The sequence below is a fragment of the Sporanaerobacter acetigenes DSM 13106 genome (assembly GCF_900130025.1).
Classification (GTDB): Bacteria; Bacillota; Clostridia; order Tissierellales; family Sporanaerobacteraceae; genus Sporanaerobacter; species Sporanaerobacter acetigenes.
In genome coordinates this window covers 57,672-115,342 of record NZ_FQXR01000007.1, presented here as the reverse complement: position 1 = coordinate 115,342, position 57,671 = coordinate 57,672, and the positions used below count along the sequence as shown (strand labels likewise).

Annotated in this window: 62 protein-coding genes (2 of these 62 cut by a window edge); 59 read left to right on the top strand and 3 right to left on the bottom strand. The window is 29.7% G+C overall.

The window, feature by feature from the left end:
- The 52 genes from amaP to BUA21_RS08520 form a co-directional block, all read left to right on the top strand.
- Positions 1–495, top strand: partial view of an alkaline shock response membrane anchor protein AmaP gene (gene amaP, locus BUA21_RS08775; RefSeq protein ID WP_072744446.1) — the 3' portion only. Its footprint begins 54 nt before the window's first position; 495 of the gene's 549 nt are visible here — the last part of the coding sequence; the start codon falls outside the window, past its left edge; it ends in the stop codon at positions 493–495.
- Positions 496–515: 20 nt separating this feature from the next.
- Entirely contained in the window at positions 516–752 is a 237-nt protein-coding gene (locus BUA21_RS08770; RefSeq protein ID WP_084604217.1) for a DUF2273 domain-containing protein, read from the top strand.
- A 47-nt stretch (positions 753–799) separates the two neighbouring features.
- The gene (nusB, locus tag BUA21_RS08765; protein WP_072744445.1) at positions 800–1,213 is read left to right on the top strand and encodes a transcription antitermination factor NusB; all 414 of its coding nucleotides are present in this window, start codon (positions 800–802) and stop codon (positions 1,211–1,213) included.
- Entirely contained in the window at positions 1,206–2,171 is a 966-nt protein-coding gene (locus tag BUA21_RS08760; RefSeq protein WP_072744444.1) for a hypothetical protein, read from the top strand. The genes nusB and BUA21_RS08760 overlap by 8 nt, the downstream gene beginning before the upstream one ends.
- Position 2,172: 1 nt before the next feature.
- Positions 2,173–3,399: an exodeoxyribonuclease VII large subunit gene (gene xseA, locus BUA21_RS08755; protein ID WP_072744443.1), complete on the top strand. Its 1,227-nt coding sequence runs from the start codon at positions 2,173–2,175 to the stop codon at positions 3,397–3,399.
- On the top strand, positions 3,386–3,619 hold the full coding sequence (gene xseB / locus BUA21_RS08750; RefSeq protein ID WP_072744442.1) for an exodeoxyribonuclease VII small subunit: 234 nt from the start codon (positions 3,386–3,388) through the stop codon (positions 3,617–3,619). Before xseA ends, xseB begins: the two co-directional genes overlap by 14 nt.
- A gap of 3 nt (positions 3,620–3,622) precedes the next feature.
- The gene (locus BUA21_RS08745) at positions 3,623–4,492 is read left to right on the top strand and encodes a polyprenyl synthetase family protein (RefSeq protein WP_072744441.1); all 870 of its coding nucleotides are present in this window, start codon (positions 3,623–3,625) and stop codon (positions 4,490–4,492) included.
- 685 nt (positions 4,493–5,177) lie between these two features.
- Complete coding sequence (locus tag BUA21_RS08740; protein WP_072744440.1) at positions 5,178–5,777, top strand: CNNM domain-containing protein; 600 nt, start codon at positions 5,178–5,180, stop codon at positions 5,775–5,777.
- A gap of 21 nt (positions 5,778–5,798) precedes the next feature.
- Entirely contained in the window at positions 5,799–6,602 is an 804-nt protein-coding gene (locus BUA21_RS08735) for a TlyA family RNA methyltransferase (RefSeq protein ID WP_072744439.1), read from the top strand.
- Between the two features lie 35 nt (positions 6,603–6,637).
- Positions 6,638–7,090 carry an arginine repressor gene (locus tag BUA21_RS08730; protein ID WP_072744438.1) on the top strand — a complete coding sequence of 151 codons (453 nt, stop codon included), beginning with the start codon at positions 6,638–6,640 and terminating at the stop codon, positions 7,088–7,090.
- A 14-nt stretch (positions 7,091–7,104) separates the two neighbouring features.
- Positions 7,105–8,802 carry a DNA repair protein RecN gene (gene recN / locus BUA21_RS08725; RefSeq protein WP_072744437.1) on the top strand — a complete coding sequence of 566 codons (1,698 nt, stop codon included), beginning with the start codon at positions 7,105–7,107 and terminating at the stop codon, positions 8,800–8,802.
- A 179-nt stretch (positions 8,803–8,981) separates the two neighbouring features.
- Entirely contained in the window at positions 8,982–10,304 is a 1,323-nt protein-coding gene (gene spoIVB / locus BUA21_RS08720) for a SpoIVB peptidase (protein WP_072744436.1), read from the top strand.
- Positions 10,305–10,425: 121 nt separating this feature from the next.
- On the top strand, positions 10,426–11,238 hold the full coding sequence (gene spo0A / locus BUA21_RS08715; protein ID WP_072744435.1) for a sporulation transcription factor Spo0A: 813 nt from the start codon (positions 10,426–10,428) through the stop codon (positions 11,236–11,238).
- A 137-nt stretch (positions 11,239–11,375) separates the two neighbouring features.
- Positions 11,376–12,497 (top strand): putative cytokinetic ring protein SteA, encoded by a 1,122-nt coding sequence (gene steA, locus BUA21_RS08710; protein WP_072744434.1) that lies wholly within the window; start codon positions 11,376–11,378, stop codon positions 12,495–12,497.
- A gap of 11 nt (positions 12,498–12,508) precedes the next feature.
- A complete protein-coding gene (locus BUA21_RS08705) occupies positions 12,509–13,393 on the top strand; it encodes a copper transporter (RefSeq protein ID WP_084604215.1) in 885 nt (294 codons plus the stop codon).
- A gap of 11 nt (positions 13,394–13,404) precedes the next feature.
- Positions 13,405–14,085, top strand: coding sequence for a glycosyltransferase family 2 protein (locus BUA21_RS08700; RefSeq protein WP_072744433.1), 681 nt, complete (start codon positions 13,405–13,407; stop codon positions 14,083–14,085).
- A gap of 4 nt (positions 14,086–14,089) precedes the next feature.
- Positions 14,090–14,914 (top strand): MraY family glycosyltransferase, encoded by an 825-nt coding sequence (locus tag BUA21_RS08695; RefSeq protein ID WP_072744432.1) that lies wholly within the window; start codon positions 14,090–14,092, stop codon positions 14,912–14,914.
- A 12-nt stretch (positions 14,915–14,926) separates the two neighbouring features.
- Positions 14,927–16,015, top strand: coding sequence for a DUF3866 family protein (locus tag BUA21_RS08690; protein WP_072744431.1), 1,089 nt, complete (start codon positions 14,927–14,929; stop codon positions 16,013–16,015).
- 1 nt (position 16,016) lies between these two features.
- On the top strand, positions 16,017–16,556 hold the full coding sequence (locus BUA21_RS08685; RefSeq protein WP_072744430.1) for an NUDIX hydrolase: 540 nt from the start codon (positions 16,017–16,019) through the stop codon (positions 16,554–16,556).
- An 80-nt stretch (positions 16,557–16,636) separates the two neighbouring features.
- Positions 16,637–17,272 carry a stage II sporulation protein M gene (gene spoIIM / locus BUA21_RS08680; RefSeq protein WP_072744429.1) on the top strand — a complete coding sequence of 212 codons (636 nt, stop codon included), beginning with the start codon at positions 16,637–16,639 and terminating at the stop codon, positions 17,270–17,272.
- A 91-nt stretch (positions 17,273–17,363) separates the two neighbouring features.
- Entirely contained in the window at positions 17,364–18,254 is an 891-nt protein-coding gene (gene xerD, locus BUA21_RS08675) for a site-specific tyrosine recombinase XerD (RefSeq protein WP_072744428.1), read from the top strand.
- Positions 18,255–18,264: 10 nt separating this feature from the next.
- Positions 18,265–19,086, top strand: a complete 822-nt coding sequence (locus BUA21_RS08670; RefSeq protein ID WP_072744427.1) for a purine-nucleoside phosphorylase — start codon at positions 18,265–18,267, stop codon at positions 19,084–19,086.
- 10 nt (positions 19,087–19,096) lie between these two features.
- A complete protein-coding gene (locus BUA21_RS08665; RefSeq protein WP_233242608.1) occupies positions 19,097–20,428 on the top strand; it encodes a pyrimidine-nucleoside phosphorylase in 1,332 nt (443 codons plus the stop codon).
- 118 nt (positions 20,429–20,546) lie between these two features.
- The gene (locus BUA21_RS08660) at positions 20,547–21,716 is read left to right on the top strand and encodes a D-alanyl-D-alanine carboxypeptidase family protein (protein ID WP_233242609.1); all 1,170 of its coding nucleotides are present in this window, start codon (positions 20,547–20,549) and stop codon (positions 21,714–21,716) included.
- Positions 21,717–21,809: 93 nt separating this feature from the next.
- Positions 21,810–22,403, top strand: a complete 594-nt coding sequence (locus BUA21_RS08655; protein WP_072744426.1) for a site-2 protease family protein — start codon at positions 21,810–21,812, stop codon at positions 22,401–22,403.
- Between the two features lie 10 nt (positions 22,404–22,413).
- Complete coding sequence (locus BUA21_RS08650; protein WP_072744425.1) at positions 22,414–23,151, top strand: segregation and condensation protein A; 738 nt, start codon at positions 22,414–22,416, stop codon at positions 23,149–23,151.
- 19 nt (positions 23,152–23,170) lie between these two features.
- Complete coding sequence (gene scpB / locus BUA21_RS08645) at positions 23,171–23,707, top strand: SMC-Scp complex subunit ScpB (RefSeq protein WP_072744424.1); 537 nt, start codon at positions 23,171–23,173, stop codon at positions 23,705–23,707.
- Positions 23,708–23,780: 73 nt separating this feature from the next.
- Positions 23,781–24,389 (top strand): DUF2953 domain-containing protein, encoded by a 609-nt coding sequence (locus tag BUA21_RS08640; protein ID WP_072744423.1) that lies wholly within the window; start codon positions 23,781–23,783, stop codon positions 24,387–24,389.
- Positions 24,370–24,780: a GerW family sporulation protein gene (gene ytfJ, locus BUA21_RS08635; protein ID WP_234973698.1), complete on the top strand. Its 411-nt coding sequence runs from the start codon at positions 24,370–24,372 to the stop codon at positions 24,778–24,780. Before BUA21_RS08640 ends, ytfJ begins: the two co-directional genes overlap by 20 nt.
- Positions 24,781–24,831: 51 nt before the next feature.
- Complete coding sequence (locus BUA21_RS08630) at positions 24,832–25,926, top strand: D-alanyl-D-alanine carboxypeptidase family protein (protein ID WP_072744421.1); 1,095 nt, start codon at positions 24,832–24,834, stop codon at positions 25,924–25,926.
- 84 nt (positions 25,927–26,010) lie between these two features.
- Complete coding sequence (locus BUA21_RS08625) at positions 26,011–26,949, top strand: sulfide/dihydroorotate dehydrogenase-like FAD/NAD-binding protein (RefSeq protein ID WP_072744420.1); 939 nt, start codon at positions 26,011–26,013, stop codon at positions 26,947–26,949.
- Between the two features lie 10 nt (positions 26,950–26,959).
- Positions 26,960–28,240, top strand: a complete 1,281-nt coding sequence (locus BUA21_RS15100) for an FAD-dependent oxidoreductase (RefSeq protein WP_132996142.1) — start codon at positions 26,960–26,962, stop codon at positions 28,238–28,240.
- 26 nt (positions 28,241–28,266) lie between these two features.
- Positions 28,267–28,974, top strand: a complete 708-nt coding sequence (locus BUA21_RS08615) for a pseudouridine synthase (RefSeq protein WP_072744418.1) — start codon at positions 28,267–28,269, stop codon at positions 28,972–28,974.
- A gap of 156 nt (positions 28,975–29,130) precedes the next feature.
- A complete protein-coding gene (locus tag BUA21_RS08610; protein ID WP_072744417.1) occupies positions 29,131–29,700 on the top strand; it encodes a tRNA (mnm(5)s(2)U34)-methyltransferase in 570 nt (189 codons plus the stop codon).
- Between the two features lie 26 nt (positions 29,701–29,726).
- Complete coding sequence (locus BUA21_RS08605) at positions 29,727–31,115, top strand: oxaloacetate decarboxylase subunit alpha (RefSeq protein WP_434223138.1); 1,389 nt, start codon at positions 29,727–29,729, stop codon at positions 31,113–31,115.
- A 167-nt stretch (positions 31,116–31,282) separates the two neighbouring features.
- Complete coding sequence (locus BUA21_RS08600; RefSeq protein ID WP_072744415.1) at positions 31,283–31,483, top strand: indolepyruvate ferredoxin oxidoreductase subunit alpha; 201 nt, start codon at positions 31,283–31,285, stop codon at positions 31,481–31,483.
- A gap of 2 nt (positions 31,484–31,485) precedes the next feature.
- The gene (locus tag BUA21_RS08595; RefSeq protein WP_072744414.1) at positions 31,486–32,622 is read left to right on the top strand and encodes a 2-oxoacid:acceptor oxidoreductase subunit alpha; all 1,137 of its coding nucleotides are present in this window, start codon (positions 31,486–31,488) and stop codon (positions 32,620–32,622) included.
- 3 nt (positions 32,623–32,625) lie between these two features.
- Positions 32,626–33,435, top strand: a complete 810-nt coding sequence (locus tag BUA21_RS08590; RefSeq protein ID WP_072744413.1) for a 2-oxoacid:ferredoxin oxidoreductase subunit beta — start codon at positions 32,626–32,628, stop codon at positions 33,433–33,435.
- A gap of 12 nt (positions 33,436–33,447) precedes the next feature.
- Positions 33,448–34,011, top strand: coding sequence for a 2-oxoacid:acceptor oxidoreductase family protein (locus tag BUA21_RS08585; protein WP_072744412.1), 564 nt, complete (start codon positions 33,448–33,450; stop codon positions 34,009–34,011).
- The gene (locus tag BUA21_RS08580) at positions 33,995–34,873 is read left to right on the top strand and encodes a MurR/RpiR family transcriptional regulator (RefSeq protein WP_072744411.1); all 879 of its coding nucleotides are present in this window, start codon (positions 33,995–33,997) and stop codon (positions 34,871–34,873) included. The genes BUA21_RS08585 and BUA21_RS08580 overlap by 17 nt, the downstream gene beginning before the upstream one ends.
- 194 nt (positions 34,874–35,067) lie before the next feature.
- Positions 35,068–35,688: a histidine phosphatase family protein gene (locus BUA21_RS08575; RefSeq protein WP_072744410.1), complete on the top strand. Its 621-nt coding sequence runs from the start codon at positions 35,068–35,070 to the stop codon at positions 35,686–35,688.
- Positions 35,681–36,904, top strand: coding sequence for a BaiN/RdsA family NAD(P)/FAD-dependent oxidoreductase (locus BUA21_RS08570; RefSeq protein WP_072744409.1), 1,224 nt, complete (start codon positions 35,681–35,683; stop codon positions 36,902–36,904). The genes BUA21_RS08575 and BUA21_RS08570 overlap by 8 nt, the downstream gene beginning before the upstream one ends.
- Before the next feature lie 80 nt (positions 36,905–36,984).
- Complete coding sequence (locus tag BUA21_RS08565; protein ID WP_072744408.1) at positions 36,985–37,428, top strand: hypothetical protein; 444 nt, start codon at positions 36,985–36,987, stop codon at positions 37,426–37,428.
- Between the two features lie 49 nt (positions 37,429–37,477).
- A complete protein-coding gene (aroH, locus tag BUA21_RS08560) occupies positions 37,478–37,837 on the top strand; it encodes a chorismate mutase (protein ID WP_072744407.1) in 360 nt (119 codons plus the stop codon).
- 58 nt (positions 37,838–37,895) lie between these two features.
- Complete coding sequence (cmk, locus tag BUA21_RS08555; protein WP_072744406.1) at positions 37,896–38,555, top strand: (d)CMP kinase; 660 nt, start codon at positions 37,896–37,898, stop codon at positions 38,553–38,555.
- Positions 38,556–38,558: 3 nt separating this feature from the next.
- Entirely contained in the window at positions 38,559–39,137 is a 579-nt protein-coding gene (locus tag BUA21_RS08550) for a lysophospholipid acyltransferase family protein (RefSeq protein WP_072744405.1), read from the top strand.
- Positions 39,138–39,167: 30 nt separating this feature from the next.
- Positions 39,168–41,123: a bifunctional 4-hydroxy-3-methylbut-2-enyl diphosphate reductase/30S ribosomal protein S1 gene (locus tag BUA21_RS08545; RefSeq protein WP_234973700.1), complete on the top strand. Its 1,956-nt coding sequence runs from the start codon at positions 39,168–39,170 to the stop codon at positions 41,121–41,123.
- Between the two features lie 179 nt (positions 41,124–41,302).
- Entirely contained in the window at positions 41,303–42,079 is a 777-nt protein-coding gene (locus BUA21_RS08540; protein WP_072744403.1) for a CheR family methyltransferase, read from the top strand.
- Between the two features lie 100 nt (positions 42,080–42,179).
- A complete protein-coding gene (locus BUA21_RS08535; RefSeq protein WP_072744402.1) occupies positions 42,180–43,241 on the top strand; it encodes a M42 family metallopeptidase in 1,062 nt (353 codons plus the stop codon).
- On the top strand, positions 43,232–44,251 hold the full coding sequence (locus BUA21_RS08530; protein WP_072744401.1) for a M42 family metallopeptidase: 1,020 nt from the start codon (positions 43,232–43,234) through the stop codon (positions 44,249–44,251). The genes BUA21_RS08535 and BUA21_RS08530 overlap by 10 nt, the downstream gene beginning before the upstream one ends.
- Positions 44,251–45,249 carry a M42 family metallopeptidase gene (locus BUA21_RS08525; RefSeq protein WP_072744400.1) on the top strand — a complete coding sequence of 333 codons (999 nt, stop codon included), beginning with the start codon at positions 44,251–44,253 and terminating at the stop codon, positions 45,247–45,249. The genes BUA21_RS08530 and BUA21_RS08525 overlap by 1 nt, the downstream gene beginning before the upstream one ends.
- A 176-nt stretch (positions 45,250–45,425) precedes the next feature.
- The gene (locus tag BUA21_RS08520; RefSeq protein ID WP_072744399.1) at positions 45,426–46,025 is read left to right on the top strand and encodes a helix-turn-helix domain-containing protein; all 600 of its coding nucleotides are present in this window, start codon (positions 45,426–45,428) and stop codon (positions 46,023–46,025) included.
- Between the two features lie 38 nt (positions 46,026–46,063).
- On the opposite strand, the gene BUA21_RS08515 is transcribed toward BUA21_RS08520, so the two are convergent.
- Positions 46,064–47,257 (bottom strand): pyridoxal phosphate-dependent aminotransferase, encoded by a 1,194-nt coding sequence (locus BUA21_RS08515; RefSeq protein ID WP_072744398.1) that lies wholly within the window; start codon positions 47,255–47,257, stop codon positions 46,064–46,066.
- A 170-nt stretch (positions 47,258–47,427) separates the two neighbouring features.
- Here BUA21_RS08515 and miaB point away from each other — a divergent pair, with 170 nt between their 5' ends.
- The 6 genes from miaB (at position 47,428) to BUA21_RS08485 (ending at position 55,834) form a co-directional block, all read left to right on the top strand.
- Positions 47,428–48,759 carry a tRNA (N6-isopentenyl adenosine(37)-C2)-methylthiotransferase MiaB gene (miaB, locus tag BUA21_RS08510; protein WP_072744397.1) on the top strand — a complete coding sequence of 444 codons (1,332 nt, stop codon included), beginning with the start codon at positions 47,428–47,430 and terminating at the stop codon, positions 48,757–48,759.
- 31 nt (positions 48,760–48,790) lie between these two features.
- The gene (mutS, locus tag BUA21_RS08505) at positions 48,791–51,409 is read left to right on the top strand and encodes a DNA mismatch repair protein MutS (protein ID WP_132996151.1); all 2,619 of its coding nucleotides are present in this window, start codon (positions 48,791–48,793) and stop codon (positions 51,407–51,409) included.
- Positions 51,410–51,421: 12 nt separating this feature from the next.
- Entirely contained in the window at positions 51,422–53,239 is a 1,818-nt protein-coding gene (gene mutL, locus BUA21_RS08500) for a DNA mismatch repair endonuclease MutL (protein ID WP_072744396.1), read from the top strand.
- Between the two features lie 12 nt (positions 53,240–53,251).
- Positions 53,252–54,193: a tRNA (adenosine(37)-N6)-dimethylallyltransferase MiaA gene (gene miaA / locus BUA21_RS08495; RefSeq protein ID WP_072744395.1), complete on the top strand. Its 942-nt coding sequence runs from the start codon at positions 53,252–53,254 to the stop codon at positions 54,191–54,193.
- A gap of 18 nt (positions 54,194–54,211) precedes the next feature.
- Positions 54,212–54,454 carry an RNA chaperone Hfq gene (hfq, locus tag BUA21_RS08490; protein WP_072744394.1) on the top strand — a complete coding sequence of 81 codons (243 nt, stop codon included), beginning with the start codon at positions 54,212–54,214 and terminating at the stop codon, positions 54,452–54,454.
- 72 nt (positions 54,455–54,526) lie between these two features.
- Positions 54,527–55,834, top strand: a complete 1,308-nt coding sequence (locus BUA21_RS08485) for a methionine gamma-lyase family protein (protein WP_072744393.1) — start codon at positions 54,527–54,529, stop codon at positions 55,832–55,834.
- A gap of 8 nt (positions 55,835–55,842) precedes the next feature.
- Here the strand turns inward: BUA21_RS08485 and lexA are convergent, their stop codons facing one another.
- The gene (gene lexA / locus BUA21_RS08480) at positions 55,843–56,460 is read right to left on the bottom strand and encodes a transcriptional repressor LexA (RefSeq protein ID WP_072744392.1); all 618 of its coding nucleotides are present in this window, start codon (positions 56,458–56,460) and stop codon (positions 55,843–55,845) included.
- A gap of 222 nt (positions 56,461–56,682) precedes the next feature.
- Here lexA and yneA point away from each other — a divergent pair, with 222 nt between their 5' ends.
- Positions 56,683–57,000 (top strand): cell division suppressor protein YneA, encoded by a 318-nt coding sequence (yneA, locus tag BUA21_RS08475; protein WP_072744391.1) that lies wholly within the window; start codon positions 56,683–56,685, stop codon positions 56,998–57,000.
- Positions 57,001–57,019: 19 nt separating this feature from the next.
- On the opposite strand, the gene BUA21_RS08470 is transcribed toward yneA, so the two are convergent.
- Positions 57,020–57,671, bottom strand: partial view of a tyrosine recombinase XerC gene (locus BUA21_RS08470; protein ID WP_072744390.1) — the 3' portion only. Its footprint extends 314 nt past the window's final position; the window shows 652 of its 966 coding nt (coding positions 315–966); its start codon lies beyond the right edge, outside the window; it ends in the stop codon at positions 57,020–57,022.

The window sequence follows — 57,671 nt, the reverse complement described above, 5'->3', positions numbered from 1 at the left end:
CTTTCTATATTGTTAATATTATTTCCTTTTGATCAATTTGATTTTTTGTCAATAAATAGTATGACTGGATATTTGGAATCCATGAAGGGCAATTATGCATATTCAATTGTAGGACTGGCTTTTTTGTTGGTAAGTATTAGATTTTTAATCTCTGGTGTTAAAGGAAATAAAAAATCTAAGAAAGAAACTTTTTTAATTAGACATACAAATTTTGGAGAACTAAAAATCTCGACTCAAACTGTTGAAGGTTTGGTAGAATCAGTTGCTAACAAATTTACAGGCATAAGAAATGTTAAAACTACAGTAGATGTTTTTGAAGGAGTTTTAACTATATATTTGAAAGGTGAGGTTTCACCTGAAATAAATATTCCTGAAACAACTATTGAACTTCAGGATAAAGTAAAGGATCATGTGGAAAAATGTACAGGAGTAGAGGTAAGTGAAGTTAGAGTTGAAATTAGCAACGTAACAGCACCAACTAGAGTTGTAAAATAATTTGTAGAGGTGTTTTGAAGGTGGCTAAGGAGAAATTTTTAGAATTTATTCAAATATTGGAAGAAAATAAGGGAAAAACCATTGGCACGATCATAGGGTTTGTCATTGCTATACTTGTATTAACTATTGGCTTTTTTAGGACTCTATTTATAGTTTTATGTACGTGGTTCGGCTTTTATTTAGGAAAGAAAAAAGACAATCAAGAAGATTTCAGGGAAATATTGGATAGAATACTTCCTCCAGGTAGGGAAAAATAAATTTAGATTAACAAATTAATATTAGCTTATATTCAAGGAGGAAAGATATGAGTAGAAAAGTAGCAAGAGAAGAAACCATGAAAATATTATTTCAAATGGAAATCAATAAGGATTATTCTGATGATAGCATGAACACATACATAGTTGAACACGAATTTACAGATGATGAAACTCAATATATAAATCATGCAGTGGGAACAATCACGAATAATCTGGGAAAAATTGATGCAATCATAGGAAAGCATATAAAGGGATGGAAGATATATAGATTGGCAAAAGTTGATTTATCTGTTTTAAGAATAGCAATATATGAACTTAAATTTAGAGAAGATATTCCGATAGAAGTTTGTATAAATGAAGCTATAGAAATATGTAAGAAATATAGTACAGAAGAGTCGGCAAAATTTGTCAATGGTGTATTGGGTAGTTTTGTACGTACAGAGATGAGCAATGATGAATAACTATTATTTGGGAATTGATACAAGTGCATATACTACTTCTGTTGCAGTTATTGATGAAAACAATGATATTATATTTGACTTAAGAAAGATTTTAGAAGTAGAAAAAAATAAAAAGGGCTTAAGACAGCAGGAAGCAGTTTTTCAACACATAAAGAATTTACCTTTGATTTTGGATGAAATGACTAAATCAATTGAAACTAGAAGGATAGTATCTGTATCTACTAGTGGAAAACCAAGAGATAAGGAAGGATCGTATATGCCTGTTTTTACAGTGGGTAAAGGACAGGCATATATTATATCTAAAATTTTAGATGTGCCTTTCAAAGAATTTAGCCATCAAGAAGGGCATATTGGAGCGGGTATGATGAATTCTCAACTTGAGAAAGTAGACCGATTTTTAGCATTTCACATATCAGGAGGAACTACAGAATTGCTCCTTGTAGACAACAATAAGACTAATTTGAATATAGATATAGTAGGTGGAACTTTAGATATAAGCATAGGACAGCTTGTTGATAGAATTGGTGTGAAATTGGATTTTGAGTTTCCGTGCGGCAAGGAGATGGATAATATATCTCAGAGTGGCAATATTGTTGATGAAAGATTATCACTGAAAATAAAGGATACTTGGGCCAATTTTTCTGGATATGAGAATTTTTTTGCTAGATTAATTGATAGTGGGAAATATAAAAAAAAGGACATAATTAGAACCTTGTTCTATACAATTTATTTAAGTTTAGAAAAAATAATTTTATATGGATGTAGAAAAAATGATGTAAATGATGTACTGTTAGTAGGTGGAGTGGCTTCTAATTTATTTATAAGAGAAAATCTTAAGAACAATTTATATATTCACGATATAAATATATATGTTCCAGAAAGGCCATTTTGTTCGGACAATGCTATAGGAGTATCTTATTTAAGCAAAAATAAAGCTGGTCATATATGGGGGTTTTAGTATGTCTGGTAAACCTTTAAAGGTGAGTGAAGTAAATCAATACATAAAAAGGGTATTAGCTAGCGATTTTATCTTAACCAATCTATGTGTGGAAGGAGAAATTTCTAATTTTAAGCATCATTATAGTGGTCATATGTATTTTTCATTGAAAGATGAAAAAAGTAGAATAAGATGTGTGATGTTTAAAAATGACAACCAGTGTGTTGACATAAATTTAAAGGATGGCATGAAAGTTATTGCTTCAGGATATATATCAGTTTTTGAAAGAGATGGAGATTATCAGTTTTATGTAAAAAACATTAGGGAATCTGGTCTAGGAGATTTGTATATAGCTTTTAATAAATTAAAAAATAAATTGGAATTAGAAGGACTTTTTGATGAAGCTCATAAAAAAAGTATTCCTAGATTTCCTCAAAAAATTGGAGTTGTTACTTCATCTACTGGCGCAGCTATTAGAGATATAATTAATGTCATAAATAGAAGGTTTCCTATAGCTGATTTAATAGTATATCCAGTTTTGGTTCAAGGAGAAGGGGCACCAAAAGAAATCATCGAAGGTTTAAGTTATTTTGATAATAGAGAGGATATAGACCTTATCATTACAGGTAGAGGTGGGGGTTCTATTGAAGAATTATATGCTTTCAATGATGAATCTCTTGCAAGAACAATATATAGTCTAAAAAAACCAATTATATCTGCTGTAGGTCATGAAACAGATTTTACTATTGCGGATTTTGTGGCTGATTTAAGAGCTCCGACTCCATCAGCTGCAGCTGAATTGGCAGTGCCAGAAGTAGATAGTTTGAAATGTAGTCTAAATGATGATTACAATAAATTGATTAACAGCATTTTAGCTTTTAAAGAATACAAATCTAGAGAATTGGAATATTATAAAAACAAATTAGATTATAACAATCCTGAGACTAAATTAAATCAAAATAGGCAGTATATAGATAGTTTATTTAAAGACTTAAATAAAAATTTTAATATGAAGATAGAAACTTATTATAGAGAAATTGAAAAGCTAGGAGATAAATTGAATTTACTTAGTCCATTGTCATCTCTAAATAGAGGATATTCAATTTTATTGGATCAAGATGGGGAAGTTATTAAAACGGTGGATAATCTAAAAATTGATGATAAATTTACTATAATATTAAAAAATGGTATGATTGAAGGAAAAGTGGTAAAAATTAATAAAGGGGAGTTTGAGGATGGATTTAAATAATATTCCTTATGAAGAAGGAGTAAAGGAACTTGAAGAAATAATTGATAAACTTGAAAATGAAGACTTATCTCTAGAAGAAGCTTTTAATTATTTTAAAAACGGTATCGAATTGTACCAATACTTGTCTAAAAGATTGACCGAAGTTGAAGGAGAAATTAAAATAATATTAAAAGATGAAAAAGGGGTGGAAATAGAAGAAAGTTTTCAAATGGAGGGTTAATTGATGAACTTAACAGAAGAAATTTTAGAAATACAATCAGTTATAGATGAGGAATTAAATAGTCTGTTTATAGGCAAGTCAGGATATCAGGAGAAGATATTTGAAGCTATGAAATATAGCCTTTTTACAGGTGGTAAAAGAATAAGGCCTATATTGCTTTTAAAAAGTTGTCAATTGATAAATGGAAGCTATGAAGAGGCCATACCTTTTGCATTGGCTATGGAAATGATACATACATATTCGCTCATACATGATGATTTACCAGCTATGGACAATGATGATTTTAGAAGGGGAAATCCAACTAATCACAAAGTGTTTGGGGAAGCTATTGCAATTTTGGCAGGCGATGGACTTTTAAATTTAGCCTATGAAACAATGATTGAATATATTTTAAGTAAATCCAATGACAAGGAAAGCTTTTACAGATATATTAAAGCTTTTAAGGAGATATCTAATGCTGCAGGTGTGGATGGAATGATTGGTGGTCAGGTTGTTGATATTTTGTCTGATAAAAAGGGTATAAATAAAACAGAACTACAATTCATGTATGAATGCAAGACTGCAGCTCTTATTGAGGCATCTACTGTATCTGGAGGAATTATAGGCGGTGGAAGTGCAACTGAGATAGAGGCTTTGAGGCAATATGGCAATTCTATTGGTATTGCATTTCAAATCAGAGATGATATCTTGGATAAGGATAGTGATGAAGAAATAAATAAAACTACTTATTTAACTTATCATTCTTTAGATAAAGCTGAAAAAGAAGTAAAAAGATTGAGTGAAGGTGCACAAGAAGCTTTAAAAATATTTGAAAATAGGGATACTATGTTCTTGGCAGAATTTGCAAAATGTCTAATTTATAGGAATAAATAATATGTTTTTGAAATTGAAATTCATAAAAATTTATGCTATAATAGGTTTGGCTTAGAGTGGCACAGTATTCTAGTCAGCGCAACTATTTCTGAAGGCGGGGCTAAAAATCCGTCAAAGGGCATATCGATGAAGTTCCTGGTTTTGGCTTTCGACGCCCAGTTGGGGGCTATTTCTGGGAGTAAGAAGGATGGGGCGATCCACAATGGCATGTGGGCGTTGACCCTACCTTCGTGGAGACTTGTCATTTTGGCAATATGACAAGATAAACCTGCTATGTAACTAATTATTACATGCAGAGTAGCCTGCCTTGAGTGAAATAGGCAGATGACAAGTTCGGTTTTATTTTCGGAAGGGCCCGAAGAAAATAAAATTTTGTTGTCGAAACCTATTTTGCAAAAGAGGCTAAGGAATAGAATGGCTGTTGAGGAAAACTCCTAGACTGTTCTACCAAGGGAGATGTGTTAAGGATTACAGTGCGGACTAAGTGGTAATCTAGTTTTACTTTTGGCGACAGAGTAGAGACAGTATTAAAGGGAAACCGCTGATATGGCGACATTCAGTTGCTGTCTGGGAAATCCTGCTAGACCTTAAGCCGTAAGATTTACTTAACATATCGCCACTCGTGTGGGCTGATAGCATTTGCTATCAGCTTTTGTTCTATTATGAATTGGAGGGTTAGTAGTAGATGAAAAAGAAAGATGATGACAGCATTCCGCGAAAGCGGAATAAAAGGTGGATTGTTGTTACAATATTTTGGACTTTTCTAATGGCAGTTTTTTTTAGTTTAATTACAGAAAATTTAATGGCCAATCTTGATATATTAGCAGCTTTTTTAATATTAATAGTTATAATATTAATAGGGATTATATTTGATATTATAGGTATTGCCGTTACTGCTTCTGATGAGAAACCTTTTCATGCTATGGCAGCAAACAAAGTTGAAGAAGCTAAATATGCGGTTAAATTAATCAGGAATGCTGGACAAGTTTCAAATTTTTGTAATGATGTTATTGGAGATATTTGTGGAATTATTAGTGGTGCAGCTGGAACGACAATTATCTATAAACTAATTGAGCGATACGATTTTAAAAGTGGCACGATGTTGAGTATCATAGTTACAGCTTTAATTGCTTCTTTTACTGTTGGAGGTAAGGCTATAGGTAAGGGAATAGCAATGGACAATTCTGAAAAAATCATTTTTCAAATATCTAAGATGCTTAAATTTATAGAAAATACTTTTAAGATCAATATTTTACATGAGGAAAAAAAAGAAAAAAGGAATTAGATAATACTTAGGAGAGATTGTATGAGTAAAGAAAGAATAGATATACTTCTTGTAGAAAAAAATTTAGTTGAATCAAGAGAAAAAGGTAAGAGACTCATTATGGAAGGTATAGTATTTGTTGATGATAAGCGTATCGATAAACCTGGTGAAAAAGTAGATGTAGATAGCTCTATTGTCATAAAGGGCAATTCAATTCCCTATGTGAGTAGAGGTGGACTTAAATTGGAAAAGGCAATAGAATATTTTAAATTAGATTTAAAGGACAAAGTTGCATTAGATATAGGGGCTTCTACAGGTGGTTTTACAGATTGTATGATTAAAAATGGGGTCAAAAAAGTGTATGCTATTGATGTAGGATATGGTCAAATAGATTGGACGCTAAGACAGGATAAAAGAGTTGTATTAAAGGAAAGAACTAATATAAGATATGTAACTAAGGAAGATATTGGAGAATTAGCTGATTTTGCTTCAATTGATGTTTCTTTTATATCGTTAAAACTGGTTTTGCCAGTGGCTATGGAATTGATTTCAGACGATGGCGAAATAGTTTCATTGGTTAAGCCTCAGTTTGAAGCTGGAAGAGAGAAGGTTGGCAAAAAAGGAATAATAAAGGATCAAAGAGTGCATAAAGAAGTACTTTTAGATATTTATAGATTTTGCTTAAATACAGGCCTTTTTGTTAAAGATATTACTTATTCACCTATAAAAGGTGGTACAGGAAATATAGAATATCTGTTTCACTTAAAAAAGTATAGCAATAGTGATAAAAAAAACATTGAAAAATTAATTGAAGAAGTTGTTTCTAATTCACACACAATGTTATAATTTTGTGAAAGCTATTCAGATCAAAGGAGGGAATTATGAAGAAGTATGCTAGACAAAGAAAAATATTGGAATTAATAGAAAAATACGAGATAGAAACTCAGGAAGAATTGGCCGATTATTTAAAAAAGTCTGGTATTGATATTACTCAAGCTACAATTTCAAGAGACATAAAAGAATTGAGATTGGTTAAAGTTTTAACTAATAGTGGAAAATATAAATATGCGGTTATTGATGACAATGTGGAAGGTACTACAGATAGATTGATAAAAATATTTAAAAGTTCAATAGTGAATTTTGATGTGGCAGGCCATATTTTAGTTATAAAAACATTACCTGGCGCTGCTCAAATATGTGCTTCTGCTATAGATGTTTTAAAAATTGAAGGAATTGTAGGTACCATAGCTGGTGATGATACAATTTTTGTAGCTATTGGTGATATAGAAAATATTGATACTGTAATTAAGTCTTTTCAAAAATTACTCAATTAAACGGGGGTATTAATATGCTTGTTGAGTTAAATATTGAAAACTTTGCTGTCGCTGAAAAATTGCATATAAATTTTTCAAAAGGTTTCAATGTATTGACTGGAGAAACAGGGGCTGGAAAATCAGTAATAGTAGATGCCATTGGTATGATTTTAGGCGGAAGAGCAAACAAAGATTTGATTCGTACGGGATGTGACAAGGCTATATTAGAAGGCCTTTTTTATTTGGAAAAATCTAGTGAAATTAATAAAATTTTAGATGAATACGGCATAGAAAATGAAAAAAATGACTATCTATTAATTACTAGGGAGATATATTCAACTGGCAGAAGCATATCGAGAATAAATGGCAGAACAGTAACTCTTGGAATGCTTAACAATGTGACGAAATATTTAATTGATATACATGGGCAACACGAACATCAATCTTTATTAAATTCAGAAAATCATATACATATCATTGATTCTTTTGGAGATGATAATTTTAGGACTTTAAAGGAAGATATATATATATATTATAATGAACTTGTATTTCAAAGAAAAAAGTTAAAAGATTTGTCCATGGATGAAATAGAAAAAGACAGAGAAATTGATTTGTTAAAATATCAAATAGAAGAGATTGACAATGCTAAGCTATCAAAAGAAGAAGAGGAAGAAATTGCAAAAGAATATGACAAATTGTCAAATATAAAAGAAATAGAGTTAAATATCAGTGAAGCATTAAATATTCTTCAATCCAAAGAATATGAAGGATTTTCTATAATTGATGCTATAAATAAAGTTATTTCATTAATTGGTGGAATTAAAAACTTTGACATTGAAATAAAAAAATATTATGAAAGTTTTACAAATATAGGTTTTGAGTTGCAGGATTTATCTGGAGATTTAAGATATTATTTAGATAATATTGCTGTAGATGAAGAAAGATTGGTTTTTTTAGAAGAAAGATTGGATACTATAAATAAATTAAAAAAGAAGTATGGAAACAATATTGATGAAATAATTGCATATAGAAATGGTATATATGAAAAATTTCAGATATTGTTGAATAATGAAAAAGAAATCAGTCAAATTAAAAATGAAATAGAGAATATAGAAAAAATGTTAGAGGTTAAATGTGAAGAATTATCTAATAAAAGAAAAGAAATAGCATCAATTCTTGAAGAATCTCTTTCAGGAGAATTGAAACAACTTAATATGAGCAATGTATTATTTAAAGTGAGCTTTAAAAAATACAATCATTTTACACCGGAAGGTTTTGATAATGTAGAATTTTTGATATCAACAAATCCAGGAGAAGATTTAAAGCCATTGTCCAAGATAGTATCTGGAGGAGAAATGTCTAGGATAATGTTAGCTTTTAAATCTATACTTGCAGAATATGATAAGATACCATGTCTTATTTTTGATGAAATTGATACAGGGATTAGTGGTAGAACTGCTCAAGTTGTTGGGGAAAAGATTGTCAATATTTCAAAAGAACATCAAATTATTTGTGTTTCACATTTGCCTCAAATAGCTGCATTGGCTGATACTCATTTTTCAATTTACAAAAATATACATGGCAGTAGAACTGTTACTCAAATAAAGAAATTATCTTTTGAAGAAAGAATCGAAGAATTGTCAAGACTTCTTGGAGGTGTTAACTTGACAGATACAACTAAAATGCATGCCAAAGAAATGTTGGATTTGGCTACAAAAATAAAAAATGGTTAAAACACTTTATACTTAAGTATAAAGTGTTTTTTCATTATAAAGGCAAAATTTATTTTACTTTACATAATCATTAATAATTACTGAGAATAAATATGCGAGAAAAAGGCTAAATTATATTTGCAAATAATATTTTTTGGAGGTGAGTATGAAAAAGGGGAAAATTGGGAGAGTGATATTACTTGCAAAAGTATTCAAGATATAAACAACAGTTATCTATAATCTTGATGATTGTGATTGCTTTTTATTTGTTTCAATTTTGTTTTTTTAATTATTATCCTGACAGAATTAATATTGTGAAAGGAGATAAAAAAGCTTTTGATGTATTTTTCCCTTTTACAGTAAAGATTTTGCAAGATAATAACATTGTAAATTGTGGACCTTGTAGCAAAAATACCTTGTCGTTAAAAAAGTCTTATGAATTTAATACCATTCAATCTGGCATAGCAAAAATGCAGCTTAAATTGCTTGGAATAATTCCTGTAAGGGATATTGAAGTAAATGTATTAGAAAGAGTCTATTTGACGCCTGGAGGAAATTCTATTGGCGTTAGATTGAATACTAGAGGGGTTTTAGTAGTAGCAGTAACAGATGTTATAGGAGTTGATGGCAAAAGATATAATCCTGCCAAGGATGGAGGAATAAAAGTCGGAGACAGTATATTGGAGATTGATGGAGAAAAAGTAAAAGATGCAGAACATGTTGTAGAACTTTTAAATAGTATAAAAAAGGAAACTATAGATATAGTTATTGAAAGAAATAATGTTCAATTTACTACTCAGGTAAGACCAAGAAAGAGTGTTCAGGATAACTGTTATAGATTGGGTATATGGGTGAGAGATAAAACAGCTGGTATAGGTACTTTAACTTTTTATGATGAGAATACAGGAATTTTTGGAGCTCTAGGTCATGGGATTACAGATATAGATACAGGGGAATTGTTAAAAATAGAAAATGGTAAAATAATGAGTGCAAGAATATCTGAAATTGAACAAGGAAGTAAAGGAAGTCCTGGAGAGATAAAAGGAGCCTTTTATGAGACTCAGGATGCCTTAGGAGATATAACAAGTAATACTGAGTTTGGAATATATGGGAAACTATATAAAAAGAATTTAGATAATAACAAATCAAAGCCTCTACCTGTGGGATTCCAAGAAGAAGTTAAAGAGGGGAAGGCTTATATTTTAACTACTATTAATGATAATAAAGTACAAAAATATGAAATTGAAATAGTTAAAGCACAAAATCAACCTTTTCCAGAACAAAAAAGTATGATAATAAGAATCACAGATAAAAAATTATTGCAAAAAACCGGTGGCATTGTCCAAGGAATGAGTGGAAGTCCTATAATACAAGATGGAAAATTAATAGGGGCTGTAACCCATGTATTTGTCAATGATCCTACAAAAGGGTATGGAATATATATAGATTGGATGCTGGAACAGGCAGATTTTAATTACAAAACAAAAAGTGAATTTGCACAAACAAAAAAAGATAGGTTTTAATTTATTAAAACCTATCTTTTTTCAAAAATGTAGATAAAAAATGGAAAACTAGAAGGAAATAAAAATTCTTTGTCGAATAAATAAAAGTATACTATAGAATACATACAGGGGGGTAATTATTTTGGAGAAAATTAAAATACTCGTTGCAGATGACAACAAAGAATTTTGTGATATTTTAAATGAATATCTAGAAAAACAAGAGGATTTTGAAGTTTTAGGATTTGCAAAGGATGGGTTAGAAGCACTAGACATGATACCAGAAATAAAACCAGATGTTTTGATATTAGATATTATTATGCCACATTTAGATGGATTAGGGGTATTAGAACGTATAAATACTATGAGATTGGATAAGTATCCCAAAATTGTAGTGTTGTCAGCTGTAGGACAAGATAGAGTTACTCAAAAAGCTATAGAACTAGGAGCTGATTATTATGTAGTTAAACCTTTTGATTTTGATATTTTTATTAAAAGACTAAGGGAAATTTCGGACATTCCTACTAAGAAGAGCTATTCTAAAAAATATATAGACATTCCAAAAGAAACTGTAAAAGCTATTGACAGTAGTATGAACATGGAAGCTAAAATAACTAATATTATTCATGAAATTGGTGTTCCAGCTCATATAAAAGGATATTTATATTTACGAGAAGCTATTACAATGGTTGTAGAAAATGTTGAGTTGCTTGGTGCAGTGACAAAAGAATTATATCCATCTATAGCAGAAAAATATAACACTACACCAAGCAGAGTAGAAAGAGCTATTAGACATGCTATAGAAGTAGCTTGGAGTAGAGGAAAGGTTGAAACTATTAATAGCATATTTGGCTACACTGTTCATACTGGCAAAGGGAAGCCCACCAATTCAGAATTTATTGCGATGGTAGCTGATAAATTAAGATTAGAACAGGAAATGGCAGAAAATAAAATGTAAAATATAGTCTCATGAATAGTTACTATTCATGAGACTATATTTTTATGCTATAATAAAATAGAAAGATTATATAGTCAAATTGGATTATTTATTTATATAGGGAAATACTATATAAATAATAGATTTGGAGGATTAAGATGTATTTAAAAGGCAAAGTTAAAAAAGATAAACGAACGAAAAACCTCATTAAAAGGTTAAAGCCAGGGGATATAGCCTTAATTTCACATAAAGATTTAGATGAAATTGCAGCTAATTCGCTAGTTGAGTCAAAAATTAAGTGTATAATAAATACTGAAAAAACTATAAGTGGACGATATCCAAATCAAGGGCCTTCTATTTTAGTGGAAGCCGGTGTTCCAATTTTTGAAGTTTGTGATACTGATTTATTTGAATCAATCAAAGAAGGGGAAACAATAGAAATATCTGACGATGCAATAATTAAGGATGGGGAAGTTATATGTAAATGTGAATTACTCGACAGCAAAAAAATTGAGTATTTACTAGGAATTGGATATGAAAACTTTGAAAAAGAATTAGATAGATTTATTGAAAATACTTTAGAATATGCAAAAAAAGAGAAGGGACTTGTGACTGGAAAAGTTCCAATTCCTAAAGTTAAAACCAAGATGAACAATAGACATGTATTGGTGGTAGTTAGGGGAAAAGACTATAAGAGAGATTTGGAAACAGTTCAAGCTTATATACATGAAGTACATCCAGTTTTAATTGGAGTTGATGGTGGAGGGGATGCACTTTTAGAATTTGGCTATATCCCAGATATGGTCATTGGAGATATGGATAGCATTAGTGATAGATGCTTGAAAATGAGTAAAGAAATAGTAGTTCATGCGTACACGAATGGAGAAGCGCCTGGACTTGAAAGAGTAGAAAAATTGGGTTTAAATGCTGTTATTTTTCCTTCTCCAGGTACCAGCGAGGATATAGCATTACTGCTTGCTTATGCTAATAATGCTGATTTAATCGTTGCCGTAGGGACTCATAACAATATGATAGATTTTTTAGAAAAAGGTAGAAATGGGATGGCAAGTACTTTTTTAGTTAGATTAAAAGTTGGCTCTAAATTGGTAGATGCAAAAGGAGTCAATAAGCTTTATAAAAGTCATTTGAAATTGAGACATGTAATAGGGCTTGGCATTGCCGCGTTAATTCCAATCATAGTTATTACGATGATGTTTCCTCCTATGAAAGAATTAATGCAACTTATCAAGATAAGACTTAAAATAATGTTTGGAGTATAGGAGGCGATATTTTGATTCCTAATATGAAATTTTATGTGATATCTATTGTTTCAATATTTTTGGCATTAGCTATAGGAATTTATATTGGATTTTCATTGGATGCAAATGAAGTTATAGTGGATCAAAGAGATGATTTGGTCACAAAGTTAGAAGAAAAATTTGACTATTTAAAAGAGGAAAATCAAAATTTAAAAGGTGAAGTGGATACTTTAGAATTGGAAAATTCTCAGTATGCAAATTTTAGTGAAGTGATTTATCCTGAAATCATAAAGAACAGGTTATCAGGTCTAAAAGTAGCTATAATTGAAACTAATGATGAATATATTTATTCAGGAATAGGCAAAACCCTAGGTATGGCTGGGGCAGATGTGGTTAGTATTGTGACAATAAAGGACAAGTTTTTAAATGAAGAATTATTAAAAGAAATATATTTAAATGGAGAAAAAAATGTAGAAATAAAAGAAAGTATAATTGATAAAGGTGTAGAGGATTTAACTAATGCAATTATATCTGGAGATAATGAAGACATTATACAATTATATAGAGAATACGGATTAATAAATATAGTTGGTAATGCAGACGAACCTGTGGATTATATTGTCATAGCAGGTGGAAGTGAAAAAGAAGATTTTGATAGAATAAATTATTTAGATAGAAAGATAGTAGAGGTCAGCAAAAAATTAGAAACACCTATTATTGGGATAGAAAAAACTAAAGTTAATTTTTCTTATATTAGTGAGTATAAAAACTATAGAATATCTACTGTAGATAATGTGGATACTGTCATTGGAAAGGTTGCTTTAATTATGGCTATGGAAGGTAGACCAGGATATTACGGTGTAAAGCCTAGTGCAGAAAGTTTAATTCCCAATCCAAGTGAAGCCATTTTAGAGTGAGGAGAGATAATATGAATTATAGTGGAAGAGTTGTAGCTGTAATACCTGTATACAATGAAGAAGATACAATATTAGATACAATAGAAAAATTAAAAGAAATAGATATTATTGATGAATTGATAGTAGTAGATGATGGTTCTACTGACAATACTTTAGAAGTATTAGATAAATTAGATATAGGCATTATAAAACTAGACAAAAATAAAGGCAAGGGATATGCTATTAAAAAAGCGATAAGTGAAATTGAATTTGATTATTTAGTTTTAGTAGATGGGGATTTAGGCAAAACTAGCGTTGAAATTGGAAAACTCATATATCCTGTAATTAATAATGAAGCAGATATAACTATTGCCAAATTTCCTAAAGCATTAAAAAAAGGTGGTTTTGGATTTGTAAAGGATTTAGCAAAAAATGGTGTATATATGTATACAGGTGAAAAATTGGATACTACACTTTCTGGACAAAGAGTATATAAAAAAGATGTTATAAATAGCATCCACTATATTCCTGATAGATATGGCATAGAGGTTGCCATGACTGTGGGAGCCTTAAGAAATGGGTTTTCTATTAAAGAAGTGGAAGTAAATATGAGACATAGAGAAACGGGAAGAACATTTAAAGACTTTGTTCATAGAGGTAAACAGTTTTTTGACATTTTAGGTACGCTTATAGTATTGTTTTTTAGAAGGTGAGTTTATGGAAGTTTATAAAATTAGTATTTTGAGTTTTTTTATTAGCATGATACTTAGTATTATAGGGATACCATTTTTGTTAAATATGCTAAAAGATAATAATTGTTTATGTATTAATTATAAAAATGAAGAGATACCTTCAAGTATGGGTTTGTTATTTATTATTGTACAGACTATCACTTTAAGCTTAATGAATTTGTTTATAGCAGAAGATTTGAGGCATTATGTGTTGATTTACTTGGTTGCATTTATTCTTGTTGGTCTAGTTGGACTTTTAGATGATTTGGTGGGAGATAAAAATGTTAAAGGATTTAAAGGACATATAAAATCTCTATTAAAGGGTAAATTAACTACAGGAGGACTTAAAGCAAGTGTAGGATTTTTAGTTGCTTTAATAATTTCTCTTTATATTTCTAATAGTATAATAGAAACAATAATAAACACATTGCTTATTTCGTTGTTTACCAATCTTATAAATCTCTTCGATTTGAGACCAGGAAGGGCTTCCAAGGTATTTATACTTGTTTCCATAATTCTATTGATTACTTCTTGGTGCGATGATTTGAGCATTTTGTTATTTTCTTTTTTCGGCATATTGTTTAGGTATTTACCTATAGATTTAAAAGCCAATGCTATGATGGGTGATGTAGGTTCAAATTCTCTAGGAATAACTTTAGGTGCTTATTGTGCAATTACTCATGATTTAAAAATAAAGATAATTTATTTAGTCGTTTTAATTGCAGTTCAGATGCTTTCAGAGTTTGTTTCATTTTCAAAGATAATTGAAAAAAATAAGTTTTTAAGATATATTGATAATTTGGGAAGATAGGAGGTTTTTAAGCTGATTAGCTATAGAAAAGGAATTGTTAATAGTATTTTAAGAGAAGATGAAAATACTACTTGGGTTGAAGTAAATATAGATGGCGATTTATCTAAAGCTATCAATTATAATGATTTAACTGGTCCTGTAGATATTGGAGATGAGTTGATATTAAATACAACTGCAGTAGAATTGTCTTTGGGAACTGGGGGATATCATTTTGTTATCTTCAATTATAGCAATAAAGATAAAGAACTTGAAGGCAAAGGTCATATAATGAAACTTAGATATACCCCATTTCAGCTAAAATGTTTGACAGCGGAAGAGGAAGACAGTCCTTATCATGAATTGTTTAATGAATTTACTGGCTTAAATGGAAGTGTTTTTATTGTAGGGACATTGCATAGTATGTTAGCTCCTCTTGCAAGTATGCTTAAGTGGTTTAAACCTTCACTGAAAATAAATTATATAATGACTGATGGAGGAGCATTACCAATACAATTTAGCAATACCGTCAAATCTTTAAAAAATAAGGAAATTATAGATAGTACTATAACTATCGGAAATGCTTTTGGTGGAGATATTGAATGTGTAAATATATATTCTGGGCTTATTGCTGCTAAAAAAATATTAAACAGTGACGTAACTATAATTACAATGGGACCAGGAATTGCAGGTACTGGTACTAAATATGGATTTAGCGGTATTGAACAAGGCTATATAATAGATGCTGTAAATAATCTTGGAGGAACACCTTTTATAGCTCCTAGAATTAGTTTTAAAGACGATAGAGAGAGGCATAGAGGAATAAGTCATCACACACTAACATCTCTGTCTAAAGCTTGTAATACTAAAGGTAAATTAGTAATCCCATATTTAACTAAAGACAAAGATAATTTGATTCGAGAACAGTTAATAGCTAAAAATTTGTTTGAAAAGCATAATATTATTTATGAAGAAGGTAGTGATATTATTAAGGCATTAGACTATTTCAATTTAAATGTTTCAACTATGGGTAGAGATTTGAAGGAAGATATGGATTATTTTATTACTTTAGGTGCTGTTGCTAAAAGTACTTTTTTGTACCTTGATGGGGAGGAGGATGTTTAATATGGACTTTGAAGAGAAAACCATGAAAACCGAAAAAATATATGAGGGCAAGATGTTGAATTTACGAATAGATACAGTAGAATTACCAGATAAAAAGTATTCCAAAAGAGAAATTGTAGAACATCCAGGAGCAGTTGCAATAGTAGCATTAACTAATCAAAATGAGATTGTACTTGTAAAACAGTATAGAAAAGCTGTCGAGAGAGAATTGCTGGAAATTCCTGCTGGGAAATTAGAAATTGGAGAAGAACCTAAGGAAACTGCTATAAGGGAGTTAAAAGAAGAGACAGGTTATACTTCAAATAAACTTGAATATTTGCTAGAATTTTATACATCGCCTGGATTTTCAAATGAAAAAATTTATTTATTTTTGGCTAATGAATTGATCGAAGGCCAGGCAGAACCAGAAAAAGATGAGTATATAGAACTCGTAAAAGTTAAACTTGAAGATTTAATAGATATGATTGATAAGGGAGAAATAATTGATAGCAAAACTATAATTGGAGCTATGGTGGCACGTGATTATTTGTCTAATAAATAAATATAGCAGGTGATAATATCCTCCTTTTATGCATAGTATTTCATATAGGCTTGTATATTTAATGAAGGGAGGATATAGTTTTGCAACACAAGTTAAGGGTTTGGATATCTAAACATTTAGAAGGAAATTTTGTAGCATATTTTACTATGTTGGTATTTTTAATTATTGGCATAGTTGTTGGTGCTATAACTATAAAAATGTTGAACATTGATCAAAAAAATAAAATTTTGAGCTTTTTTAATTCTTTTTTTGTATTGATGAATGGCAATGAAATAGATAATTTGATGTTGTTTAAGGAATCTATTAAAAACAATTTTAGGACAGTACTTATAATATGGCTCACAGGAGCAATCATAATTGGGATTCCAATCATTCCAGTAATTGTAGTATTGAGAGGATTTGCTTTAGGGTTTACTGTTGGATTTTTAGTGAATGAATTTGGAGCTAAGGGATTTCTATTTTCTGTTCTTGCAATAATGCCTCAAAATTTATTTATAATACCAGGCATTATATCTATATCTTCAATAGGTATAAACTTTTCACTAAGTAATGTAAAAGGCAACAAAATAAAAAGTAATTATAACAATTTATTTTCTAATTTTATCAATTATTCTACTCTTATATTTTTGTTTTCTTTAGTGATATTTATTGGAAGTTTGGTTGAGGCATATGTAACACCAATTTTTATGAGATTAATTACCGACTATATTAACTAGATTAATTCTAAAAATAAATGAAGGATTTTAAAAACTAATGTTGAACTTAAATAGGATAAGTACTAATAGTTTTTTTAAAGGGGATATTTTTATGGATGACATAATCAATAATTTTTTTTGCTATTTAAGAGATGAAAAAGAGTTATCAAACAATACTTTAGACTCATATTTGCGGGATATAGAACAATTTAATGAATATATAAAAAAATATAGTTCGTTGGATTTATTGAATGTAAATAAAACTATTGTCATAACTTATTTAATGTATTTACAAAAAAATGGGATGGCAACATCAACTATATCTAGGAAATTGGCATCATTGAGATCTTTTTATCAATATTTGCTAAACAAAGGTATAATAAAAGAAGATCCAACATTAAATTTACACTCGCCTAGACAAGATAAAAAAATGCCGGAGATTTTAACACAAAAAGAAGTTGATCTATTGTTATCACAACCAGAGACAAATAGTTTCAAAGGAGTTCGTGATAAAGCTATGCTTGAGGTTTTATATGCTACTGGAATTAGAGTTTCTGAACTTATAGCATTAGATATAGATGATATAAATTTCGAAGTTGGCTATATTGTTTTAGATAAAGACACATCTAATGAAAGAGCAGTACCAATAGGTAATACGGCCTTGAGTTGTTTGAGGCTATATAATGAAGAATATAGATATAAGGCTTTAAAAGATGATGAAGAATTGGCATTATTTATAAATTATCATGGGAAAAGATTGACAAGGCAAGGATTTTGGAAAATAATTAAATACTATACAAGCAAAACTAATATAAATAAAAGAATAACTCCTCATACCCTTAGACATTCTTTTGCAGTTCATCTTTTACAAAATGGTGCTGATTTAAAATCAGTACAAGAAATGTTAGGTCATTCTGATATTTCTACTACTCAAATGTACTCTTTCGCAACTAGTGATAAAAAATTGCGAGAAGTATATAAAAAAACACATCCAAGAGCTTAGGAGGGATAGTATGAATTATATAGAAAAGATTGATGAAAGTGCAAAATATGTTTTATCAAAATTAAATTCAAAGCCTCAAATTGGTATAATACTCGGTTCGGGATTAGGTGATTTAGCTGAGCAAGTGGAGGATGCCGTAGTTATTGACTATAAAGATATACCTAATTTTCCCGTTTCGACGGTTGCTGGACATAAAGGTAGATTGGTTATTGGTAAATTAGAGGGCAAAAGGGTTGTTGCTATGCAGGGAAGATTTCATTTTTATGAAGGCTATCCATTAGAAGAAGTCACATTTCCAATAAGAGTTATGAAAGCTATAGGAGTAGAAACTATTATAGTAACAAATGCAGCAGGAGGAGTAAATAGGAACTTTAAACCTGGAGATTTAATGATTATCAGGGATCATATAAATTTCACAGGTAAAAATCCATTGCTTGGCAAAAATTATGATGAGTTAGGGCCAAGATTTTTAGATATGACAAATGCATATGATAAGGAATTGATAGATATTGCAAAGAAATCAGCAAATAATATTGGAGTGAATTTAAGAGAGGGCACTTATATGTGGCTTACTGGACCAACTTATGAGACACCAGCTGAGATAAACTTGGCAGAAGTTGTTGGTGCAGGAGCTGTGGGTATGTCTACAGTACCAGAGGTAATTATAGCGAGGCATGGAGGAATGAAAGTTTTAGGTATTTCTTGTATCACTAATATGGCAGCTGGTATACTAGACAAGCCATTAAATCATGAAGAAGTTATGGAAACTTCTGAAAGAGTTAAAGAGACATTTCAAAAATTAGTTAAGGAAATAGTGAAAAATATACACTAGGGGTGGTTATATGACAATGAGGATGTATGATGTCATAAAGAAAAAAAGAGATGGTGGAGAACTTTCAATGAGAGAAATTAATTTTTTTGTTGAAAATTACACAAATGGGAATATACCTGATTATCAGGTTGCGTCACTTTTAATGGCTATTTATTTCAATAAGATGAATAAAAGGGAAACATTAGATTTGACAAAAGCTATGATTAATTCTGGAGAAACCGTAGACTTATCAAATATAAAAGGTATTAAAGTAGATAAGCACAGCACTGGCGGGGTAGGAGATAAAACTACAATTGCATTGGGACCTATGGTCGCTGCTTGTGGTGTGCCTTTTGTGAAAATGTCAGGAAGAGGATTAGGACATACTGGTGGAACATTGGATAAATTGGAATCAATTAAAGACTTTAAAGTTGAATTGTCAAGAGAAGAATTTGTAAAAAATGCCAATGATATAAATATAGCTATTTGTAGTCAAACTGCCAATATTACACCGGCAGATAAAAAGTTATATTCCCTTAGAGATGTAACTGCTACAGTAGAAAATATTTCTCTAATTGCCGGTAGCATCATGAGCAAAAAGTTGGCTATTGGTTCAGATGCAATAGTTCTTGATGTAAAAGTTGGAAGTGGAGCTTTTATGAAAGATTTAGATCATGCACTTTTACTTGCGGAAGAAATGGTTGATATAGGCACGGGTTTTGGTAGAGAAACAGTTGCTCTTGTTACAAATATGGACGAACCTTTAGGATATGCAGTTGGGAATTCATTAGAAGTAAAAGAAGCAATAGATACACTTCAGGGAAATGGACCTAAAGATTTTTATGAACTTTGTTTGGCAATAGGTTCAAAATTGTTAGTTCTTGCGAAAAAGTGTTCAAATGAAGTGGAAGCCAGAGAGATGCTAATGAAAGTTGTAAATTCAGGAAAGGCTTATGCTAAATTGTTAGAACTTGTAAGATATCAATATGGGGATACTAATTATATTGAGAATCCTCAACTTTTACCTAAAGCTAATTATGTTGTTGAAGTTAAAAGCGATGTGTATGGATATATAAAGTCTATGAATGCAGAGAGTATTGGAAAATGTGCACTTATATTGGGTGCTGGTAGAGAGACTAAAGAATCACAAATAGATTTATCTGCTGGCATAGTTTTAAATAAAAAAGTTGATGATAGAGTTGAGAAAGGCGATGTACTTGCATATGTCCATGGAAATGATATGAAAAAGATTGAAGAAGTAGAAAAAAACATAAGGAGTATAATACAAATTGGAGAAAAAAATGATGAGAATAAAAAACTAGTTTATGGTGAAGTAAACAAAGATGGAACGAAGCTTCTTTAGAAGCTTCGTTTTTGTAGTGAAAAAAATTCATTTTATTACCTAAACCTCATAGATTTTGAATAAGTTAATATTTAATGGTTAATATAAGATTAAATATTAAAGATGAGGAGGTAATAAATTGATTTTCTTGCATAAAAACAAGAGATATTTCTCTGCTTTTTTAGGTATATTGATTTTATTGTCATCAATAAATATTTCATCTGCAGAGCCTGTTTTTGAGATAGATGGTAAATCTGCCATACTTATTGACTACAATTCTGGCAATATTATATATGAAAAAAATTCTCATGACAAACTTCCTCCAGCCAGTATTACTAAAATAATGGTCTTACTAATAGCGATGGAATCTTTAGAAAGAGGGACTATAAATTTAAATGATGAGGTGGTTATAAGTGGCAATGCAGCTGGAATGGGAGGTAGTCAAGTTTATTTAGAAGAAGGAGAAATACAAACTATTGAAAATTTACTTAAAGCAATTTGTCTAAGATCTGCAAATGATGCTAGTGTTGCTCTTGCCGAACATATGTCAGGAAGTGAAGAATTATTCGTAAAAAAAATGAATGAACATGCAAAAGAACTGGGAATGAATAATACAAATTTCATGAATGTAACAGGGTTGCCAAATGAAGGACATTATACAACAGCATATGATATTGGAATAATGAGCAAAGAACTTCTAAAACATCCCAAAATACATGATTGGTTGAACTTGTGGATGAGTGAAATGAAAGTTGGAAAGAATAAAGATGTTGTTCAAAGTCTTGTAAATACCAATAGATTAATAAGAGATTATGAAGGTGCCAATGGAATTAAAACAGGTTCAACTTCTGAAGCTGGTTTTTGTCTTTCTGCTTCAGCTAAAAGAGGTAATTTACAGTTGATAGCTGTAATATTGGGATGTGAGACGTCTAAAATAAGATTTAATGAAACAAAAAAATTATTAGATTATGGTTTTGCCAACTATGATTCTATAACTGTTGGAAGAAAAAATGATTTAATGGGAAAAGTTTTAGTTGAAAAAGGTAGTAGTGAAGAAGTAGAAGCAATTTTGGAAAGAGATGCATGTATTTTGTTGCCAAAAGGTTCTGAGGGAAATTTAGAAAAAGAAATTATAATATCCGAATCTATTCTGGCACCTGTTGATAATCATGAAAAATTAGGTGAATTGATAATAAAGTTCAACGGAAAAGAAATAGATAAGATAAATATAATAGCAAAAAATTCTGTAGATAAAGCCAATTTTAAGGATATGCTGAAAAAAGTATTTGACAATCTATTAAAAAAATAATAAATAATTTTATATGGAAGCTAGATGTATTTGTATTTTTCAAAAATAAATTATACAATATATCTAGCTTAATTTTGAAAGAGAGGATTGGACATGCTATACGATAAATTAATTTCCCTTCCAGGACTTTTTATTGCTATTATTTTTCATGAAGTGGCTCATGGCTATACTGCTTATAAATTAGGAGATCCTACTGCAAAAGAGGCAGGCAGACTCACATTAAATCCACTTAAACATATAGATATTGTGGGATTTATATGTATGCTCGTATTTAGATTTGGCTGGGCTAAACCAGTTCCCATTAACCCCAATTATTTCAAGAACAGAAAAAGAGATACAATATTGGTATCTTTGGCAGGGCCTTTAACTAATTTTTTAATTGCTATAATATCTGCTTTAATTATTTCTATTGGATTTATAAAAAATGATATAGTTATGGAAAGCCTAGTGATTACTTTGTGGTATAATACTATGTTGGGGGTTTTTAATTTGTTGCCTTTTCCCCCACTAGATGGTTCCAAAATTGTGGCTAGTTTACTTCCAGTTAAATATGAATATATGTTTTACAAATATGAAAAATATTTATATTTAGTATTGGTTATTTTGATAGTTACAAATACCATTGATAAGATTTTAGGACCATTAATAAATATGAGTTTAAAATTGCTTTTAAAAATTGTAAGTTAGGAGTATAAATATGGAATATAAAATAGTACTTAATGCTTTTGAAGGGCCACTGGATTTATTGTTACATCTTATAGAAAGAGCAAAAGTAGATATATATGATATTCCTATTAGCGAAATAACTGATCAGTATATGGAGTATTTAAGTCAAATGAATGAATTGGATTTGGGAGTAGCAAGTGAATTTTTAGTTATGGCTTCAACTTTGTTAGAAATCAAATCAAAGATGTTGTTACCTTCAAAGGTTGATGATAGTGCCAATCAATTAGAGATGGAAGAAATAGATCCAAGAGTAGATTTGGTCAAAAAATTGGTTGAATATAAAAAATACAAAAAAATTGCTGAAGAGCTTAAAATTCATGAAGAAATACAAAATAAAGTTTTTTATAAACCTAGGGAAGATATGAGTGATTACATAGAAGAAGAATTAGATTTAGAAGAAATGGATTTAGAGCAATTGGCAGATGTATTAAATAATGTATTGAGGAAAAGAAAAAAGAAAAATAAAAATAAAACAATTGACATAGATGAGATTCAGAGAGATGAAATCACTATTGAAGAGTCTATTGACAAATTGAAAAACTTACTTGAAAGTAAGCACAAAATTAAGTTTAGCCAACTGTTTGATGATACAACAACCCGTTCAGATATAATAGTAACTTTTTTGTCTATATTAGAGCTAGCAAAACAAAAGTATATATTAGTTAGACAATATAAGAATTTTGATGATATTATTTTGATTAAAAAGTAAATAGAAGAGGTGTTAGAATATGGATGAAAAAGAGATGAAATCTGTAATTGAAGCTTTGCTTTTTATATGGGGTGATCCCCTTTCATTAAAAGATATTTCTACCATAGTTGAATTAGATAATAAAGAAACACAAAAATTATTGCAAGAAATGATGGATGAATTTAATTTTGAGAGAAGAGGTATAAGAATAATTCAAATTGATGATAGTTATCAAATGTCAACCCGACCAGAACATTTTGAATGGATAAAAAAATTATACAATCCAAAGTCGAATAAAAATTTGTCAAATGCGGCATTAGAAACTTTATCTATAATTGCTTATAGACAGCCTATAACAAAGAGTGAAATAGAAATAATAAGAGGTGTCAGATGTGACAAGGCTATAGATACTCTTTTAGAAAAAAGCCTTATAGAAGAACAAGGAAGATTAGAAAGAACTGGTAGACCAATAATATATGGGACCACTACAGAATTTCTAAAATATTTTGGGCTAAAAAATTTAGATGATTTACCTTCCTTAGAAAAACTTGATATTGATACAGGAGAAGAAAAATAGTACATTTATTTGTATTATTTTTCTTTTTTTATGGGGACAATACAATATAGCCTTAAATGAATGAGGTGAACTTATGAAATGGATACTGCTTTTTATTTTAATTATGATTTTATTTATGCCTGTACATATACACATTTCAATAAAATGGAATAAAAAATTCAATATTAAAATTAGCTTAGTAACTTTATTTGGACTTATAAAATACAAAATTGATATTGATAAGATAAAATTATGGTATGGAAAAAAGTCTATAGGAAAAAATAAAGAAGATGAAGATAAAAAAATATTTAATATGATGAAAAAAATCAAAGAGTATTATTTAAACAATAAAAAATGGATAGATTATTTTTTAAGAAAGGCTAAAATTGAAAAAATATATTGGTTGACTAGCTTTGGATTAGGAGATGCAGCTTTGACTGGGATAAGTACTGGCATATTGTGGTCAGTTAAGAACTGGATACTGGCAATTATAACTAATAATAAAAAGGTCAAAGAAATATATATAAATATTTTCCCGAATTTTGGTTCTGACAATATAGAAAGTCAATTTAGTTGTATAATTAGCTGGAATTTTGTTTATATTATTATTGTAAGTTTATATCTACTTATTATGAAAATTAAAGGTGGTGAAAAAAATGCCAACACATCCTATTCAAGGACTTATGGAAACAACAATGAGTAGTTTAAAGGATATGGTAGATGTAAATATTATAGTCGGTGATCCAGTTCAATCTCCGGATGGATCAGTTATTATACCTGTATCAAAGGTTTCTTTTGGATTTGCTTCTGGAGGGACTGAATTTAATTCTGCAGTTAAAAAGGGTAGAAAAGAAGACAATACAGAAGAAGAAAAGTTGCCTTTTGGAGGGGGAACTGGCGCTGGTGTGACGGTCAATCCTGTAGCATTTATGATTGTAGGTAATAATCAAATGAAACTCATGCCAGTGGATGAAGGTAGCAATGCATTGAGTAATTTATTCGATTTAATGGGGAATTTGGCTACTAATTTAGCTAATAAAGACAATCAAAATGGAAATGCAAATAATACTAATATGGGTGATATAAATAGCTAAGAAGCAGAAAATTTCTGCTTCTATTATTTATCTTATAATGGAGGGAAAGTAGTGATTAAAAAAGTCATTGCAATAGCATTAATTCTAGTGTTTATAAGCTCCCTTTCTTTTGCTACTGATCCTAAGATAAATGCTGAAAGTGCAATACTTATGGATGCAAAATCAGGAAGAATTCTTTATTCATTTAATCCTTATAAGAAATTACCTATGGCCAGTACAACAAAAATAATGACAGCTCTTATAGCTATAGAAAAAGGTAATATGGAAGATATAGTGGAAATTGGCAAGGATTCAGTTGGAATAGAAGGCTCAAGTATTTATCTTTATGAAAATGAAAAAATCAGCCTAAAAGATCTTTTGTATGGATTAATGTTGAGATCTGGGAATGATGCTTCTGTAGCTATAGGAAAATATATAGGAGGAGATTTGAAAAAATTTATAAGTATGATGAATGATAGAGCAAAAGATATTGGAGCTATGAATACAAGTTTTGCCAATCCAAATGGATTAGATGCACAAAATCATTATACTACTGCTTATGATTTAGCATTAATTGCTAGAGAAGCATTAAAGTATGAAGAATTTAAAGAAATAGTTAGTACTAAAACCTATATTGCGAATAGAGATAAAAACAATTATTTTTATAATAAAAACAAAACTCTTTGGCAGTATGAAGGTGGAGATGGTGTCAAAATAGGATATACAAAAAGATCTGGCAGATGCTTGGTTTCTAGTGCTACAAGAGAAGGTATGCAACTTATTGCTGTAGTATTAAATGATGGGGACTGGTTTAATGATTGCTATAAGTTGCTGGATTATGGATTTGAGAATTATTCTTCATATATTATTTATGATATTGGTCAATTTGTAAGTAATGTAAAAGTAATAAATGGAGAATTGGATTTTTTGCCTGTAGTTGTAGATGATGTATGCGTTTTGTCATTAAAGGAAAGTGAAAAAGAAAAGATAAAATTATCTATAAAATTACCTGATGAAATACCAGCACCAATAAATATTGGCGATAAAATAGGAAAAATATCCATATACTTAGATGGTGAGCTCTTATACACTAGCAATTTAATTTCTAAAAGTAAAGTAAAAGAAATCAGCTATTTTAAGAGAATTTTGAAGGGTCTAAAGAATTAGGCTCTTTTATTTTGTCTTAAATTAGTAACATATTCTCTAAAAAATAATATTTTAGTATTAAGCGGCAAAAGAGGGGGAAAGTTTATGACAGATATATTCAAATGTGCAGATGCAGGAAGTGAATATTGTCCATGTGAGTTGGCGGGTACTTTTAATTGCATATCTTGCTCGCTATTGCAAGGGAAGGATACTTGTGACTGTGGATGGAATGGAGTATGCATATTAAATGAATACTATATGAACAATAAAAAGATAAAAGAAGGCAGAAAAACTTATAGCGCACAAAAAGCATACTGTAGGGATATGGGAAACAATTGTTTTCTTTTAAAACTTGAGACTCAAGATGAATTGGCAAAAGAATTAAATAGACCTGGCTCATATGTGTTTATTAGATCTAAAGATAAGCAAAATTATTTTGATGTACCCATGTCTGTTTTAGATGTTGAAGATGATAAGTTTATTTATATTGCTTATCAAAATACAGGTTGTAAGACAAAATCATTGAACAATTTAGATAAATTTTTAATTAGAGGACCTTATTGGAATGGAATAATAGGGTCTGTAAATTTTAATAGATTAATCAATACTAATTGTCTGGTAATATCAAAGGGTATTGGATATTCATCTATAGTCTTGCCAATTAAAGCCATGAAAAAAAATAACAACAATGTAGCACTATTTTTGGATAAAGGAAAGTTAAATGAAACATGTATTTTTGACTTTATTGACAAAGAAGATATAGAAATGTATCAAGGGGATATATTTGAAAATGGAGAATTTATTAAGAAGATAATTAAAGAGAGAAATATTGAATTAATATTTAGTGCTGGTTCAGACTTAGTTCATAAATTTATTTATGAGCTAATAAGAGAATTCAATAGCGATATTAAATTTGTGATTACAAACAACAATAGGCTCTGTTGTGGGGAAGGTGTTTGTGGGGCTTGTATCAATAGAGCTAAAAGAGGATATAAAGTGAGAATGTGCAAAGCGCAAGTAAATCCTAAAATATTTTATGTTTAGAGGTGATAAAGTGAAAAGTGTTGTTATAATAGGTGGAGGCTGGGCAGGATGTGCTGCTAGTATTGCTGCTAAAAAAGCCGGTGCAAATGTAATATTAATAGAGAGAACTGATATGCTATTGGGTTTAGGAAATGTTGGAGGTATAATGAGAAACAATGGTCGGTTTACGGCGGCAGAGGAAAATATAAATTTAGGAGCGTATGAATTATTTGAAATAACTGATAGATTTTCTAGACATGTAAATATAAATTTTCCTGGACATGAACATGCTAGCCTTTATGATGTAACTAAAATAGAGCCAGAAGTGAAAAAATTGCTTAATGATTTAGATGTGGAAATAATGACGAAAAAAAGAGCGGTAGATGTTATAATGGATATGAATAAAATAAAAGGAATAGTTCTTGATGACGAAAATGTGATTTATGGAGATGTATTTATTGAAACTACTGGCTCAACAGGTCCTATGGGAAATTGCTTGAAGTATGGCAACGGATGTTCAATGTGTATATTGAGATGTCCGACTTTTGGCCCAAGAATAAGCATTAGCCAAAAGGCAGGGATAAAAGATTTGATGGGTCAGAAAGATGATGGTACTTATGGTGCTTTTAGTGGTTCTTGTAAGTTAAATAAAGATTCTTTAAGTGAAGAAGTAAGAGCGGAATTAAATGAAAAGGGCGTAGTAGTTTTGCCAGTTCCTAAAGAAAATATAAATATGGATAAATTATCAAAGAAAGTTTGCCAGCAATATGCTTTGAGGGAGTACGCAGAAAATATTATACTATTGGATACTGGTCATGCAAAGATGATGACATCTTTTTATCCATTGGACGAATTGAGAAAAATAAAGGGATTAGAAAATGCTAGATATGAAGACCCATATTCTGGTGGTGTAGGGAATTCTGTTAGGTATTTATCTATGGCACCAAGGGAAAATACGATGAAAGTTAAAGGAATTGACAATCTTTTTTGTGGAGGAGAGAAAGCAGGATTATTTGTAGGGCATACAGAGGCAATTACTACCGGAAGTTTGGCAGGTCACAATAGTGTAAGAATGATTAAAGGAGAAAAACTTCTAGACTTACCTAGGAATTTAGCAGTTGGAGATATTATTTCATATGCAAATGAAATGCTTGAAACAGAAGAGGGAATTAGAAGAAGATATACATTTGCAGGTAGCAATTATTTTGAACGAATGAAAGATTTGAAATTGTATACAATTGATAAAGATACAGTAAGAGAAAGAGTAAAAAGTACAGAACTCTACATGGTATACGATAAAAACATTATGTGAACTAAAGTTTAAATAGGAGGAGTTTTATGAGGTTACAAAAATACATGGCTCTTTGTGGAGTGGCTTCAAGGAGAAAATCAGAAAAAATGATATTGGAAGAAAGAGTGAAAGTAAATGGAAAAGTAGTCAATGAATTAGGTACAATAGTTGATCCCAACAGAGATGTGGTAGTAGTTGATAATAAAAAGATTAAATTAGAGGAAAAGAAAATATATATTATGCTTAATAAACCAGTTGGATATGTTACTACAGTGAAAGATGAATATAATCGAAAGAAAGTGATTGATTTAATAAGGGGAATTGATGAGCGAATATATCCTATTGGAAGGCTTGATTATGATACTTCTGGTTTATTGTTTTTAACTAATGATGGAGAATTGACTTATAAATTGACTCATCCAAGTTTTGAGGTAGAAAAAATATATGTTGCAAAAGTTCAAGGAATACCTAATCACATAGAACTTGACAAATTCAGAAATGGTTTAAAAATAGATGATTATATTACATCAAAGTCCGAGATAAAAGTTCTAAAAAAATATTCAGATAGTTCTATTGTTGAAATAAAAATCCACGAAGGTAAAAATAGGCAAGTTAGAAAAATGTGCGATAAAATAAATCATCCTGTAATTGAATTAAAAAGAATAAGTATGGCTAATATTAAATTGGGAAATCTAAAAGAGGGTGAGTGGAAATATCTTAAAAATAGTGAAATAGAATATTTGAAAAAACTTTAAACTTCAGAAATTTTTCTGAAGTTTAAAGTTTTTGTTATAATCTTCTTTTACCCTTTTAATATTAAAGTTATTTTATTATAATATAGTTGGCTAGTAAATATTGGTGCTTAATTTTGTACCAATATCGAAGGAATATGAAACTTTGGAGTGGAAGAAATGAGTTATAAGTATTTTATAAATGCATTAGAAATAGCTAAAGGTATAATGGATAACACTGTTTTTCCTGGTGATACTGTGATTGATTGTACTGTAGGAAATGGGAATGATACATTATACTTAGCAAGACTTGTAGGTCTTAAAGGCAAGGTTTATGGATTTGACATACAAAAGAAAGCTTTAACTTTAACTCGAGAAAAGCTCATGAGTGAAGGGCTGTATGATAGAGTTCAACTTATTCATGATGGACATGAAAACCTTTTCGAGTATGTAGATGAAGAAATAAAATTGGGGATTTTTAATCTAGGCTATCTCCCAGGAGGAGATCATACTATTGTTACTAGATCAGATACTACAATTTTAGGTATTGAAAATTGTCTAAAAATTTTATCTAAAAATGGAATTATACTGATTATATGTTATACTGGACATGTGGGAGGATTAGAGGAAAAGAATGAATTAGAAAAATATTTTTCTATTGTAAATCAAAAAGAATGCAATGTTTTAAAGTTTCAATTTATCAATCAAATAAATAATCCGCCAGTTTTATACGGCATAGAAAAATTATAATATTAGGAGGGATTAAATTGGCAGGTGTGAAAATAACAGAAACTGTATTAAGAGATGCTCATCAATCATTAATTGCTACAAGAATGAGGACCGAAGATATGTTGCCTATTGCTGAAAAATTAGACAATGTAGGGTATCATTCATTGGAAGTATGGGGTGGGGCAACTTTTGACTCGTGTTTGAGATTCTTAAATGAGGATCCGTGGGAAAGGCTAAGAGTACTTAGAAGGGCATTTAAAAATACTAAACTTCAAATGCTTCTAAGAGGTCAAAACTTACTAGGGTATAAACATTACGCCGATGATGTAGTAGAAGAATTTGTTAAGAAATCTGTTGAAAATGGTATCGATATAATTAGAATATTTGACGCTTTAAATGATCCAAGAAATTTAAAAACTGCAATTAAAGCTACAAAAAATGCAGGAGGTCATGCACAAGCTACAATCTCATATACAGTGAGTCCAGTTCATAATATAGATTATTACGTAAAATTAGCTAAGGAACTAGAAAATATGGGAGCTGATTCTATATGCATAAAGGACATGTCAGGGATATTATTGCCTTATACTGCAGAAGAATTAGTAAGGAAAGTAAAGGGTGAGGTAAAAGTGCCCATTCAAATTCATTCTCACTTTACCAGTGGAATAGCTAATCAAACTTATATGAAAGCTATAGAGGCTGGAGCAGATATTATAGACACTGCAATTTCTCCTTTAGGAATGGGAACTAGCCAGCCAGCAACAGAGTCAATGGTGGCTTCGCTAAAGGGTTCTCCTTACGATCCAGGTTTAGATATGAATTTGCTATTAGAAATTTCTGAATACTTTAAAGGATTAAGAGATAAATATGTTAAAGAAGGTTTATTAAATCCAAAGGTGTTAGAGGTTAATGCTAAAACATTAAAATATCAAGTACCAGGAGGAATGTTATCAAATCTAGTTTCTCAATTGCAAAGCCAAGGTGCATTAGATAAATTTGATGAAGTTTTAGAAGAAGTTCCAAAAGTTAGAGAGGATTTAGGATATCCGCCATTAGTTACTCCAATGAGTCAAATGGTAGGTACTCAGGCTGTATTTAATGTGGTCTTAGGCGAAAGATATAAGATGATTCCTACAGAAGTCAAAAATTATGTAAAAGGATTGTATGGGAAACCAACAGTTCCTATAAATGAAGAAATAAAGAAGAAAATTATTGGAGATGAAGAAGTATTTACTGGTCGTCCGGCAGATTTATTAGAGCCTGAATTAGACGATTTAAGAGAAGATATAAAGGAATATATGGAACAAGAAGAAGATGTTTTATCATATGCACTATTTCCACAAGTAGCAATAGACTATTTTAAGTATAGACAAGCAGAAAAATATAAAATTGATACAAATTTGCTAAATCAAGAATATAAAACTTATCCAGTTTAAACAAAAGCCCCCAGAGGGCTTTTGTTTTGGGGAAATATATAAAGCAAGGAATATGAAATAAAACTTGCAAATTTCAATAAAATGATAAGAAAATGAAATAAATCTTGCAATATTAAAATTAATTTGATATTATTTAATTAGAAAAATTAAATAAGGGGGAAAAAACAGTGTCTGAACAGACTTCTAAAGTGCTACATATTAATAAAAGTTGGTGTAAAGGTTGTGGAATTTGTGTAGCATTTTGCCCAAAAAATGTCTTGGAACTGAAAGATGGAAAAGTAAATATTAAAGATTTAGATTCATGTATTAAATGTGGTCAATGCGAAATGAGATGTCCTGATTATGCTATTTATCTAGGAGGTAAATAATAATGACTGAAAGAGTTATAAAACTTATGCAAGGTAATGAAGCATGTGTAGAAGGTGCCTTAACTGCAGGAATGAGGTTTTATGCTGGATATCCTATTACGCCATCAACAGAGATTGCAGAAATTTCAGCAACTGAACTTCCTAAAGTTGGAGGTAAATTTGTACAAATGGAAGATGAAATTGCAAGTATGGGTGCAATAATAGGTGCTTCTTTGGCTGGCTTAAAATCCATGACAGCAACTAGTGGCCCTGGATTTTCTTTAAAACAAGAGAATATTGGATATGCTTCTATAACAGAAATTCCATGTGTTATAGTAGATGTTCAAAGGGGAGGACCAAGTACTGGACTTCCAACATCACCAGCTCAGGGAGATGTTATGCAAACTAGATGGGGTACTCATGGAGATCACCCAATCATAGTTTTATGTCCCTCATCTGTGAGAGAAACTTTTGATATTACAATAAGAGCTTTTAATTTAGCAGAAAAATATAGAACTCCAGTAATATTAATGATGGACGAAGTAATTGCTCACATGAGAGAAAAGGTAGAATTGCCAAATGATGATGAAATTGAAATAATAAATAGAAAAAAAGCAGAAGATAGTCTAGAAAAATATAATCCTTACGAAGTTAAAGAAGGGGAATTAGTGCCATCGATGGCGGCTTTTGGTGATGGATATCGTTTCCATGTAACTGGATTAGTACACGATGAAACTGGATTTCCTAAAACTAATCCTGAAATTGCCGAAAATTTGATAAATAGATTAAATGATAAGATAGTAAATAATGTTGATGATATAGTTACATATGAAGAATATAAATTAGATGATGCAGAAATAGCTATAGTAGCTTATGGAGGAACAGCAAGATCTGCAAAGAGTGCAGTTAATGCTGCAAGGAATGAAAATATAAAAGTGGGTATGTTTAGACCTATAACAATATGGCCATTTCCTCAAAAACAAATTGAAGAATTAGCTAAGAGGGTTAAAAAAGTAATTGTAGTTGAAATGAATTTAGGACAATATTATTTAGAAGTAGATAGAATAGCAGGAAAGTATACTGAAGTTTGTAAATATGGTAGAGTTAATGGAGAGCTAATAACTCCTGAAGAAATTTTATCTAAAATTAAGGAGGTTTAAAAATTGGCTAGTGAATTGGTAGAAAAATATTTTAGAACAAATTGTTTGCCTCATATCTGGTGTCCAGGGTGCGGAAATGGAATTGTAACACGTTCAATAGTAAAAGCTATAGACAATTTAGGTCTAGATAAAAATAAAGTTTGTATTGTCTCTGGCATTGGATGTTCTTCAAGGGCATCGGGGTATTTGGATTTCAATACAATACACACTACCCATGGTAGGGCTCTTGCTTTTGCTACGGGTATAAAGATGGCAAAACCAGAATTAAATGTCATAGTTATTACTGGTGATGGAGATTGTTCTGCTATAGGTGGAAATCATTTAATCCATGCTGCTAGAAGAAATATAGATATAACTACAGTAGTTTATAACAACAACATATATGGAATGACAGGAGGTCAATATTCGCCAACTACACCTACTGGAGATAAAGGAACTACTGCTCCATATGGAAATATTGATAGCAATTTTGATCTTTGCAATTTAGCTAAGGCTGCAGGTTCAACTTATGTAGGTAGAGGAACAGTATATAATCCAAATTTAATAATTAAGCTCATAGAAGAAGGAGTAAAGAATAAGGGTTTTTCATTTATTGAAACATTGACAATATGTCCAACTTATTATGGCAGAAAGAATAAAAAGGGTGAGGCTGTTGATATGATGGCATATTTAAAGGACAGTTCCGTCAATATAGCAGCAGCTGAAAAGATGAATAAAGAAGAGCTTGATGGCAAAATATTAGTTGGTGAGTTGTACAAGGATACTAGGCCTGAATATACACAAGAATATCAAAGACTAATTGATTATTTTTAAAGGAGAGATATTATGGGTCAACAAGAATTTAGATTAAGCGGATCTGGTGGACAAGGACTTATTTTAGCTGGTATAATTTTAGCTGAAGCAGCACTTTTAGATGGAAAAAATGTAGTACAATCTCAATCATATGGACCGGAAGCAAGAGGCGGAGCGAGCAAGGCTGAAGTAATTATTAGTGGGAATGAAATTAATTATCCAAAAGTAAGACATTGTGATGTATTATTAGCACTTACACAAGTAGCATATGATAAATATATAGATTTTTTAAGAGAAGGTGGAACCTTAATATTAGATAGTTCTGTAGAAAATAAATCTGATAGAGAAGATGTAAAAACTTATAGTGTTCCAATATTAAAGACAGCTAAAGAAAATTTAAAAAAGCCAATGGTTGCGAATATTGTGGCTTTAGGTAGTATTTATGAACTTACTAATATAGTAAATAAAGATTCTTTAGAGAAAGCTGTTCTCAATAGAGTACCTCGTGGTACTGAAGAATTAAATAAAAAAGCATTAGAAGAAGGTTTTAATTTAATTAAAAATCATAAGGAAGAGTGTTATGAAGGAAAATGCTGATTTAATCAAGTTGATTCAATTGAATTTCTCTAAGTTAAGTAAAAGTCAGAAATTAATAGCAGAATATATAATGGCTAATTATGATAAAGCTGCTTTTATGACAGCAGCAAAGCTTGGGGAAGTAGTTGGAGTAAGTGAATCGACAGTAGTTAGATTTGCAAATACATTAGGATATGATGGATATAGAGATTTACAAAATGATTTACATGAATTGGTCAAAAATAAATTGACAACGGTACAAAGAATATCTTTAACAAATGATTATACGAACAAAGAAAATCTTTCAAAAAGAGTTTTTAAAAAGGATATAGCAAATATCAGTAAAACTTTTGATGAACTAGATTATGACAATTTTGAAAAGGCAGTTGAAACTATTCTAAACGGAGAACGTGTATATGTATTGGGACTTAGAAGTTCATCATTTTTAGCAGGCTATTTAGGATTTTATTTAAATTTTATTTTAAATAATGTAAAAGTTGTAACAGCAGGACCTAGTGATGTATTTGAACAAATGCTTAAAGTTACATCCAATGATGTAGTCATTGGAATCAGCTATCCTAGATACTCCAGTAGAACTTTAGATGCATTAAATTATGTAAAAGGCAAAGACTGTAAAGTAATAGGCATAACTGACAGTATACTTTCGCCTGCAGCACAGATATCTGATATAACTTTGATTGCCAATAGCAATATGGTTTCTTTTGTTGATTCATTAGTGGCACCAATGAGTTTGATAAATGCACTTATAATTGCTATAGGTATGGAAAAACGTGAAGATATAACTAATTACTTTGAGGACTTAGAAAGCATATGGAAAGAATATAGTGTATACAATCTAAATAGCAAAGATAAGAATAATTAATATAAAAAAGGCTTCCATCGGAAGCCTTTTTTGAAACTCATTTAAAAGTATCATATTAAGAAAAATTAGAACCTTCATATGAGCAATAAATATCATAACAAATCTTATCATAATTGATATAAACTAAATAACAAAAAACTTTTAAATGTATTATAATATCTATATAATATGTGAAAAAGGAAAGGAGACAAAATATGCAAAAATTATATTTAGTAAGACATGGAGAGTCGGAATGGAATAATTTGAAAAGAATTCAAGGGCAAAAAGATACATTCTTAACTTTTAAAGGGGAAAAACAGGCTGAAAAAATTGCAAATAGATTAGTTTCTGAAGAAATAGACATAATATATTCAAGTGATTTAAAAAGAGCAAATGAAACGGCTAATATAATTGGAGAAAAACTAAATCTTCAAGTAACACCATCCGAGGCTTTTAGAGAAATAAAATTCGGTTCTTGGGAAGGACTTAGTACAGAAGAATTGACAGAAAAAAATTCTGAAGAACATTTTATATGGCTAAATCAACCTCATAATTTTAAAATGGATGGTGCTGAAACTTTGTATGAAGTTCAGAAGAGGGCAATGAATAAAATTGATAGTATATTAAAATCTAATCCAAATAAAAATATTTTAGTTGTTTCTCATGGTGCAACAATAAAAACTATTATTTTAGGATATGTAGGTATAGATCTTAAATATTACAATAGAATGACACTTAACAATACAAGTTTGAGCATAATAGAGTTTCGTGATCGCAATAATGTGATAAAATTGTTGAATGATACTTGTCACTTAGAGGAGGACAAATATGAGTAATAATATAGCAGTAATTGGAGGGGGACCTGCTGGAATAATAGCGGCAGGATTTGCTGGCTCTCGTGGAAAGAAAGTAAAACTTTTTGATAAAAACAACAAAATAGGCAAGAAACTTTATATAACGGGCAAAGGACGCTGCAATATAACTAATAGTGCTCCTATAGAAGATTTTTTTGACAATGTAATGACTAATAATGAATTTTTGTATAGTGCATTTTATAGTTTTACAAATGAAGATATTTTAAACCTTTTAAATAGTTATGGATTAAAAACTAAAATTGAAAGAGGCAATAGAGTTTTTCCGATGACAGATAAATCTAGCGATGTCATTTCTACTATGGGAAAGTTTTTAATGTCAAATAATGTAGAAATTGTTCTAAATAAAGAAGTAACAGATATTGTACATGAAAGCGATGTTTTCACACTTATATTTAGAGATGGTTCAAAGGAGAAATTTGAGAAAGTAATTATAGCTACAGGTGGAAAGTCCTATCCTACAACTGGTTCTACGGGAGATGGCTATAATTTTGCCCAAAAATTAGGGCATACAATAGTTGCTCCAAAACCAGCGCTAGTACCTATTGAAGTGGAAGAAACTTGGACTAAACAGCTACAAGGAATGACTTTAAAAAATGTAATTTTTTCTGCGTATGTGAATAATAAAAAAATTCATGAGGAATTTGGTGAAATGTTATTTACTCATTTTGGGATTTCTGGTCCCATAGTTTTAAGCATGAGCAATATAATCAATAAATATCAAAAACAAAATATAAAATTTTCTATAGATTTAAAGCCGGCATTATCCGAGGAGAAACTAGACAATAGAATACTTAGAGACTTTGATAAATACAATAACAAGACAATTAAAAATGGTTTAAAAGACTTGCTGCCTGCTAATTTGATACCTGTTATATTGAAACTTTCTAATATAGATGAAGATAAAGTAATAAACCAAATTACGAAAGAAGAAAGATTAAGACTTGTGAAAGTTTTTAAGAATATTGAATTGAAATTTAAAAAGTTTAGACCCATAGAAGAAGCCATTGTTACTTCTGGAGGTGTTTCAACATTTGAAATTAATCCATCTACTATGGAATCCAAAATTGTAGATGGACTATATTTTGCAGGTGAAGTAATAGACGTAGATGCATTAACTGGAGGATTTAATCTCCAAATTGCATATTCAACAGGTTATTTAGCCGGGAGCAATTGTTAGCTTCAAAGTGATGTCATTATACATTATTTTAATAATTATTACATAAAATAATAAATAAATGATATTATTTGGAGGTAGCTATGAACAATTTGTTCAATAAAATTGAATCTATAATTTTGACATTGTCAATTATAAGCTTAATAACATTAGTGTGCATACAATTCATAAATATTAAAGATGAAAATGTTATGAGTACTGTAGGATACAATAGTGAACTCAGATTTTTGCCATTGAATGAAAAACAGTTTGATAAAGGTATTGTTGTTGTTAGTTTAGTTGATAAACAGTATAAGCAAACTGAAATATTAGTAAATGGTGAATCAATAGATGATTTTTCAGGAAGTGATGAATTACAAATACAAGTATATGATAATGATTTAATTGAAATTGATGGAACAAAATATACGAATAATGTAAAAGTAAAAGTGATTGGAGTTAGTAGCAATATTGAATATCCAAAGTTAGATACTATAATTTCAACATCTCAAAGTATAGAAATTTTAGGCAAAGTAAGGTTAAAATAGCTTGAGTGATTTTGTTTTTTAATATATAATTATAAAGGATAGTGGTAATATGAATACAGTTGCTATAAGAGGTGCAATTACTGTAAATGAAAATAACAGTGAAGACATAATCAATAGCACTATTGAATTAATAAAAGAGATTGAAAAAAGAAATAATATAGACAAAAATAGCGTTATAAGTATTTTATTTTCTACTACAAAAGATTTAAATTCAGAATATCCTGCAAAGGGTGCTAGATTAATGGGATATACAAAAGCTGCATTAATGTGTTTTAATGAATTGGAAGTTGTGGGAAATTTGAAAAAATGTATTAGAGTAATGTTATTATGTAATTCTAATATGGAACAAAGTCAAATAAGTCATGTTTACTTGCGTGATGCTAGTATTTTAAGGCCTGATTTAAATTAATACAAAGCATCAAAACCACCATTAGGTGGTTGTAGTTTTGCATAAGGAGGATTTTGATATGAATGGAAGCATTTCTATAGCTATAGACGGACCCGCTGGAGCAGGGAAAAGTACAATTGCAAAAATTGTAGCAAATAGATTAGAAATAGATTATATAGATACAGGAGCAATGTATAGGGCTTTTACTTATAAATTATTGTGTAAAAACATTGATTTTAATGATGAAAAAACCATCTTAAAAGAATTGGAGGATACTTTGATAGATTTTAGAGAAAATCATATTTACTTAGATGGGAAAATTGTAGACAAGCAGATAAGAGATAATATAATTAATCAAAATGTTTCATATATAGCTAAAATCAAAGAAATAAGAGATGGCATGGTTAGAATACAAAGAAATATTGCCAAAGATAAAAGTATTGTGATGGATGGAAGAGATATAGGAACTGTAGTATTACCAAATGCAGATTACAAATTTTTCATAGTCGCTTCCATTGAGGAACGAGCTAAACGGAGATATAAAGATCTGTTAGAAAAAGGTGAAACAACTATAACATTAGAGCAAGTAAAGGAAGAATTAGAAAAAAGAGATACGATTGATAGCACGCGAGAAATAGCTCCCTTAATTAAAGCTGAAAATGCTATAGAAGTAGATACGACAAATCAAACAATAGAAGAGAGTGTGGATACGATTCTAAAAATAATTGAAGGGAGGTAGAAAATGCTTTTCTACAAAATATGCTATTTTATTGGGAATATTATTTTCAGAGTCGTTTTTAGATTTAAAGTAACTGGAAAGAATAATATACCTAAAGAAGGAAGAGTAGTGATTTGTGCAAATCATACTAGCAATTTTGATCCTTTAATATTAGCATTGGCACTTCCTAGGCAGGTACATTATATGGCTAAAAAAGAGCTTTTTAATAATGCTTTTTTAAAGTGGTTATTTACTTCACTAGGCGCTTTTCCTGTTGATAGAGAAGCAGCAGATTTATCTGCAATTAGAACCTCTGTGAAAATTTTACAGAACGAAAAGATGCTAGGTATTTTTCCTGAAGGAACTAGAGTATATGAAGAAAATCTAGAGCTGGCTAAACCTGGAGTTGGACTTATAACCATTAAAGGAAAAGCGCCTGTTGTTCCAGTTTTTATGAGTTCTAAATATAAACCTTTTAGTAAGGTAAATATAACTATAGGAGAGCCTATAAATTTTCATGAATATTACAATCAAAAATTAACCAAAGAAGATTATAAAACGATTAGTCAAAAAATACTTAAATCTATTTATTCTCTGAAATAATGAATTTAGGAGGAATAAAAATTGAAAATTGTGTTAGCTAAAAATGCAGGCTTTTGTTTTGGAGTGAAAAGGGCTGTAGATAAAGCTACCGAAACTTTAATGAACAGTAATGAAAGTATTTATTCTTTAGGACCATTAGTTCATAATAAGCAAGTTGTTGAAAAATTTAATAGACAGGGATTAAAAGTCATAGAAAATCCAGATGAAATAAAACTTGGAAGGGTTATAATACGGGCACATGGAGTACCATATGGAACTTATGAGAAATTGTCGAAAAACAACATAGACATAATTGATTGTACTTGCCCTTATGTAAAAAGGATTCATGACAAAGTTAAAGAGTATCTCCAAAAAGGATATAAGATTGTCATAATTGGTGATAAAAACCACCCTGAAGTAATTGGAGTAAATGGCTGGTGTAATAATGAGGGAATTGTTATAAACGATGAAAAAGAAGCTGAAACTTTGCCTCATTTAGATAAAATTTGTATTGTATCTCAAACTACTAATAGGCAGGAAAAATTTAAAGCTTTATCTGAAATAATATCTAAAAAAGCAGATGACGTAAAAATATATAATACAATATGTAATGCTACTTATTTAAGGCAAGAATCGTGTAAAGAATTAGCTAAAACAGTTGAGGCAATGATTGTAATTGGAGGGTATCATAGTTCAAATACTAATAAATTAGTAGAAATAAGTAAGAAGTATTGTAATGATGTATTTCATATAGAAACTTTAAATGATTTACCTATTGATAATATGCCTAAATTTCAAACAATAGGAATAACAGCAGGTGCATCTACACCTGATTGGATAATTAAGGAGGTTATAGATAAAATGGAAAACATGAATAACGAAGAAATGATAAAAGCTATAGAGGAGTCATTAGTTAGATTACACCGTGGTGATATTGTTAAAGGAAAAGTAATAGCATTAAACAACGATGAAGTAATGGTAAATTTAGGATACAAATCTGATGGTATTATACCAAAAGAAGAGCTTTCTAACGATCCTAGTGTTTCTCCGCAAGATTTATATAAAGAGGGAGAAGAAATAGAAGTTTATGTAATAAGTTTAGATGATGGTGAAGGAAATGTTTTATTATCAACTAAAATATTGGAAGCAATAAAGGGTTGGGATGAATTGGAGCAGCTTTACAACAAAAAAGATAAAGTAAGTTGTAAAGTTGTTGATGTAGTAAAAGGTGGCGTTATAGCAATAGTAAAAGGCTTAAATGGATTTATTCCAGCTTCCCTTATATCTATGAATTATGTTGAAGATTTAAATGTATTTAAAGATAAAAGTTTTGATGTAAAAATAATAGATTTCGATCGAAGCAAAAAAAGAATTATACTTTCAAGAAAAGAATTAGAAAAAGAAGAAATTGAAAAGAAACAAAATGAGGTTTGGAATAATCTTGAAATCGGAGAAATGATTGATGGCAAGGTCATGAGAATAACAGACTTTGGCGCTTTTGTAGATATTGGTGGTATTGACGGTCTCATTCATATATCTGATATGTCTTGGAATAGGATCAAGCATCCATCTGAAGTAGTACATGAAGGCGAAAATGTAAAAGTACAAATATTGAATTTTGACAGAAAAAAAGGAAGAGTTTCTTTAGGTTTAAAACAAACCATGCCAGAACCTTGGGAAGTATTTGTTAAAGAATATAAAGTTGGTGACATAGCTGAAGGAACTGTTGTAAATATGCTAGACTTTGGTGCTTTTATAAGATTAGATGTTGGAGTAGATGGATTGGTGCATGTTTCACAGATATCTAATGAGCATGTAAATAGACCTGCAGATAAATTGAGTTTAGGTGAAAAAGTTACCGTGAAAATTATGGATATAAAAGAAGATGAAAGAAAAATTAGTTTAAGTATGAAAGAAGTCATGGAAGATGTAGCAAAAGAGGATGAAATCGCTACTGAAAATAAAGAAATGGATGTAACTGTTGGAGATATAATTAAAGATAAGTAAAAATATTTGGGGGTTTTATGTATAAAAAAATGGTTTCTGTTAAAAATAATTATTGACCTCACAAAATATCAAGACCCCCTTTACGTTGTTCTGTGGCTTTTTGCCACAGCCTTTTTTTATAACCCATATTTATAATTCACAGGAATATTTTTACAATACAAATGTAAAGGAGCTAATAAATGGACAAGTATGAGGTTTTTAAAAAACAAGTTAATGATTTTATACATATTGATCTTAATTATTATAAAGAAAAACAAATGAAACGTAGAATTACTTCACTTTTAAAGAGAAATAATTTTAATAATTTTGATGATTATTTTCAAGGTTTAGAAAGTGATAAAGCACTTCTTGATGAATTTGTAAATTATTTAACTATAAATGTTTCTGAATTTTATAGAAATCCCTCTCAATGGGAAGTTCTAGAAAAAGAAATATTGCCTGATATCATAAATAAAAAAAATAAAAACATCAAAATATGGAGTAGTGCTTGTTCTACAGGAGAAGAACCATATTCTATGGTTATGCTTTTAACCAAATTTTTTGATTTAAAAGATATTAAAATTCTAGCCTCCGATATAGATGTAGGTGCTATGGATAAGGCTAAACTAGGTATTTATAATAGTAAATCTCTTGATAATTTGCCTAAAGAGTTTAAAGTCAAGTATTTTGAGCCTATAGAAAGTTCTTATAAAATTAAAGATGATATAAAAAAATGTGTTGAATTTAAAAAAATGGATTTACTAAAAGATGTATTTCCGAGAAATTTAGATTTAATAATTTGTAGAAATGTGATGATATATTTTACAGAAGATGCTAAAGAATTATTATATAAAAAATTTTATGATAGTTTATCAAATAATGGAGTATTGTTCGTGGGGAGCACAGAACAAATAATATTGCCTGATAGGTATAAGCTTAAATCTTTGAAAACATTTTTTTATAAAAAGGATTCGTAGAGAGAATTAAAATATTATATAATAAAAAAATATTTAGAGGGTCTAATTATTCTTATATTTATGTTATAATATTATCATAAATAAAAAAGGAGGTTAGAAAATGGAGATGAGCCAATTTATTGAAATTTTAAGCAATTCTCATGGTGTATCTGGATATGAATATAATTTAAAAGACAGTATTGTTGAAGCTTTTAAACCATATACTGATGAGATACAAGTGGACAAGCTTGGGAATATTATAGCTATTAAAAAAGGGACTTCAAAAGATAGAAATAAAAGATCAAAAATCATGATTGCAGGTCATATGGATGAAATTGGATTGATTGTCACTGCCATTGAAGATGATGGCTTTTTAAGATTTTCTAAAATTGGTGGAATTGATCCAAGAACTCTTTTAGGACAGGAAGTTATAGTACATGGGAAAAAAGATATATTTGGTGTTATAGGAGCTAAACCGCCTCATTTGCAAGATGAATCAGAAAAAAATAAGGCCGTAAAAATGGAGGATATGTCCATAGATGTAGGCTATAGCAAAGAAGAAGTAAAAAAGTTGGTGACTATAGGTGATTCAATTACTATAAGAAGGATTTTTAAACATTTGCAAGGAAGTAGAGTAACTGGAAAAGCATTAGATGATAAAACTGGAGTAGCAGCTATGTATGAATGTGCAAAAGAATTATCTAATTTAAATCATGAGGCAGATGTTTATTTTGTATCTACTGTACAAGAAGAAGTTGGGACTAGAGGTGCTATAACTAGCACTTATAATATAAATCCTGATATTGGTATAGCAATTGATGTTGGTTTTGGGTCAACTCCAGAACTTCCAGAAGAAGATGTTCTAGATATGGGCAAGGGTCCTGGAATAACTATAGGAGGAAATATTCACTCAGGGCTTAGAAAAAAGTTAGCTGATATTGGTAATGAATACAATATACCTATACAGTATGAAGTATGTCCAGGACCTACAGGTACCGATGCCAGGTCTATTCAAATTACAAGATCAGGTATACCAACACTATGTATTTCTATCCCATTGAGATACATGCATACATCTGTAGAAGTTATAGATTTAAATGATGTAAAAAATACTGCTAAATTGTTAGCTTTCTTTATTGCAGCAATTTCAAATGAAAATTTGGAGGGGTTGTTATGCTATTAAAAGAATTAACGGAAGCTTTTGGGGTTTCAGGAAATGAAAAAGAAGTAAGAAATATTATAATTAATGAAATAGAAGATTATGTAGATGAGTTAAAAGTTGATAAGATAGGTAATATAATAGCATATAAAAAAGGTAAGATTGATTCACCAAAATTTATGATAACTGCACATATGGATGAAGTTGGTTTAATGATTACTGGAATAGATAAATCAGGGTTGTTAAAATTCACTACTGTTGGTGGTATAGACAAAAGAATTTTAGTTTCTAAATGCGTGAAAATTGGGGAAAAGCGTATTCCTGGTGTTATAGGGTCCAAACCAATTCATTTGCAGAAAAGAGATGAGTGGTCTAAAGCATTAGATATAAATAATCTTTATATAGATATAGGCGTTGACAGTAAGGAAGAAGCTTTAGAGCTGGTTTCAATTGGAGACTATGTAATGTTTGATAGTGAATATGTTGAATTTGGAAATAATCTAGTAAAAGCTAAGGCTTTAGACAATAGGGTAGGTTGTAGTTTACTTATAGATTTACTCAAAGAAAAGACTGATATGAGTTTTTATGGGGTATTCACAGTTATGGAAGAAGTAGGACTTATAGGAGCAGGCCCTGCAGCATATACTGTTCATCCAGATATTAGCATAGTGTTGGAAGGTACACTTTGTGCAGATACTCCAGACATGGAAAAGCATATGATTCCTACAAAATTAGGAGATGGTCCAGCAATTTCATTGATGGATAGAACTACACTTTTTGATATGAATTTTAGAAATAGGATTGTAGAGATTGCTGAAAAAAATAAGATACCTTATCAATTTAGAAAGACAACTTTTGGAGGAAATGATTCGGGGAGAATTCACCAGACAAAGGAAGGATCAATTACTTCAACTATTTCAGTTCCATGTAGATATATACATTCTCTAGTTTCTGTTATGTCTAAGGATGATTATGACAATACTTTGAGATTGTTAAAATCTATTATTGATGATATGGAAAGGGAGGAATTTTAATGAATTTTAATAGTGAGTTGTTGAAAAATTTGGTTAGTATATATTCACCATCAGGAAATGAAAAAAACATAAGGGAATTTATTAGTAAAGAGATAAGGGATTATGTAGATGAAATAAGAACAGATGCATTGGGCAATTTAATTGCTAGAAAAAAAGGAAATGGCAAAAAAATCATGGTGGCTGCTCACATGGATCAAATAGGTTTAATGATCACAGATATAGATGATAATGGTTTTTTGAGATTCACAAATATTGGAGGTATATCCCCGATAGTATCATTTAGTCAAAAAGTTGTTTTTGAAAATGGAACCACTGGAATTGTTTTTAGCGAACCATTAGACGATATGGGTAAAATGAAAATTGAGAACATGTATATAGATATTGGAGTTTGTGATAAAAAAGAAGCAGAGGGCAATGTTAAAATTGGTGACATATGTGTATATGAATCTGGATATTTTGAAAATGAAAATGTAGTATTTTCTAAATGTTTAGATGATAGAGTAGGTTGCTTTGTAGCAATTGAAACAATTAAAAATTTAGAAAATAATGAGAATGATTTATACTTTGCATTTACTGTACAAGAAGAAGTAGGACTAAGAGGTGCTAGGACAGCTGCTTATGGTATAGAACCTGATATGGGTATTGCATTAGATGTGACAGGCAGCGGAGATACTCCTAAAGCTAAAAGATTTGCTGTGGGATTGAATAAAGGAGTAGCTATTAAGGTTAAGGATAATTCTATACTTACTCATCCAAAAGTTAGAGAACTAATGATAGAAACAGCTGAAGAAAATAATATTAAATATCAGATGGAAGTATTAGAATTTGGTGGAACTGATTCAGGAGCTATTCATTTAACAAAAGAAGGCATTCCTTCAGGCGTTATTTCTATTTCTTCAAGATATGTTCATTCTACTGTAGAAATGGTCTCTAAAAAAGATGTACTATCTTCTGTCGAATTGTTGATAAAAATATTGAATAAAGAAATCGATTTTTAAGGGCTGATAAGTATCAGCCCTTAATTTTTATTTTATTTGACATAAATATCTTTTTCTATGCTAAATATGTTTATATATGTAATAATATTAATTAAAAACATTTATGATATAAAAAGGAAAACGCAAGTTCATAAAGAATATTACTATTAGTAGTAATTATTAAGGGGGTAAAATTTATGATAGACATGCAAAGACAATACACTATTTCTGAAGTATCTGAATTAACGGATTATCCTCCCCATGTACTAAGATACTATGAAAAAGAGTTTGAGCTTGATATTCCTAGAAATGAGTCAAACCACAGATACTACACCTATAAGGAGATAGAGATAATTCAGTACATAAAATCTTTACAGAATAGAGGTTTTAGCAATAAGCAAATAAAGTTGATAATTAAATCTCCAGAACTTGTTGTCAATAATAACGAAGAAACTGCCATTACAACAATTATGCCTATGGAAAAATTAGATATTAACAATTTATCTCAAGAAATAAGTAATAATTTACACAATATACTCAATGAAGAATTAAAGCCTTTAATAGACTCAAAATATGGCAGTAATGAACAAATAATATTAGAATTAAAGGAAGAAATTAAAAATTTGAGGGAAGAGATTAGTAGCAAAGAAAGAGATGTCTTAATCTGTGAAAATGCAAAGTTGAAAATGAAAATAAAAGAAAAATCTTATGAGGCAGCAGAACTGAGGGAAGAACTTAAAAGAAAAGAAAATGCCAATAAAGGATTTTTCAAAAAAATGTTTAAATCTAAAAATTAATATATTTAGAGCAGGACAAATGCCCTGCTCTAAATATATTATTTTCTGTCTGGATAAACTTTTAATGCTTCATCAAGAATTTTCATAGCATTTTTTAGATCTTCTACATTTAAGCAATATGAAATTCTTACTTCGTCTTTTCCTAATCCTTCAGTTCCATAAAAACCTTCTGCTGGAGCCATCATTACAGTATCATTGTTTACATCAAAATCTGTCAACATCCAAACAACAAAATCTTCAGCATTTTTTACTGGCAATTTTGCAATTACATAGAAAGCTCCATGAGGTTTTTCACAAACAACTCCGTCCATATTTTTAAGTGCTTCATATACTACATCTCTTCTTTTTGAATATTCTCTATTAGTTTCTTCAAAATATTCATCTTTTACATTTATTAAATTTGCTGCTCCTACTTGTTCAATAGTTGGAACACAAAGTCTTCCTTGACATAATTTTAAAATTTGTTTCATTAAATCTTTATTTTTAGATGCAATACATCCTATTCTAGCACCACATGCGCTATATCTTTTAGATATACTATCAGTTATTATAACTCTATCTTTTATATCATCTAAATGAGCAAAACTTGTAAATTCTAAACCATCATATACAAATTCTCTATACACTTCATCTGCAATTATGAATAAATTATATTCCTTTGCTATATCTCTTAACATATAGATTTCATCTTTTGTGTATATAGTTCCTGTGGGATTTCCTGGATTTGATAATAATATAGCTTTTGTTCTAGTTGTAATTAGTTTTTCAAGTTCGGTTTTTTCTGGAAGATGAAAACCATTTTCAGCTTTTGTAGTTATTGGAACTACTTTAACTCCTGCCATATTGCTAAATCCATTGTAGTTTGTATAGAATGGTTCAGGTATTAATACTTCATCTTGATAATCGCATACAGCAATAAGAGAAAATATTAGTGCTTCACTACCTCCATTAGTTATTAATATTTCATCTTGATCGAAGTGAATACCATATTTTTCATAATATTTTCTAAAACTATTGATTAATTCTGGCATACCTTGTGAAAGTGAATAGGCTAAAACGTTTTCATTGAAGTTTTTAACTGCATCAAAGAATTCTACTGGTGTCTTAATATCGGGCTGTCCAATATTTAAATGATAGACTTTTTTGCCATTTTTCTTTGCTGCTTCAGCATATGGTACTAATTTTCTAATAGGGGATTGTTGCATGGAAGTTATCCTTTGAGAAAAATTCATAAAAATTCCTCCTTTTGACTATAAGTTATAATTTTACATTCATGAATATGATATCATAAATCTAGAATAAATGGTAGTCTAGTTAAGTGTGTTTTATAATGAATAAAATTTTTAAATACAATATAAATTATGATATAATAGTGTAGATAATAACAGATGGAGGTATTTGAATGAACAGTATTGAAAATAAAAAGTACATGGTAGTAACTCATGGATGTCAAATGAATGAGCATGATTCAGAAAAAATTTCATGGATTCTAGAGAATATGGGCTATATTCTTTGTGATAATAAAGAAGAGTGTGATTTAATTATATATAATACATGTTTGGTTAGAGAAAATGCAGAAGTCAAAGTGTATGGGCAATTGGGTGAATTAAAAGGATTAAAGAGAAAAAAGCCAGATTTAATTATAGGTATTTGTGGTTGCATGACCCAAAGAGAAGATATAAGAGATTATATATCCAAAAAGTTTAAACATGTAGATATTATCTTTGGTCCCAACAATATTCATAAACTTCCTCAATTAATTGATGCACATTTAAATACAAATGAAACAATTGTTGATGTAGTTGAAGATAGTAGAGAAATTGTAGAAGATATAAACTTTAATAGAAAATATAATTATAAATCTTTTGTAAATATAATGTATGGTTGCAACAATTTTTGCACATATTGTATAGTCCCTTATACTAGAGGAAGAGAAACAAGTAGAGAACCTAAAAATATTATCTCGGAAATAGAAAAACTTGCAGAAGAAGGTTATAAAGAAGTAACTTTGTTGGGACAGAATGTAAACTCTTATGGAAAGACTCTTGAGAAATCTTTTAGTTTTGCAGAGCTTTTAAGAGAAATCAATAAAATAGATGGAATTGAAAGAATTAGATTTATGACTTCTCATCCTAAAGACTTATCAGATGAACTTATTTATACAATGAGGGATTGTGAGAAGGTATGCGAGCATTTGCATTTGCCTGTTCAATCAGGTAGCAATTCAATATTAGAGAGTATGAATAGAAAATATACTCGTGAAAAATATCTACAAATTGTCAATAAAGTAAAACAAGAAATACCTAATATAGCTATAACTACTGATATAATAGTGGGATTTCCGGGAGAAACAGAAGAAGATTTTGAAAAGACGTTGGACTTGGTCAAAGAAGTGGAATATGATTCAGCCTTTACTTTTCTCTATTCCATAAGAGAAGGTACTATTGCTGCAAAGATGGAAAACCAAATACCAGATGATATTAAACATGAAAGATTTCAAAAACTATTAGATACACTATATCCTATATTTTATGGCAATAATCTAAAATATAAAGATAAAATTGTAGAAGTGTTAGTTGAAGAAATTAGTAAGACTGATGATAAAATACTGACAGGAAGAACTAGAACTAATAAATTAGTTCATTTTGAAGGAGATAGTGATTTAATTGGAAATTTCGTTAATGTAAGGATCACTGAACCAAAAACTTTTACATTAGAAGGACATATAATTTAATGCTTTCTTATGTTTATTGGAGGGATTGCATTTGGATGATTTGACACCAATGATGAAACAATATATGAATATAAAAGCTAAATATAAAGACTGTATTTTGTTTTTTAGATTAGGGGATTTTTATGAAATGTTTTTTGATGATGCTATTTTAGCTTCAAAGGAACTTGAAATAACCTTGACTAAAAGAGATTGTGGAAGAGAAGAAAAAGCTCCCATGTGTGGGATACCCTATCATGCTGCAGATTCATATATATCCAAATTAATAGATAAAGGCTATAAGGTTGCTATTTGTGAACAATTAGAAGATCCAGCTTTGGCAAAAGGGATTGTGGAAAGGGATGTAATAAGAGTTATAACTCCTGGCACTATAACAGATTTGAATGCATTAGATGAAAAATCTAACAATTTTCTTTCTGCTATATTTGTAGATGAACATGGAGTAGGAATAGCTTTTGTAGATATTTCTACAGGAGAACTATATACTACCGAATTCTATGGGAACAAAAAAGATAATATGAGTTTTTTACTAGATGAGTTGGGTAAAATTGTACCATCTGAAATCATAACAAATTCTATAGTTTTGGAAGATGAAAAAGTATCAAAAGCCATACAAATGGCTATTAATCCATATATAGATGTTTATGATGAACAACTAGCTAATGTTGAAAATTGCCAAGAAATAATAGCAAAACATTTTGGTCAGGGCTATATAAAAAATTCAGGATTAGAAGATAAAAAATATTCTATTATTGCAACAGGTATTCTTTTGAATTATTTACAAGATACTCAAAAAATAACCATGGAACATATAAATGATATTTCATTTTATTTACCCAATAAATACATGGTATTGGATATAAATACAAGGATAAATTTAGAAATAAATGAAACTATTAGAGGAAAAGAAAAGAAAGGTTCTTTAATTTGGCTTTTAGATAGAACTTCTACTGCCATGGGAGGAAGGCTTTTAAAAAATTGGATTGAACAACCCTTACTGGATAAAAAAGAGATTGAATACAGATTAGATATCATAGAAAAATTTACTGAAAACATTATTTTTATGGATGATGTGAAAAATTGTTTAAAAGAAATATATGATCTGGAACGTATAATGGGGAAAATCGTTTATGGAAATTGTAATGGTAGAGATTTAATTTCATTGAAAAGCTCTTTATATATACTTCCAAAATTAAAACAATTATTGATTGCTTCAGAAGATCCTAATTTAAATGAAATAGGCAAAAATATTGATACATTAAATGATATATATAATTTAATTGACAAAGCTATTGTGGATGATCCTCCTGTTTCAATTAAAGAAGGGGGAGTCATTAAAACTGACTTTAATGGAGAGATAAACGAGTTAAGAGAAATGTCTACAAAGGGTAAAGAATGGTTAGCTAAATTAGAAGAAAAAGAAAAAGAAAGAACTGGAATCAAAACATTAAAAGTAGGATATAATAGATTGTTTGGTTATTATATAGAAGTTACAAAATCATATTTAAATATGATACCAGAAGACTATATTAGGAAACAAACTCTTTCTAATTCTGAAAGATTTATAATACCAGAATTAAAAGAAATGGAAGCCAAAATACTAGGAGCAGAAGAAAAACTGATTGATCTAGAGTATAATATATTTATAAAAGTTAGAGAGAATATTAAAAGTGAAACTAGAAGAATTCAAAATGTAAGTAAAATTATTGCTAATTTAGATGCTTTACTTTCTCTTTCAGAAGTAGCTTATAATAATAACTATGTAAGACCAGAGCTAAATAGTGATGGAAAAATAGAAATAAGAAATGGCAGGCATCCTGTAGTTGAAAAAATGTTAAAAGACATATTGTTTGTTCCAAATGATACTCATCTTGACAATAAAGATAATAGAACTATTATTTTAACAGGGCCTAATATGGCAGGTAAATCTACTTATATGAGACAAGTGGCTATTATAACACTGATGGCTCAAATTGGTAGTTTTGTCCCAGCTGAATGTGCAAATATTAGTATTGTAGATAGAATTTTTACTAGAATTGGGGCTTCAGATAATTTATCTCAAGGTGAAAGTACATTTATGGTGGAAATGAATGAAGTCTCTAATATTCTACAAAATGCAACGGAAAACAGCTTAATTATCTTAGATGAAGTAGGGAGAGGTACTAGTACTTTTGATGGGCTCAGTATTGCTTGGTCTGTTATTGAATATATTGCCTTAAATATAAAGGCTAAAACATTGTTTGCAACTCATTATCATGAGTTGACACAATTAGAAGGGAAAATTAAAGGAATTAAAAATTATACAATATTGGTAGAAGAAAAAGGGAAAGAAATAATATTTTTAAGAAAAATAGTAAAAGGGAGCACGAATAAAAGCTATGGAATTGAAGTTGCACGATTAGCAGGAATTGATGAAGATATTATAAATAGAGCAAATGAAATTTTAAACCAAATTGAAAAAAGTCAAGGTTTTAATGGAAGTTTAAAAACTGACAAAGAAATGAAATCTAAAGAAACTGAACAGCTAAATATTTTTGAGTACAATATAAGTAAAATTATTGATAGACTTAAAAATATAGATGTAATTAAATTAACTCCAATGGAAGCTATAAATATACTTTATGAGATTGTAGAAAGTGCTAAAAATCTCTAAGGAGAGATGTAAATGTCGGGTAGAATTAAAATTTTAGATGAGGCAACTATTACTAAAATAGCTGCAGGGGAAATAATTGAAAGACCAGCCTCTGTTGTAAAAGAACTAATAGAAAATTCTATAGATGCAAATTCTCAAAATATAATTGTAGAAATTAAAGGTGGCGGGAAAGATTATATCAGAGTTACAGATGATGGTACTGGCATAGATGAAAATCAAGTTGAATTGGCTTTTATTAGGCATTCTACAAGTAAAATATCTAGTATTGATGATTTAAACAATATACATTCTTTAGGGTTTAGAGGTGAAGCTCTAGCAAGTATTTCAATGGTAAGTAAAGTTGAAACTCTCACTAGAGCTAGAGATAGCACTAAAGGAATTAGAGTTTTTATTGATAATGGCAAAATAGTAGATAAACAAGTAATTGGTTGCCCAGTAGGAACTTCGATGATTTTAAGGGAACTTTTTTATAATGTTCCTGTAAGAAGAAAGTTTTTAAAAAAAGAAACAGCTGAGTCTAACTATGTCAGTGATATTGTATATAAATTAGCTTTAGGAAATCCTAATATTTCTTTTAAATATATAAAAGATGATAGATTAATTTTGAAAACTCCCGGGACCAATGATATAGTTTCAAATATTTATTCAATTTTAGGAAAAGAATTTATTGATAACTTACTGGAGTTAAACTATAAGGATGATACATTAAATATTAAAGGTTATGTTTCAAAAAATAGTTTTTATAGAGGCAATAGAAGACATCAATATATATTTGTAAATAAAAGATGGGTAAAAAATTATGAAATAACAAAAACTATTGAAGATTGCTATAAATCTGTGATACCAATTAACAAATTTCCTATATTTATATTTTTTATTGACATAGATCCTAGCAATATAGATGTAAATATTCATCCTACTAAAGAAGAAATTAAATTTGTGGATCAATCTAAAATAGATGAATTAATCAATGGTCTAGTTATAGAAAATATCAATAAAGTAGTAACTATTCCTAAGGTTGAAATAATACCATTAAAAATTCCAGATGTTCAGCCAATAAATTTTTTAGATAAAAATTATTCAAATGCTACAGATAAAATTTCAAATGAAAATGATGAATTTGATGAATTTAAAGAAACAAAAATTATGTCAAGGGAAGAAAGCGATAATAAATACCTAACAGTACAAAATGATTTACGGGGAAAAGACTCAAATGAACATGCTTCTAATTTAAATATGGCTCAAATTTTTAATGACGTAAAAATTGTTGGAGTATTGTTTAATACTTATATAATTTTAGAAGATAGCTCTAATGACAATTTTTATATATTAGATCAACATGCTGCTCATGAAAGAATTATGTATGAACAATATAAAAAGGAATATGAGGGTGAAAAAATTGTAACCCAGAAATTGGTATCACCAGAAGTTATTGATTTAACAAATGATGAAATGGAGATTGTAAAAGAAAATAAGGATTTATTTCATAGATTAGGTTTTGAAGTCGAAGAATTTGGGATCAATTCTTTAGCAATAAGGGGTGTACCTTTTATATTTGGAACACCTAATTCAAAAGAACTTTTTTTTGACATACTAGATAATATAAAATTGGATATAAAAAGTAGTTATGATGTGAAACTTGAAAAGATAATGAAAATTGCTTGTACAAATGCTATAAAAGGTGGAGATAGAATAGCAACCATTGAAATAGAAGAATTGCTAGATCAATTGGTTAAAGCTGAAAACCCTTATACTTGTCCACATGGAAGGCCAATTGTCATTGATATAAGCAGACGGGAATTAGAAAAAAGATTCAAAAGAATTATTTAAAGGATGATAAATATGAGCAAAAAAATACCTCTAATTGTTTTGGTAGGTCCAACGGCTGTTGGTAAAACAGATATTTCTATAAAATTAGCAAATAAACTTAATGGAGAGATAATTTCAGCTGATTCAATGCAGATTTATAAATACATGAATATTGGAACTGCTAAAGTGAAAGAAGATGAGATGCAAGGAATTCCACATTATTTAATTGATATAGTATATCCAGATGAAGATTTTACAGTTTCAGATTATAAGAATTTGGCAAATGAGCATATTAATGATATAAATAGCAGAAGCAAATTGCCTATAATTGTAGGCGGTACTGGTTTATATATAAACTCATTAGTTTATAAATTAAGTTTTACTCAAGTAGCGCCAAATGATGAATTTAGAGAAGTATACAATAAAATAGCAGATGAATACGGCAATGTTAAAATATATGAAGAGTTGAAAAAAGTAGATCAAACTTCTGCAAGTAAAATAAACATAAATGATAGAAAAAGAATAATTAGAGCTTTAGAAATATATCATGAAACTGGAAAGCCAATGTCAGAATACAACAAGGATTTTAGAAAATATAATGATGATTATGATATTATTTTAATTGGATTGACTATGGACAGGAGCATGTTATATGAGAGAATAAATATACGAGTAGACAATATGATAGAAGAAGGATTAATAGATGAAGTAGAAGAATTAATCAAAATGGGATATGATAGACAATTGAACTCTCTGCAAGCACTTGGATATAAAGAGATTATTTCATATTTATATAGAGAGATATCATTAGATGAAGCTATAGAACTAATTAAAAGAAATTCTAGAAAATATGCAAAAAGGCAATTGACATGGTTTAGAAGAGATAATAGAATTAAATGGATTGATACAAATAGTTTTAGTAATAAAGACGAAGTAGTGGAAGATATTTCAAAGCATATAAAACAACAATTATAAATAACTAAAGGAGGGAAAGTGTTGAAGACAACATTAAACTTACAAGATGTTTTTTTAAACAGAGCAAGAAAGGATAATATAGTAATCACTGTGTATCTGATCAATGGATATCAATTAAAGGGAAACGTCAAAGGATTTGACAATTATACTTTAATTTTAGAAAGTGATGGAAAGCAACAATTAATTTATAAGCATGCTATATCTACAATAGTTCCTACCAAATCAATAAACTATATAAGTAAAAGCAGTGAAGAAGAATAAGAGTAAAAACATAACTGTCTCTGATTTATTCAGAGGCTTTTGTGTTTAAATATAGTAGAAAAGGTGGATAAAATGATAAAGGATACAATAAATATATTATGTAAACAATATAATGTGGATGAAGAAGTTATTAAATATGTAAATAAAAAAGAAATGATAATTAGAGATAAATTTAAATATATTGATGAAATAGCGGAGTACAATCAATATAAGGTTATAAATGCAATGCAGAAAGCTAAACTAAGTTCTACAGATTTTTATTGGACTACAGGTTATGGGTATGATGATATGGGAAGAGAAAAGGTAGAAGAGATATACTCTTATGTTTTTAATACAGAAGATGCTCTAGTTAGACCAACTATAGCCTCTGGAACTCATGCTATTACTTTGACATTGTCTGGGCTATTACGTCCAGGAAATGAATTCTTATGTATTACTGGTAGTCCTTATGATACACTTCAGAAAGTTATTGGAGTGAAAGGTAGTGAAAAAGGAACATTTAAGGATTATGGAATATTGTATGATGAAGTACCTTTGGATTTAAATGGGCATATTGATGTGGAACAGGTTTTAAATAGGATAAATGCCAGCACAAGGCTTTTATTGATACAAAGATCTACTGGATATAGCGATAGAAAAGCCCTTAGCATAGATGAAATAAAAAGAGCTATAGCTGGAATTAAAGATTTCAGGGAAGATATTATCATAATGGTAGATAATTGTTATGGCGAGTTTTTGGAAGTAGAAGAACCAACAGATGTAGGAGCTGACATTATGGCTGGCTCTCTAATTAAAAATCCTGGTGGTGGAATAGCATTATCAGGGGGATATATTGTTGGTAAAAGTGAATTGGTTGAATTGATAGCTAATAGAAGTACGGCTCCAGGCATAGGAAAAGATTGTGGATTAACTTTTGGAATGACTAGGAATATACTACAAGGGCTGTTTTTAGCTCCTCATGTTGTTTCTGAAGCGGTTAAAGGTGCACTACTTATGGCAATAGTTTACGGCAATCTGGGGTTTAGAATTATACCAGAAGTTGATGACAAAAGAAGTGATATAATTCAAGGAATACAATTTAATGAGCCTAAAAAATTGATTGAATTTTGTAAAGGAATTCAAGAGGCATCAGCAGTAGACTTCTATTTTTCTCCAGAACCTTCAGACATGCCGGGTTATGAAGATGAAATAATAATGGCTGCAGGAGGTTTTGTACAAGGGTCTTCTATTGAATTGAGTGCAGATGGGCCATTAAGGGAACCTTATTTTGCTTATTATCAGGGAGGACTTACCTATGAACACTGTAAATTAGGAGTCCTAATGTCTTTAAATAATTTATATAAAAATAATCTAGTTGATTATAAAAAGCTGACTATGTAGTCAGCTTTTTATAATTTTCTATATAGACCTATTACTTTTCCTAATACTTTGACATCTCTTGTTAAAATAGGGGACATGGTTTCATTTTCAGGTTGCAATCTTATATAATTTTCTTCTTTATAGAATTTTTTAACTGTTGCTTCATCTTCTAAAAGTGCTACAACAATATCACCATTTTCAGCATCGTTTTTTTGTCTGACTAATACATAATCTCCGTTAAATATGCCTGCTTCAATCATACTTTCTCCTTGAACTTTTAGCATGAAAAGAGGTCCTCTTTCAGCAATATCTAATGGTATGGGAAAAGTATCTTCAATATTCTCTACAGCTAATATAGGTTGACCAGCAGTTACTTTGCCTATAATAGGTATGTCAACAGTTTTTTTAGGAGCAAAAAGATAATCCTCATCTCTATCTAGTACTTCGATAGCTCTAGGTTTAGTTGGATCTTTTCTGATATATCCTTTCTTTTCTAGTTTTTCTAAATGGCCATGAACAGTAGAAGTTGATTTTAAATTTACACCACTACATATTTCTCTTACAGCCGGAGGATATCCTTTTAGTTGAATTTCTCTTTTAATAAATTCTAAAATTTCTATTTGTTTTTGAGACAAATCTTCATACATTTTAAACACCTCACATAGGAATAATTTAATAAGAATATTTTTAATATAGGTGTATTCAAGTCAAAATTCCATTTAATCACGTTAATTATAACATATAAATTTAAATATTGCAAACAATAGTTCGTTTTTTCAAAAAAAACCATTGACAAAGAACTAATGTTTGTTTATAATAAAATTAATCGAACTTATGTTTCGGGAACTAATGTTTAAAGGGGTGTTTATATGCTAAAAAATAAGACTACGATAGTAAACAAAAAAAGATTTTTCACTTTTATTCTGACAATGGTTTTGAGTGTATTTATATTTTGCTTTGTTTTTTCAGAAAAAAACAAAGTATATAGTTCTAAGTATAACAATCAAATTAAAGAAATTACTATTAAAAAAGGTGATACAATTTGGAACATTGCACTAGAAAACAAGCCAAATCAGTACGATACGAGAAAGATGGTATATGAGATAATGGAAATAAACAATATGAAAGAATCCACGATATATCCTGGAGATACAATAAAAATACCTATTATAGATGAAAAAAAGTAGTGATGCTAAATAGCAATCACTACTTTTTCTTGTTTTTAGAGAGGGGGTTACTTTTCACAGCCTCTCTTAATCTATCATCATCAATATGAGTATATATTTGAGTTGTAGAAACATTTTCATGCCCTAAAATCTCCTGAAGGGCTCTTATGTCTACATTGCCATACTTATACATTAAAGTAGCTGCAGTGTGTCTTAATTTGTGAGTAGAGTATATAGATGTGTCTAATCCAGACATCTGTAGATATTTATCTATCATATGTTGTACAGCTCTAGTACTAATTCTATTTTTTCTCTTACTTAAAAAAAGTGCTTTTTCATCTATTGCATCATTAGGACGAACCTTTATGTAATCATTTAATGCTTCTAAACAAGCTTCATTTAAGTATATAGTTCTTTCTTTATTTCCTTTACCAACTACAGTTAATGTATCACCTTTTATTTTATCTATATCAATGCTGACTAGCTCAGACAGTCTGAGTCCACAATTTAGAAATAAGGTCAGTATGGCATAGTCTCTTTTTCGAAAGAAATCATTTTTATTTTCATTGACTATTTCTAATAAATTTTGGGCTTCATCTAAAGTTAAGTATACGGGTTGTCTATTATCGGTTTTAGGAAATTCCAAATTGTTTGCTGGATTGTTATCTATTAGATTTACTTTTGTATTTAGA

Coding starts and splice junctions, on each gene's coding strand:
- nusB (WP_072744445.1), top strand. CDS start 800: ATGAGTAGAAAAGTAGCAAGAGAAGAAACCATGAAAATATTATTTCAA.
- BUA21_RS08760 (WP_072744444.1), top strand. CDS start 1,206: ATGAATAACTATTATTTGGGAATTGATACAAGTGCATATACTACTTCT.
- xseA (WP_072744443.1), top strand. CDS start 2,173: ATGTCTGGTAAACCTTTAAAGGTGAGTGAAGTAAATCAATACATAAAA.
- xseB (WP_072744442.1), top strand. CDS start 3,386: ATGGATTTAAATAATATTCCTTATGAAGAAGGAGTAAAGGAACTTGAA.
- BUA21_RS08745 (WP_072744441.1), top strand. CDS start 3,623: ATGAACTTAACAGAAGAAATTTTAGAAATACAATCAGTTATAGATGAG.
- BUA21_RS08740 (WP_072744440.1), top strand. CDS start 5,178: ATGAAAAAGAAAGATGATGACAGCATTCCGCGAAAGCGGAATAAAAGG.
- BUA21_RS08735 (WP_072744439.1), top strand. CDS start 5,799: ATGAGTAAAGAAAGAATAGATATACTTCTTGTAGAAAAAAATTTAGTT.
- BUA21_RS08730 (WP_072744438.1), top strand. CDS start 6,638: ATGAAGAAGTATGCTAGACAAAGAAAAATATTGGAATTAATAGAAAAA.
- recN (WP_072744437.1), top strand. CDS start 7,105: ATGCTTGTTGAGTTAAATATTGAAAACTTTGCTGTCGCTGAAAAATTG.
- steA (WP_072744434.1), top strand. CDS start 11,376: ATGTATTTAAAAGGCAAAGTTAAAAAAGATAAACGAACGAAAAACCTC.
- BUA21_RS08700 (WP_072744433.1), top strand. CDS start 13,405: ATGAATTATAGTGGAAGAGTTGTAGCTGTAATACCTGTATACAATGAA.
- BUA21_RS08695 (WP_072744432.1), top strand. CDS start 14,090: ATGGAAGTTTATAAAATTAGTATTTTGAGTTTTTTTATTAGCATGATA.
- BUA21_RS08685 (WP_072744430.1), top strand. CDS start 16,017: ATGGACTTTGAAGAGAAAACCATGAAAACCGAAAAAATATATGAGGGC.
- xerD (WP_072744428.1), top strand. CDS start 17,364: ATGGATGACATAATCAATAATTTTTTTTGCTATTTAAGAGATGAAAAA.
- BUA21_RS08670 (WP_072744427.1), top strand. CDS start 18,265: ATGAATTATATAGAAAAGATTGATGAAAGTGCAAAATATGTTTTATCA.
- BUA21_RS08665 (WP_233242608.1), top strand. CDS start 19,097: ATGACAATGAGGATGTATGATGTCATAAAGAAAAAAAGAGATGGTGGA.
- BUA21_RS08655 (WP_072744426.1), top strand. CDS start 21,810: ATGCTATACGATAAATTAATTTCCCTTCCAGGACTTTTTATTGCTATT.
- BUA21_RS08650 (WP_072744425.1), top strand. CDS start 22,414: ATGGAATATAAAATAGTACTTAATGCTTTTGAAGGGCCACTGGATTTA.
- scpB (WP_072744424.1), top strand. CDS start 23,171: ATGGATGAAAAAGAGATGAAATCTGTAATTGAAGCTTTGCTTTTTATA.
- BUA21_RS08640 (WP_072744423.1), top strand. CDS start 23,781: ATGAAATGGATACTGCTTTTTATTTTAATTATGATTTTATTTATGCCT.
- ytfJ (WP_234973698.1), top strand. CDS start 24,370: ATGGAAACAACAATGAGTAGTTTAAAGGATATGGTAGATGTAAATATT.
- BUA21_RS08625 (WP_072744420.1), top strand. CDS start 26,011: ATGACAGATATATTCAAATGTGCAGATGCAGGAAGTGAATATTGTCCA.
- BUA21_RS08615 (WP_072744418.1), top strand. CDS start 28,267: ATGAGGTTACAAAAATACATGGCTCTTTGTGGAGTGGCTTCAAGGAGA.
- BUA21_RS08610 (WP_072744417.1), top strand. CDS start 29,131: ATGAGTTATAAGTATTTTATAAATGCATTAGAAATAGCTAAAGGTATA.
- BUA21_RS08595 (WP_072744414.1), top strand. CDS start 31,486: ATGACTGAAAGAGTTATAAAACTTATGCAAGGTAATGAAGCATGTGTA.
- BUA21_RS08585 (WP_072744412.1), top strand. CDS start 33,448: ATGGGTCAACAAGAATTTAGATTAAGCGGATCTGGTGGACAAGGACTT.
- BUA21_RS08580 (WP_072744411.1), top strand. CDS start 33,995: ATGAAGGAAAATGCTGATTTAATCAAGTTGATTCAATTGAATTTCTCT.
- BUA21_RS08575 (WP_072744410.1), top strand. CDS start 35,068: ATGCAAAAATTATATTTAGTAAGACATGGAGAGTCGGAATGGAATAAT.
- BUA21_RS08570 (WP_072744409.1), top strand. CDS start 35,681: ATGAGTAATAATATAGCAGTAATTGGAGGGGGACCTGCTGGAATAATA.
- BUA21_RS08565 (WP_072744408.1), top strand. CDS start 36,985: ATGAACAATTTGTTCAATAAAATTGAATCTATAATTTTGACATTGTCA.
- aroH (WP_072744407.1), top strand. CDS start 37,478: ATGAATACAGTTGCTATAAGAGGTGCAATTACTGTAAATGAAAATAAC.
- cmk (WP_072744406.1), top strand. CDS start 37,896: ATGAATGGAAGCATTTCTATAGCTATAGACGGACCCGCTGGAGCAGGG.
- BUA21_RS08550 (WP_072744405.1), top strand. CDS start 38,559: ATGCTTTTCTACAAAATATGCTATTTTATTGGGAATATTATTTTCAGA.
- BUA21_RS08540 (WP_072744403.1), top strand. CDS start 41,303: ATGGACAAGTATGAGGTTTTTAAAAAACAAGTTAATGATTTTATACAT.
- BUA21_RS08535 (WP_072744402.1), top strand. CDS start 42,180: ATGGAGATGAGCCAATTTATTGAAATTTTAAGCAATTCTCATGGTGTA.
- BUA21_RS08530 (WP_072744401.1), top strand. CDS start 43,232: ATGCTATTAAAAGAATTAACGGAAGCTTTTGGGGTTTCAGGAAATGAA.
- BUA21_RS08525 (WP_072744400.1), top strand. CDS start 44,251: ATGAATTTTAATAGTGAGTTGTTGAAAAATTTGGTTAGTATATATTCA.
- BUA21_RS08520 (WP_072744399.1), top strand. CDS start 45,426: ATGATAGACATGCAAAGACAATACACTATTTCTGAAGTATCTGAATTA.
- BUA21_RS08515 (WP_072744398.1), bottom strand. CDS start 47,257: ATGAATTTTTCTCAAAGGATAACTTCCATGCAACAATCCCCTATTAGA.
- miaB (WP_072744397.1), top strand. CDS start 47,428: ATGAACAGTATTGAAAATAAAAAGTACATGGTAGTAACTCATGGATGT.
- mutL (WP_072744396.1), top strand. CDS start 51,422: ATGTCGGGTAGAATTAAAATTTTAGATGAGGCAACTATTACTAAAATA.
- miaA (WP_072744395.1), top strand. CDS start 53,252: ATGAGCAAAAAAATACCTCTAATTGTTTTGGTAGGTCCAACGGCTGTT.
- BUA21_RS08485 (WP_072744393.1), top strand. CDS start 54,527: ATGATAAAGGATACAATAAATATATTATGTAAACAATATAATGTGGAT.
- lexA (WP_072744392.1), bottom strand. CDS start 56,460: ATGTATGAAGATTTGTCTCAAAAACAAATAGAAATTTTAGAATTTATT.
- yneA (WP_072744391.1), top strand. CDS start 56,683: ATGCTAAAAAATAAGACTACGATAGTAAACAAAAAAAGATTTTTCACT.